55 protein-coding genes (1 of these 55 only partly in view) are annotated in these 55,109 nt (G+C 62.6%); 17 read left to right on the plus strand and 38 right to left on the minus strand.

Translation table 11 applies throughout. The features are described from left to right. The 3 genes from BLP99_RS22730 to BLP99_RS22740 form a co-directional block, all read right to left on the minus strand. A protein-coding gene (locus tag BLP99_RS22730; protein ID WP_072387790.1) for a proline--tRNA ligase crosses the window boundary here: on the minus strand, nucleotides 1-786 show its beginning. It extends 930 nt beyond the left edge of the window; 786 of the gene's 1,716 nt are visible here — the first part of the coding sequence; it begins with the start codon at nucleotides 784-786; its stop codon lies beyond the left edge, outside the window. Nucleotides 787-915: 129 nt separating this feature from the next. Continuing rightward, entirely contained in the window at nucleotides 916-2,475 is a 1,560-nt protein-coding gene (locus BLP99_RS22735; RefSeq protein ID WP_072387789.1) for an AmpG family muropeptide MFS transporter, read from the minus strand. A 44-nt stretch (nucleotides 2,476-2,519) separates the two neighbouring features. Then, complete coding sequence (locus tag BLP99_RS22740; protein ID WP_072387788.1) at nucleotides 2,520-2,873, minus strand: MGMT family protein; 354 nt, start codon at nucleotides 2,871-2,873, stop codon at nucleotides 2,520-2,522. A gap of 158 nt (nucleotides 2,874-3,031) precedes the next feature. On the opposite strand from BLP99_RS22740, the gene BLP99_RS22745 reads away from it, so the two are divergent. Further along, on the plus strand, nucleotides 3,032-4,039 hold the full coding sequence (locus tag BLP99_RS22745; RefSeq protein ID WP_072387787.1) for a DUF481 domain-containing protein: 1,008 nt from the start codon (nucleotides 3,032-3,034) through the stop codon (nucleotides 4,037-4,039). A 191-nt stretch (nucleotides 4,040-4,230) separates the two neighbouring features. Here BLP99_RS22745 and BLP99_RS22750 read toward each other — a convergent pair whose 3' ends face one another. After that, nucleotides 4,231-4,440: a cold-shock protein gene (locus BLP99_RS22750; protein WP_024780123.1), complete on the minus strand. Its 210-nt coding sequence runs from the start codon at nucleotides 4,438-4,440 to the stop codon at nucleotides 4,231-4,233. A 352-nt stretch (nucleotides 4,441-4,792) separates the two neighbouring features. Between BLP99_RS22750 and dcd the strand changes: the two genes are divergently transcribed. Together dcd and BLP99_RS22760 are read left to right on the plus strand one after the other, a co-directional pair. Then, complete coding sequence (dcd, locus tag BLP99_RS22755; RefSeq protein WP_017126297.1) at nucleotides 4,793-5,359, plus strand: dCTP deaminase; 567 nt, start codon at nucleotides 4,793-4,795, stop codon at nucleotides 5,357-5,359. A gap of 101 nt (nucleotides 5,360-5,460) precedes the next feature. Beyond that, nucleotides 5,461-5,667 (plus strand): hypothetical protein, encoded by a 207-nt coding sequence (locus BLP99_RS22760; protein ID WP_072387785.1) that lies wholly within the window; start codon nucleotides 5,461-5,463, stop codon nucleotides 5,665-5,667. 37 nt (nucleotides 5,668-5,704) lie between these two features. On the opposite strand, the gene pdeM is transcribed toward BLP99_RS22760, so the two are convergent. From pdeM to BLP99_RS22810, 10 genes are all read right to left on the minus strand, one after another. Next, nucleotides 5,705-6,361, minus strand: coding sequence for a ligase-associated DNA damage response endonuclease PdeM (gene pdeM, locus BLP99_RS22765; RefSeq protein ID WP_072387783.1), 657 nt, complete (start codon nucleotides 6,359-6,361; stop codon nucleotides 5,705-5,707). After that, nucleotides 6,361-8,847, minus strand: coding sequence for a ligase-associated DNA damage response DEXH box helicase (locus BLP99_RS22770; protein ID WP_092181807.1), 2,487 nt, complete (start codon nucleotides 8,845-8,847; stop codon nucleotides 6,361-6,363). The genes pdeM and BLP99_RS22770 overlap by 1 nt, the downstream gene beginning before the upstream one ends. 239 nt (nucleotides 8,848-9,086) lie before the next feature. Next, on the minus strand, nucleotides 9,087-9,851 hold the full coding sequence (locus tag BLP99_RS22775) for an ABC transporter ATP-binding protein (protein ID WP_072387779.1): 765 nt from the start codon (nucleotides 9,849-9,851) through the stop codon (nucleotides 9,087-9,089). A gap of 13 nt (nucleotides 9,852-9,864) precedes the next feature. Further along, nucleotides 9,865-10,983 (minus strand): succinylglutamate desuccinylase/aspartoacylase family protein, encoded by a 1,119-nt coding sequence (locus tag BLP99_RS22780; protein WP_072387777.1) that lies wholly within the window; start codon nucleotides 10,981-10,983, stop codon nucleotides 9,865-9,867. Between the two features lie 11 nt (nucleotides 10,984-10,994). Next, the gene (locus BLP99_RS22785) at nucleotides 10,995-11,705 is read right to left on the minus strand and encodes an ABC transporter permease (protein WP_072387775.1); all 711 of its coding nucleotides are present in this window, start codon (nucleotides 11,703-11,705) and stop codon (nucleotides 10,995-10,997) included. Further along, the gene (locus BLP99_RS22790; protein ID WP_072387773.1) at nucleotides 11,702-12,430 is read right to left on the minus strand and encodes an ABC transporter permease; all 729 of its coding nucleotides are present in this window, start codon (nucleotides 12,428-12,430) and stop codon (nucleotides 11,702-11,704) included. Before BLP99_RS22790 ends, BLP99_RS22785 begins: the two co-directional genes overlap by 4 nt. Before the next feature lie 57 nt (nucleotides 12,431-12,487). Then, nucleotides 12,488-13,270 carry a transporter substrate-binding domain-containing protein gene (locus BLP99_RS22795; protein ID WP_072387771.1) on the minus strand — a complete coding sequence of 261 codons (783 nt, stop codon included), beginning with the start codon at nucleotides 13,268-13,270 and terminating at the stop codon, nucleotides 12,488-12,490. Between the two features lie 342 nt (nucleotides 13,271-13,612). Then, nucleotides 13,613-15,301 (minus strand): ATP-dependent DNA ligase, encoded by a 1,689-nt coding sequence (locus tag BLP99_RS22800; RefSeq protein WP_092181810.1) that lies wholly within the window; start codon nucleotides 15,299-15,301, stop codon nucleotides 13,613-13,615. Continuing rightward, nucleotides 15,298-16,332 (minus strand): ligase-associated DNA damage response exonuclease, encoded by a 1,035-nt coding sequence (locus BLP99_RS22805; protein ID WP_076405314.1) that lies wholly within the window; start codon nucleotides 16,330-16,332, stop codon nucleotides 15,298-15,300. Before BLP99_RS22805 ends, BLP99_RS22800 begins: the two co-directional genes overlap by 4 nt. 131 nt (nucleotides 16,333-16,463) lie before the next feature. Next, the gene (locus BLP99_RS22810; RefSeq protein WP_072432216.1) at nucleotides 16,464-18,914 is read right to left on the minus strand and encodes a penicillin acylase family protein; all 2,451 of its coding nucleotides are present in this window, start codon (nucleotides 18,912-18,914) and stop codon (nucleotides 16,464-16,466) included. 198 nt (nucleotides 18,915-19,112) lie between these two features. On the opposite strand from BLP99_RS22810, the gene BLP99_RS22815 reads away from it, so the two are divergent. Further along, complete coding sequence (locus BLP99_RS22815) at nucleotides 19,113-19,670, plus strand: cysteine hydrolase family protein (RefSeq protein WP_072388720.1); 558 nt, start codon at nucleotides 19,113-19,115, stop codon at nucleotides 19,668-19,670. A gap of 153 nt (nucleotides 19,671-19,823) precedes the next feature. Here the strand turns inward: BLP99_RS22815 and BLP99_RS22820 are convergent, their stop codons facing one another. The 4 genes from BLP99_RS22820 to BLP99_RS22835 all read right to left on the minus strand — a co-directional run bounded on the left by BLP99_RS22820 (nucleotide 19,824) and on the right by BLP99_RS22835 (nucleotide 21,643). Continuing rightward, the gene (locus BLP99_RS22820; protein WP_003198420.1) at nucleotides 19,824-20,027 is read right to left on the minus strand and encodes an SEC-C metal-binding domain-containing protein; all 204 of its coding nucleotides are present in this window, start codon (nucleotides 20,025-20,027) and stop codon (nucleotides 19,824-19,826) included. 4 nt (nucleotides 20,028-20,031) lie between these two features. Then, nucleotides 20,032-20,517, minus strand: coding sequence for an LEA/WHy family protein (locus BLP99_RS22825; protein WP_072387762.1), 486 nt, complete (start codon nucleotides 20,515-20,517; stop codon nucleotides 20,032-20,034). A gap of 134 nt (nucleotides 20,518-20,651) precedes the next feature. Further along, nucleotides 20,652-21,128, minus strand: a complete 477-nt coding sequence (locus tag BLP99_RS22830; RefSeq protein WP_092181839.1) for a YchJ family protein — start codon at nucleotides 21,126-21,128, stop codon at nucleotides 20,652-20,654. Between the two features lie 17 nt (nucleotides 21,129-21,145). Continuing rightward, nucleotides 21,146-21,643, minus strand: coding sequence for a DUF6231 family protein (locus tag BLP99_RS22835; protein ID WP_072432217.1), 498 nt, complete (start codon nucleotides 21,641-21,643; stop codon nucleotides 21,146-21,148). 193 nt (nucleotides 21,644-21,836) lie between these two features. On the opposite strand from BLP99_RS22835, the gene BLP99_RS22840 reads away from it, so the two are divergent. The 3 genes from BLP99_RS22840 to BLP99_RS22850 all read left to right on the plus strand — a co-directional run bounded on the left by BLP99_RS22840 (nucleotide 21,837) and on the right by BLP99_RS22850 (nucleotide 23,694). Then, nucleotides 21,837-22,532 (plus strand): PA1041 family peptidoglycan-binding anchor lipoprotein, encoded by a 696-nt coding sequence (locus BLP99_RS22840; RefSeq protein WP_072387756.1) that lies wholly within the window; start codon nucleotides 21,837-21,839, stop codon nucleotides 22,530-22,532. Nucleotides 22,533-22,670: 138 nt separating this feature from the next. Then, on the plus strand, nucleotides 22,671-22,943 hold the full coding sequence (locus BLP99_RS22845; protein ID WP_092181813.1) for a DUF1145 domain-containing protein: 273 nt from the start codon (nucleotides 22,671-22,673) through the stop codon (nucleotides 22,941-22,943). Next, nucleotides 22,936-23,694, plus strand: coding sequence for a collagen-like triple helix repeat-containing protein (locus BLP99_RS22850; protein WP_072387752.1), 759 nt, complete (start codon nucleotides 22,936-22,938; stop codon nucleotides 23,692-23,694). Before BLP99_RS22845 ends, BLP99_RS22850 begins: the two co-directional genes overlap by 8 nt. Nucleotides 23,695-23,744: 50 nt before the next feature. Here the strand turns inward: BLP99_RS22850 and BLP99_RS22855 are convergent, their stop codons facing one another. Continuing rightward, the gene (locus tag BLP99_RS22855) at nucleotides 23,745-24,209 is read right to left on the minus strand and encodes a CopD family protein (protein WP_072387750.1); all 465 of its coding nucleotides are present in this window, start codon (nucleotides 24,207-24,209) and stop codon (nucleotides 23,745-23,747) included. Between the two features lie 100 nt (nucleotides 24,210-24,309). On the opposite strand from BLP99_RS22855, the gene dinG reads away from it, so the two are divergent. The 4 genes from dinG (at nucleotide 24,310) to pdxH (ending at nucleotide 29,672) form a co-directional block, all read left to right on the plus strand. Next, complete coding sequence (gene dinG, locus BLP99_RS22860; RefSeq protein ID WP_072432219.1) at nucleotides 24,310-26,454, plus strand: ATP-dependent DNA helicase DinG; 2,145 nt, start codon at nucleotides 24,310-24,312, stop codon at nucleotides 26,452-26,454. 158 nt (nucleotides 26,455-26,612) lie between these two features. Continuing rightward, on the plus strand, nucleotides 26,613-27,758 hold the full coding sequence (locus tag BLP99_RS22865) for a serine hydrolase domain-containing protein (protein ID WP_072387745.1): 1,146 nt from the start codon (nucleotides 26,613-26,615) through the stop codon (nucleotides 27,756-27,758). A 117-nt stretch (nucleotides 27,759-27,875) separates the two neighbouring features. Next, nucleotides 27,876-29,000 carry an OmpA family protein gene (locus tag BLP99_RS22870; RefSeq protein ID WP_092181816.1) on the plus strand — a complete coding sequence of 375 codons (1,125 nt, stop codon included), beginning with the start codon at nucleotides 27,876-27,878 and terminating at the stop codon, nucleotides 28,998-29,000. A gap of 24 nt (nucleotides 29,001-29,024) precedes the next feature. After that, a complete protein-coding gene (gene pdxH, locus BLP99_RS22875) occupies nucleotides 29,025-29,672 on the plus strand; it encodes a pyridoxamine 5'-phosphate oxidase (RefSeq protein WP_072432222.1) in 648 nt (215 codons plus the stop codon). Here pdxH and BLP99_RS22880 read toward each other — a convergent pair. Next, nucleotides 29,620-29,904 (minus strand): hypothetical protein, encoded by a 285-nt coding sequence (locus BLP99_RS22880; protein WP_072432223.1) that lies wholly within the window; start codon nucleotides 29,902-29,904, stop codon nucleotides 29,620-29,622. The two genes, pdxH and BLP99_RS22880, sit on opposite strands and share 53 nt — an antisense overlap. Before the next feature lie 171 nt (nucleotides 29,905-30,075). On the opposite strand from BLP99_RS22880, the gene BLP99_RS22885 reads away from it, so the two are divergent. After that, nucleotides 30,076-30,540: an outer membrane lipoprotein gene (locus tag BLP99_RS22885; protein WP_053153052.1), complete on the plus strand. Its 465-nt coding sequence runs from the start codon at nucleotides 30,076-30,078 to the stop codon at nucleotides 30,538-30,540. 252 nt (nucleotides 30,541-30,792) lie between these two features. Here the strand turns inward: BLP99_RS22885 and nhaA are convergent, their stop codons facing one another. Beyond that, nucleotides 30,793-31,977: a Na+/H+ antiporter NhaA gene (nhaA, locus tag BLP99_RS22890; protein WP_072387735.1), complete on the minus strand. Its 1,185-nt coding sequence runs from the start codon at nucleotides 31,975-31,977 to the stop codon at nucleotides 30,793-30,795. 262 nt (nucleotides 31,978-32,239) lie between these two features. On the opposite strand from nhaA, the gene BLP99_RS22895 reads away from it, so the two are divergent. Then, nucleotides 32,240-33,334 carry a PLP-dependent cysteine synthase family protein gene (locus BLP99_RS22895; protein ID WP_072459604.1) on the plus strand — a complete coding sequence of 365 codons (1,095 nt, stop codon included), beginning with the start codon at nucleotides 32,240-32,242 and terminating at the stop codon, nucleotides 33,332-33,334. Between the two features lie 163 nt (nucleotides 33,335-33,497). Here the strand turns inward: BLP99_RS22895 and BLP99_RS22900 are convergent, their stop codons facing one another. The 3 genes from BLP99_RS22900 to BLP99_RS22910 form a co-directional block, all read right to left on the minus strand. Beyond that, nucleotides 33,498-35,111, minus strand: a complete 1,614-nt coding sequence (locus tag BLP99_RS22900) for an NAD(P)/FAD-dependent oxidoreductase (RefSeq protein WP_072432225.1) — start codon at nucleotides 35,109-35,111, stop codon at nucleotides 33,498-33,500. 109 nt (nucleotides 35,112-35,220) lie between these two features. Continuing rightward, complete coding sequence (locus BLP99_RS22905) at nucleotides 35,221-35,895, minus strand: hypothetical protein (protein WP_072388718.1); 675 nt, start codon at nucleotides 35,893-35,895, stop codon at nucleotides 35,221-35,223. Between the two features lie 76 nt (nucleotides 35,896-35,971). After that, nucleotides 35,972-36,571: a short chain dehydrogenase gene (locus BLP99_RS22910; RefSeq protein ID WP_072387729.1), complete on the minus strand. Its 600-nt coding sequence runs from the start codon at nucleotides 36,569-36,571 to the stop codon at nucleotides 35,972-35,974. A 103-nt stretch (nucleotides 36,572-36,674) separates the two neighbouring features. On the opposite strand from BLP99_RS22910, the gene BLP99_RS22915 reads away from it, so the two are divergent. Beyond that, entirely contained in the window at nucleotides 36,675-37,589 is a 915-nt protein-coding gene (locus BLP99_RS22915) for a LysR family transcriptional regulator (RefSeq protein WP_072387727.1), read from the plus strand. Between the two features lie 72 nt (nucleotides 37,590-37,661). On the opposite strand, the gene BLP99_RS22920 is transcribed toward BLP99_RS22915, so the two are convergent. The 9 genes from BLP99_RS22920 to BLP99_RS22960 form a co-directional block, all read right to left on the minus strand. Further along, nucleotides 37,662-38,141, minus strand: coding sequence for a DoxX family protein (locus BLP99_RS22920; RefSeq protein ID WP_072387724.1), 480 nt, complete (start codon nucleotides 38,139-38,141; stop codon nucleotides 37,662-37,664). Beyond that, complete coding sequence (locus BLP99_RS22925) at nucleotides 38,138-38,896, minus strand: HvfC/BufC N-terminal domain-containing protein (RefSeq protein WP_092181819.1); 759 nt, start codon at nucleotides 38,894-38,896, stop codon at nucleotides 38,138-38,140. The genes BLP99_RS22920 and BLP99_RS22925 overlap by 4 nt, the downstream gene beginning before the upstream one ends. Beyond that, nucleotides 38,893-39,762 carry an MNIO family bufferin maturase gene (bufB, locus tag BLP99_RS22930; protein WP_092181824.1) on the minus strand — a complete coding sequence of 290 codons (870 nt, stop codon included), beginning with the start codon at nucleotides 39,760-39,762 and terminating at the stop codon, nucleotides 38,893-38,895. Before bufB ends, BLP99_RS22925 begins: the two co-directional genes overlap by 4 nt. 24 nt (nucleotides 39,763-39,786) lie before the next feature. Beyond that, nucleotides 39,787-40,092 (minus strand): BufA1 family periplasmic bufferin-type metallophore, encoded by a 306-nt coding sequence (locus BLP99_RS22935; protein ID WP_072387717.1) that lies wholly within the window; start codon nucleotides 40,090-40,092, stop codon nucleotides 39,787-39,789. Nucleotides 40,093-40,422: 330 nt separating this feature from the next. After that, nucleotides 40,423-41,124, minus strand: a complete 702-nt coding sequence (locus BLP99_RS22940) for an ABC transporter ATP-binding protein (RefSeq protein WP_072387714.1) — start codon at nucleotides 41,122-41,124, stop codon at nucleotides 40,423-40,425. After that, nucleotides 41,125-41,892, minus strand: coding sequence for a high-affinity branched-chain amino acid ABC transporter ATP-binding protein LivG (livG, locus tag BLP99_RS22945; RefSeq protein ID WP_072387712.1), 768 nt, complete (start codon nucleotides 41,890-41,892; stop codon nucleotides 41,125-41,127). After that, the gene (locus BLP99_RS22950; protein ID WP_072387709.1) at nucleotides 41,889-43,154 is read right to left on the minus strand and encodes a high-affinity branched-chain amino acid ABC transporter permease LivM; all 1,266 of its coding nucleotides are present in this window, start codon (nucleotides 43,152-43,154) and stop codon (nucleotides 41,889-41,891) included. The genes livG and BLP99_RS22950 overlap by 4 nt, the downstream gene beginning before the upstream one ends. Continuing rightward, a complete protein-coding gene (gene livH / locus BLP99_RS22955) occupies nucleotides 43,151-44,074 on the minus strand; it encodes a high-affinity branched-chain amino acid ABC transporter permease LivH (protein WP_053153077.1) in 924 nt (307 codons plus the stop codon). The genes BLP99_RS22950 and livH overlap by 4 nt, the downstream gene beginning before the upstream one ends. Before the next feature lie 342 nt (nucleotides 44,075-44,416). Beyond that, nucleotides 44,417-45,544, minus strand: coding sequence for a branched-chain amino acid ABC transporter substrate-binding protein (locus BLP99_RS22960; RefSeq protein ID WP_072387707.1), 1,128 nt, complete (start codon nucleotides 45,542-45,544; stop codon nucleotides 44,417-44,419). Nucleotides 45,545-45,883: 339 nt separating this feature from the next. Between BLP99_RS22960 and BLP99_RS22965 the strand changes: the two genes are divergently transcribed. Continuing rightward, a complete protein-coding gene (locus BLP99_RS22965) occupies nucleotides 45,884-46,189 on the plus strand; it encodes a DUF2288 domain-containing protein (protein WP_072387705.1) in 306 nt (101 codons plus the stop codon). Nucleotides 46,190-46,458: 269 nt separating this feature from the next. On the opposite strand, the gene BLP99_RS22970 is transcribed toward BLP99_RS22965, so the two are convergent. Then, entirely contained in the window at nucleotides 46,459-48,636 is a 2,178-nt protein-coding gene (locus BLP99_RS22970; RefSeq protein ID WP_072387703.1) for a hypothetical protein, read from the minus strand. Between the two features lie 357 nt (nucleotides 48,637-48,993). On the opposite strand from BLP99_RS22970, the gene BLP99_RS22975 reads away from it, so the two are divergent. Further along, the gene (locus BLP99_RS22975) at nucleotides 48,994-50,343 is read left to right on the plus strand and encodes a spinster family MFS transporter (RefSeq protein WP_076405295.1); all 1,350 of its coding nucleotides are present in this window, start codon (nucleotides 48,994-48,996) and stop codon (nucleotides 50,341-50,343) included. Nucleotides 50,344-50,436: 93 nt separating this feature from the next. Here BLP99_RS22975 and BLP99_RS22980 read toward each other — a convergent pair whose 3' ends face one another. Continuing rightward, nucleotides 50,437-51,954, minus strand: a complete 1,518-nt coding sequence (locus tag BLP99_RS22980) for an MDR family MFS transporter (RefSeq protein ID WP_092181827.1) — start codon at nucleotides 51,952-51,954, stop codon at nucleotides 50,437-50,439. A gap of 72 nt (nucleotides 51,955-52,026) precedes the next feature. Beyond that, nucleotides 52,027-53,217, minus strand: coding sequence for a 4-hydroxybenzoate 3-monooxygenase (pobA, locus tag BLP99_RS22985; RefSeq protein WP_092181831.1), 1,191 nt, complete (start codon nucleotides 53,215-53,217; stop codon nucleotides 52,027-52,029). 162 nt (nucleotides 53,218-53,379) lie between these two features. Between pobA and BLP99_RS22990 the strand changes: the two genes are divergently transcribed. Then, nucleotides 53,380-54,273, plus strand: a complete 894-nt coding sequence (locus tag BLP99_RS22990; RefSeq protein ID WP_092181834.1) for a helix-turn-helix domain-containing protein — start codon at nucleotides 53,380-53,382, stop codon at nucleotides 54,271-54,273. A gap of 7 nt (nucleotides 54,274-54,280) precedes the next feature. Here the strand turns inward: BLP99_RS22990 and BLP99_RS26460 are convergent, their stop codons facing one another. Together BLP99_RS26460 and BLP99_RS22995 are read right to left on the minus strand one after the other, a co-directional pair. Then, nucleotides 54,281-54,457: a hypothetical protein gene (locus BLP99_RS26460; protein WP_165887752.1), complete on the minus strand. Its 177-nt coding sequence runs from the start codon at nucleotides 54,455-54,457 to the stop codon at nucleotides 54,281-54,283. A gap of 234 nt (nucleotides 54,458-54,691) precedes the next feature. Continuing rightward, nucleotides 54,692-55,051 carry a DUF5064 family protein gene (locus tag BLP99_RS22995; protein ID WP_072387693.1) on the minus strand — a complete coding sequence of 120 codons (360 nt, stop codon included), beginning with the start codon at nucleotides 55,049-55,051 and terminating at the stop codon, nucleotides 54,692-54,694. Nucleotides 55,052-55,109: the final 58 nt, after the last annotated feature.

Consider the following 55,109-nt stretch of genomic DNA (forward strand, 5'->3'; position numbering starts at 1 on the left):
GGTCTTGGTGTTCGGGGTGTCCACCAGGCGCAGCTCTTCGCTCGGCGCGGGACGGAAGGTTTCCCGTGGCACGGCTTCGGCTTTCTCGATGTTGGCGGCGTAGTCCGAGCCGTTGCTGAAGACGATGTCGTCTTCGCCGGATTCGGCCAGTACGTGGAACTCGTGGGAGCCCGCGCCGCCGATGGAGCCGTTGTCGGCCTCGACCGGCCGGAACTTCAGGCCCAGGCGGGTGAATACGTTGCAGTACGCCTGGTGCATGCGGTCGTAGGTGACCTGCAGCGATGCCAGGTCGGTATGGAACGAGTAGGCGTCCTTCATGATGAATTCGCGCCCGCGCATCAGGCCGAAACGTGGACGGATCTCGTCACGGAACTTGGTCTGGATCTGATACAGGTTGATGGGCAGCTGCTTATAGCTGCTCAACTCGTTGCGCATCAGGTCGGTGATCACTTCCTCGTGAGTCGGGCCGGCGCAAAAGTCGCGACCGTGGCGGTCCTTGATGCGCAGCAACTCGGGGCCGTACTCTTCCCAGCGCCCGGACTCCTGCCACAACTCGGCCGGTTGGGTGCCCGGCATCAACACTTCCAGAGAGCCGGCGGCGTTCATTTCTTCACGCACGATGGCTTCCACCTTGCGCATGACTCGCAGGCCCATCGGCAGCCAGGTGTACAGGCCCGAAGCGAGTTTGCGGATCATGCCGGCACGCAGCATCAGTTGATGGCTGATCACGACGGCGTCGGAAGGCGTTTCTTTCTGTGTGGCGAGCAAAAATTGACTGGTGCGCATGGTTGGCCGTTGTCGGTTGCTGATGACTGGAAGTGACGGAGCATTGTACGGGCGAGATGCCCTGGCGTACAGGCGCGTGGCTGCTCCCCGGGTGCGAACGCCGGTTTCCCCGGCGGTTACTGAAGTTTCCTACGAATCTTCCGCGGGTCGGGTGGGTGCCGGCTCCACAGGCGTGGTTTCGCCCTGGCGACGGTTCTCCTGGAACCAGTGCAGGCCGATCAGCAGCAGGGTCGGCACACCCAGCAGGGCGGTGATCAGGAAGAAGTTATGGTAGCCGAACTTTTCCACCATCACCCCGGAATAGCCGCCGATCAAGCGTGGCAGCAACAGCATGATCGAGCTGAGCAAGGCGTACTGGGTGGCAGAGAATTTCAGGTTGGTCAGGCTCGACAGGTACGCCACGAATGCCGAGGTGGCGAGGCCCGAGCTGAAGTTGTCCAGCGAGATGGTCACCACCAGCATGTTCAGGTTGGGGCCCATGTCGGTGAGGATCAGGAACAGGATATTGGTGGCGGCCGAGGCGATGCCACCGATGAGCAGGATCGGCAGGATGCCGAAGCGCACGATCAGCAGGCCGCCCATGCCGGCGCCGACGAGGGTCATGATCAACCCGAAGATCTTGCTGACGCTGGCGATCTGGTCCTTGGTGAAGCCCTGGTCGATGTAGAACACGTTGGCCATGACGCCCATCACGGTGTCGGACATCCGGTACGTGGCGATCAGTCCGAGCAGCAGCAGCGCCTGCCAGCGATAGCGCAGGATGAAATCGTTGATGGGCGTCAGCACCGGCGCCAACCCGCGGCGCCCCATGGCCGACAGGCACATGGCGGTCAGGATGATGTAGAGGATGGCCCGCAGGAAGGCGCGATCTTCGAGCAGCAGGTCCAGCAGGCTCACCCCTTCGAACAGCACGCTGGCGAAATCGGTGTTGTAGAGCTGGGTGAACATGGCCGGGACCGATACCAGCAGCACGATGAGCACGAACACCGACGCCAGCTGGTGGACGAAGGTGTAGCGTCCGGCCTGCAGTTGCGTGCGCAACGGCACAGGCGGTTCGCGCATGAACAGCGAGGTGAGCAGGGCCGGCACCATCAGCACGCCGAACAACAGGTAGGTGCCGGCCCAGGCCGAGTGCTTGTAGCTGAAGCCGGTGGAGCCAAATCCTTCGGCGAAGAACAGGGCGCCCGCAGTGGCCAGCAACGCGGCGACCCGATAGCCGGACATGTAGCTGGCGGCCAGGGCAGCCTGGCGGGTGTCGTCGACGATCTCCAGGCGATAGGCGTCGACGGCGATGTCCTGGGTGGCCGAGGCGAAGGCCACGATCACCGCGATGGCGATCAACCAGGAGAGGTGTTTTTGCGGGTCGCAGAAACCCATGCCGATCAGGCCCAGGATCACCAGGCCCTGGGAGAGCACCAGCCAGGAACGGCGTCGCCCCAGTTTGCCCAGCAGTGGCAGGCGCCACTGGTCGAGCAGCGGCGACCAGACCCACTTGAAGGCGTATGCCAGGCCGATCAGGCTCGCGTAGCCGATGGTCTCGCGGGCCACGCCAGCCTCGCGCAACCAGACCGAAAGCGTGGAAAACACCAGCATGTAGGGCAAGCCGGCGGCGAAGCCAAGCAGCAACAGCACGAGCGTCGAGGGACTGGCATAGGCGGCGAGGGCGGCGCGCCAGGTTTTACGGGGCATGGGCTGAAGTCTGCCTCAAAAATTGCGAAAACAAAGCGCGCACTCTAACCGCTGTGCTCTACCGGGCGCCAGCCATGACGCCGAATATCAACACGATTGTTCAGGACACTGATGCCCTCCAGGCGCAGGCGTGCCCGCTGTTCGTCCCCTGAAGCGCTGCCCGCCGGCAGGCTGATCCGACCGCCGGCACCCAGCACCCGGTGCCAGGGCAGTCGGGTGTCCTCGGGCAACTGGCTGAGGGTTCGGCCGACCCAGCGGGCCGCACGGCCCAGGCCGGCCATTTCGGCGAGCTGACCATAGGTGACCACCTTGCCGGCCGGCACCTGCGCCAGGGTCAGGTAAAGAGTGGTGCGGCGGATTTGCGCGGCGTCTTCGGTGGCCGCTGGAAGATCAGTCACATTGGGTTTTCCTGAAAGAAGTGTCCGTCCGTAGATTAATTCCTACAGGACCGGTTGAGAAATGAACTCATTCCCCATACGCGGGTCAGTCGTTGCTGAGGTGTCATCCCGGGGGATAATGCCGCCTTTTCACCGAAAACTTGAGCCCATTATCGCTTATGTTGTCCAGAACCCTGTTATGCCTAGCTGTCACCAGCGCCTCCATGCCCTTGCTTGCCGATACCGTCTGGCTGAAGAACGGCGACAAGCTTAGCGGAAAGATCACCGTTTTCGATGGCGGCAAATTGCTGATCCAGACCGAGTATGCGGGTGCGGTCCCCATCGACTGGAACCAGGTCAAGACCCTTGAGAGCGACCAGCAGCTACTGGTCAAGCAGGACGCCTACTCCGGTGAAAAAGCCAAGGCCCTGCAAGCGGCCGACGACGGCAAGGTCACCCTGGCCAACGGTGACGAACCCAAGACGGTGGAATTGGCGAGTATCCAGCAGATTCTCAAGCCCAAGCCGGTGGTCGAAGACCTGGTGTGGAAGGGCAACATCGATGCCGCGCTGGATTATCAACGCGCGGAAAACGATACCGACGATTACGACATCGATTTCAAGACTTCGGCGCGCCATGGCCGATGGCGGCATACCGCCGAGGGCGAATACAACCGTGAATTCCAGGATGACGTGGTTTCGGCCGATAACTGGAGGCTGGAATATTCCCTGGACCGGTTCCTGACGGACAAGTGGTTCTGGCAGGGTCGCCTCAATTACAAGCGCGACAAGGTCGAAGACCTGGCCCGCCAGCGCGTGGTGGGTACCGGTCCGGGCTATCAGTTCTGGGATGACGAACTCGGGGCGTTCTCGCTGGGCTCGCTGTTGAACCGCACGGACTACGAGTACCGGGACGGCGGCAAGGACAATTTCTATTCCGTTGCCATGAAGTGGGACTACAACCGCTATCTCATAGGCAAGCGCGTCGAGTTCTTTACCAACGGCGAAGTGGGCAAGCCGCTGTCCGGGGTCGCGGAGTATGCCTATGACGCCGAGGTGGGGCTGCGCTACAAGGTCACCGACTGGGCATCGCTCAACCTCAAGGCCGAGAAGGATGTCATCGAGGGCACCGAGGACAGCGACCTGAGCAAGACCCGCTACACGGCCGGGTTTGGCGTGACCTGGTAATCCCGGGCCAGGGATAAACCCTGTGGGAGCGAGCCTGCTCGCGATAGCGGCAGATCAGCCATACCCAGGCTGACTGACAAATGGCTATCGCGAGCAGGCTCGCTCCCACAGTTTTTTTGTGCCTGGTTAAAGCAAACAGGCATAAAAAAGCCCCGCTTTTGAGGGCGGGGCTTTTGCTGGATCAGGAACAGTTAGATAACTGTTACTTCTTCAGCTTGCATGCCTTTCTGGCCGCGGGTAGCGACGAAAGAAACCTGCTGGCCTTCTTTCAGGCTTTTGAAGCCGTCAGATTGGATGGCTTTGAAGTGTACGAACAGATCGTCACCGGATTGTGGGGTGATGAAGCCGAAGCCTTTTTCATCGTTGAACCACTTGACGGTACCGGTTTGGCGATTAGACATGGTGTAACTCCTTGGACAAAGATAACTGCGACTCAGGAAGAACCCTGGCCGAGACTGAGTGCAAAGAGCAGGAAAAATTCTTGTAGATGGTTGGATCGAAATTCAACATATCGTGTAGAGATTCTCAGTGACACAAGCAGCACAGTGACGCCACCTTAACCCTTTTTCCGTAACGTGCCAATGGTCTTTGCGAAGGTTTCTCGGTTTTAGTGACTGACGGCGCGCGCGATTGCCGGCAGGCCCCGTAAATCAAGGCGGATCGGCGAGATTTGCTCGCTGCACTTTGAACCCGTCCCGCGCCCCGGTAAGATGCCGGACAGTTTTTCTCCACCTCGCTATCAGGACACCCGCCATGAGCATCAAATCGGACAAGTGGATTCGCCGCATGGCGCAAGAGCACGGCATGATCGAGCCTTTCGTGGAGCGCCAGATGCGTGGCGAAGGCGCCGACCGGCTGATTTCCTTCGGTGTCTCCAGCTACGGCTACGACGTACGCTGCGCCGATGAGTTCAAGGTGTTCACCAACATCAATTCGGCCACTGTCGACCCGAAGAACTTCGACGAGAAGAGTTTCGTCGACATCAAGAGCGACGTCTGCATCATCCCACCGAACTCCTTCGCCCTGGCACGCACGGTCGAGTACTTCCGCATCCCGCGCAACGTGTTGACCATCTGCCTGGGCAAGAGCACCTATGCCCGTTGCGGCATCATCGTCAACGTCACGCCGCTGGAACCGGAGTGGGAAGGGCACGTGACCCTGGAGTTTTCCAACACCACCACCCTGCCGGCGAAAATCTACGCCAACGAAGGCGTGGCGCAGATGCTGTTCCTCGAGTCCGATGAAGAGTGCGAAGTGTCCTACAAGGACCGTGGCGGCAAATACCAGGGTCAACGCGGTGTGACATTGCCGCGTACCTGATTCTGACGAGTTGTTGGAATTCCTGAGCGGGCAGACACTCTATCCAGATGTACTGCCCGTTTTTGCCTCAGCGCGACGGGCCTTCGCTCAGGAGTAGCTCTATGAAGATCGATCCGCGCATCAGTGCCGAACTGGCAAGGCTTGAGCCCAACCAGATCGGCGTCCTGGCTTGGTCCTTGCTGGCCCACCCTGTCGAAGCAGCGGGAGGCATACCCGGCCAACCCGATCCCGACACCCCCAACGAGCAACCCACCGAACCCGGCGAGCCGACCTTGCCGGACGAGCCGCCTCCCGCCCCTGTAGCCTGACGAAAGGCTGGCCCATCGATCGGACACCGGCAGTGTTTCAGTCGATGGGCCAGATTTCGTTGTCGCCGATCACGAATATCCGGCAGTCGTTGTCCTGCTCGATCCGATAACCCCCTGTGAACGCGCCAAAGGCGGGCAGCAGGCTGATCTCGCTGCCCAGGCGAAAACAGGCCAGGCGAAGGCGCTGGCGCCCCTTTCCACTGAGGTGGTAGACCGGGTGCACGTGCCCGGCCAGGACATGACGGCTCGGGTGTGGCTCGGGCTCGTGCTGCACAGCGAAAGGGCCCAGCAGCAAAGGCTCCGGTACGACGCGAATGTTCAGCGCGGGCGGTGGGTCGCCGGCGCGCTTGTCGTGGTTGCCGCGAATCAGCGTGATCGCCAGGTGCGGATGTCGTTCACGCCATTGGGAAAGCGCCTTCAGGGTGCCCGGCGCATGGGATCCCGGGCCGTGGAGAAAATCCCCAAGGAAGATCAGTTGCCGGCACGGCAGGCTTGCCAGCAGCGAGTCCAGGGCCTCGATGTTGCTGGCGGTGGTGCCGTGTGGCACTGGCTGGCCGAGGCTGCGGTAGGCGGCGGCCTTGCCGAAATGGGCATCCGCCACCATCAGGGTTTCCTGGGCGGGCCAGTACAGGGCTTTCTGGGGCAACAGCCAGAGTTCTTCGCCGGCCAGATGGACAGGATACGGGGCGGGCATCAGCGATCACCCCGATCGGCGGTTTCTTCCAGCTCGCTGACCATCCGGCGGATCCGATCGGCCAGTTTTTCCGAACTCATGCTCTCCCTGAACCGCTCCACCAGCAACGGGAACCCCAGGGGAGTGGGGCGCTGGATGGGATGCAGGTCCAGTGTCAGGGTATCGAGGCGTTCCAAGGTCTGCTCCAGTCGACGTATATCCAGTTCTTCACGCAGGACCTCTTCCCCGGCCTGGGCCAGCAAGAGGTTATCGGCGTCGTATTGCTTGAACACCTGAAAGAACAACCCGCTGGACGCCTGGACCTGCCGGGTACTTTTGGGCGCGCCGGGGTAACCGGCGAATACCAGTCCGGCGATCCGGGCGATTTCACGAAAGCGCCGCAGGGCCAGTTCCCCGGCATTGAGACTGGCAAGCACGTCGGCCAGCAGGTTGTCCGTGCTCAGGAGCGCGCCATCGAGCTGTCGCGACCAATCCACCGCCGTGGCGCTGAGCAGTTCCAGGCCGTAATCGTTGACCGCGATGGAAAACGTCAGGGGCTGCCGCTGGCTGATGCGCCACGCCAGCAGGCTGGCAAGCCCCAGGTGCACCTGGCGTCCGGCGAACGGATACAGGAACAGATGCCAGCCTTCACGGGATTTCAGGGTCTCGGCCAGCAGCGTCTGCTGCGTGGGCAAGCCGGACCAGCGCTGCTGGGTCGACAGCAGCGGTTGCACTGCCTGCATTTCCGGCCCCTGGAAACGCCCCGCGGCGGCTTCGCTCAGGCGTGCCACCACGGCGGCGGCCAGTTCGCTGGAAAGTGGCATCCGCCCGCCGTTCCAGCGTGGCACGGCGGCCTTTTTCGCCTGGCTGCGACGTACATAGGCGGTCATGTCTTCGACTCGCACCAACTCCAGCAAGCGCCCGGCGAAGAGGAAACCGTCACCGGGACGCAGGCGGGCGATGAAGCCTTCCTCCACGCTGCCCAGGGTCTTGCCGCCTCCACCCTTGCTCCAGAATTTCAGCTGCAGGCTGGCGTCGCTGACGATGGTGCCGATGCTCATGCGATGGCGCCGGGCCAGGCGTGCGTCGGGTACCCGCCAGACGCCCTGTTCGTCGGGCTCTACCCTTCGGTAGTCGGGGTAGGCTGTCAACGACAGGCCGCCATGGCGCACGAACGCCAGGGCCCAGGCCCATTCGGCTGCGTTCAGGTCGCGATAGGCCCAGGCACCCCGTACTTCCTCGAACAACGCCTCGGGAATGAAGCCGCCGCCCAGGGCCATGCTGACCAGATGTTGCACTAGGACGTCCAGAGGCTTGTGGGGCGATTCCCGAGGTTCGATGCGCCGTTGCGCCACGGCATCCTGGGCGGCGGCCGCCTCGATCAGTTCCAGGCTGTGGGTCGGCACCAGGGTGACCCGCGAGGTCCGGCCCGGCGCGTGGCCGGAGCGTCCGGCTCGCTGCATCAGCCGCGCCACGCCCTTGGCCGAGCCGATCTGCAGCACCCGCTCCACCGGCAGGAAATCCACCCCCAGATCCAGGCTCGAGGTGCATACCACGGCCCTGAGCTGGCCGTCCTTCAGGGCCCGTTCGACCCAATCCCGGGTCTCACGGGACAGCGAGCTGTGATGCAGTGCGATCAGGCCGGCCCAGTCGGGCCTGGCTTCCAGCAAGGCCTGGTACCAGATCTCCGATTGGGCCCGGGTGTTGGCGAAGACCAGGCAACTGCTGCTGGCCTCGATTTCGGCGACGACCTGGGGCAGCATCTTCAGGCCGATGTGTCCGGCCCAGGGGAACCGTTCGAGGGCGGGAGGGATCAGCGTGTCGACTTGCAATGCCTTGGCGTTGGCTCCTTGCACGCTGACCCCGTTGCCTTGGGGAATCAATACCTGCTCGGCGTGGGCCTGGTTGCCGAGGGTGGCGGACACCCCCCAGACGATGAGTCCGGGGTGCCAGTGCCGCAAGCGCGCCAAAGCCAGCTGCAGCTGCACGCCGCGCTTGTTGCCGAGCAGCTCGTGCCATTCGTCCACTACGACCATGCGCAAGGTCGAGACGGCGGCTTGCGCATCGGCCCGGGCAAGCAGCAGGGTCAGGCTTTCAGGCGTGGTGATCAGCGCGGTAGGCAGGCGCCTGCCCTGGCGGGCCCGTTCGCTGGCGCTGGTGTCCCCGGTGCGCAGTCCGACGCTCCAGTTGATCTGCAGCGGCGCCAGCGGTGCTTCGAGTGCCTTGCCGGTGTCGGCGGCCAGCGCCCGCATGGGCGTGATCCACAGGACGGTCAGCGGTTCGGCCGGTGGCTTGCGTTTGCGAGGTTTATCCGGCGGCGGTGCCGGATGGGCAAAACGATCGAGGGCGGCAAACCATACCGCGTAGGTCTTGCCCGCGCCGGTGCTGGCGTGCAGCAGCCCGCAGTCGCCTCGTTTTACTGCGGCCCATACCTGTTTCTGAAAGGCGAACGGCTTCCAGCCGCGGGCGCCGAACCACTGGTTTGCGAAATTGTTGGATGTCGCCATGCCTGCCGCGCGCGTCCTGAAAGTCCTTCTTCAGAGACCACGGCGGGCTATGAAAGGTTTTAAAGAACCCTGTGGCGAGGGATTCATCCCCGCTGGACTGCGAAGCAGCCCGAAAGCTCAGGAATGATTTGCCAGACGCACCGAGGCGATCGACTGAGGAGCAGCTGCGCAGCCCAACGGGGATGAATCCCCTCGCCACAAGAGCGGTAGCTGGCCCCTCGATTCAGCTACGCCGAGGGTTATTTCAGGTTGCCACTGAGGAACTGCTTGAGTCGTTCGCTCCTGGGATTGCCCAGCACGTCTTCCGGCGCGCCTTCTTCTTCCACCAGCCCCTGATGCAGGAACAGCACCTGGTTCGAGACCTTGCGGGCGAAGCTCATTTCATGGGTCACCATGATCATGGTCCGACCTTCTTCGGCCAGGCCCTGGATGACCTTCAGCACTTCACCCACCAACTCGGGGTCCAGGGCGGAAGTGGGTTCGTCGAACAGCATCACCTCCGGCTCCATCGCCAGGGCCCGGGCGATGGCCACCCGCTGTTGCTGGCCGCCGGAAAGAAACGCCGGGTATTGCTCGGCGACCCGCGCCGGCAGGCCAACCTTGTCGAGGTAGCGACGGGCACGGGCCTCGGCCTCCTGCTTGTCGACCCCCAGCACCCGGCGTGGCGCCATGGTGATGTTTTCCAGTACGGTCATGTGGCTCCACAGGTTGAAGTGCTGGAACACCATGGCCAGGCGCGTGCGGATGCGTTGCAGTTCGTTCGGGTCGGCCACGTGCATGCCGTGGTGATCCTTGACCATGCGGATCGATTGGCCGTCCAGGCTCATGGCGCCGTCGTTGGGTTGTTCCAGGAAGTTGATGCAGCGCAGGAAGGTGCTTTTCCCCGAACCGCTGGCGCCGATCAGGCTGATGACGTCGCCGGTCCTGGCCTTGAGGGAAACGCCTTTGAGCACCTGATGTTGGCCATAGCTTTTGTGCAGGCCTTCGATGGTCAGTTTGTACATGGAGCATGCATCCTCAAGGCGAAAGTAGGTAACCGCTGCGGTAGGCCTCGGTGCCGGCGACATGGGCGATCACCATGCCGGCGGTGGCCATGCGACGCAGGGAGCGGGCATACATCAGCCCGGCATTGCGGCAGTGGACGGGGGTGACGGTGTCGTTGACCGGGTCGATGATTTGCGCCACCAGTTGCCCGGCCTCCAGGTATTCGCCGGGCAGCGCGCTGTACACCAGCAGCCCGCCGACAGGCGTCGCCACCGGCTCGACGCCGGCCAGGGGCGTGGCCGGGTAAGGCAGGTCGGGCAAAGGCATCGGCTCGCCCTCGATGGCGCCGTAGCGGATCAGGTATTCGATCAGGGCCTGGCAGTCCAGGCTCGCGAGGCCGTGGTTGACGTCGCCCTGGCCGCGCAATTCGACGGTGACCGAAAAACTGCCCAGGGGAATCTCGAACCGGTCGCCGAAGCGCTCCTTGAGCTGCCACCAGAGCAGGGTGAAGCACTCGTCGAACGATTGGCCCCCCGAGTCGGTAGCCAGCAGGCAGGCCTCGGCGCCGATGTAGCGGGCCAGCGGCTCGACCTGGGGCCAGGCCTCGGGCGTGGTGTAGAGGTGGGCCACGGCTTCGAAGTCGCAATGCAGGTCCAGCACCATATCGGCGTCGCAGGCCAGCCGTTGCAGCACCAGGCGCAGGGATTGCAGTTGCGTACTGGCGGTCTGTCGGGCCAGGGCGTCGCGCAGGCTGGTGCGGATCAGCATCAGGTTGTGTTGTGGATCCTGGGTCAGCAGCTCTTCGATCTCGTTGCCGATTTCTTCGCTCAGGTCGACGAACCGGCGATTGAAGTTCTGCCCGCTCTCGAGCTCGTAGCGGCCCAGGGGTACGTCCATCAGCACTTGTTCCAGGCCGATGGGATTGGCCACCGGTACCAGGACGATTTCGTGGCGCAGGTGGCCGGAGGCTTCTAGTTCCGCCAGGCGTTGCTTGAGGTGCCAGGCCACCAGCATGCCGGGCAACTCGTCGGCGTGCAGGGATGACTGGATGTAGATTTTACCGGCGGCGTTTTCCGGGCCGAAGTGAAAGCTGTGGATCTTGCGTGCGGTCCCCGGCAGCGGGGCCAGCAGGTCATGAATCTGGTGGCGCATTTACGTGAACCTTAGTGAGTCGGGCCGAGGAAGGCCAGCCAACGACGTTCGGCGAGGCGGAAGAGCCCCACCAGTGCAAAGGTGACGCTCAGGTAGATCAACGCGGCGATCCCGAACGACTGGAAAGTCAGGAAGGTGGCCGAGTTGGCGTCCCGGGCGACTTTCAGTACGTCTGGAACGGTAGCGGTGAATGCCACCGTCGTCGAGTGCAGCATCAGGATCACTTCGTTGCTGTAGTAGGGCAGCGAGCGCCGCAGCGCCGACGGCATGATCACGTAGGCGTACAGTTTCCAGCCGGTCAGGCCATAGGCCTTGGCCGCTTCCACCTCGCCATGGTTCATGCTGCGAATCGCCCCGGCGAAGATTTCCGTGGTGTAGGCGCAGGTGTTCAGGGCGAAAGCCAGGATGGTGCAGTTCATCGCGTCCCGGAAGAAGCTGTCGAGCAACGGCTGGGCGCGCACCGCCGCGATGCTGTAGATGCCGGTGTAGCAGATCAGCAACTGGATATAGAGTGGTGTACCGCGGAACAGGTAGGTGTAGAACTGCACCGGCCAGCGCACGTAGAACCTGGGCGAGACCCGGGCGATGGACAGCGGGATGGACATCACGAAGCCGATCAGCAGCGAAGCGCTGAGCAACCACAAGGTCATCGCCAGGCCCGTGACGTTGACGCCGTCGCTGTAAAGGAACGGTCGCCAGTATTCCTGCAGGAGTTCGATCATCGCACGGCCTCCCGGGCTCCGGCGGCATAGCGACGTTCCAGCCAGCGCAGGATGACATTGGAGGCACTGGTGATTAGCAGATAGATCAGTGCCGCCAGTACCAGGAAGTAGAACAGCTGATAGGTGCTCTTGCCCGCGTCCTGGGCCGCCTTGACCAGATCGGCCAGGCCGATGATCGACACCAGCGCGGTGGCCTTGAGCATCACCATCCAGTTATTGCCGATGCCCGGCAGGGCGAAGCGCATCATTTGCGGGAACACGACGAAACGGAAACGCTGGCCACGCTTGAGGCCATAGGCCGTGGCCGCTTCGACCTGGCCCCGGGGAACCGCGAGGATCGCGCCGCGAAAGGTTTCGGTGAAGTACGCGCCATAGATGAAGCCCAGGGTGATGACCCCGGCGCCGAACGGGTTGATCTCGATGTATTCCCATTCCATGAAATCGGTGAAAGAGGTCAGCCAGGTTTGCAGGCTGTAGAAGATCAGCAGCATCAGCACCAGGTCCGGTACGCCGCGAATCAGCGTGGTGTAGAGCTGGGCTGGAATTCGCAGCAGTTTTAGGCGCGACAGCTTGGCGCTGGCGCCCAGCAGGCCGAGCAGGACACTCAGCAACAGGGACAAGGCCGCTAACTTGATGGTCATCCAGGTGCCTTGCATCAGCAGCGGGCCGAAACCCTGCAGGCTGAAGGCCGAGAGCCCCAGATTTTGTAGGAGTTGTTCGAACATGGAGAATGCCTTTGGCAGAAAAAAAGCGCCCGTCCGAGGCCGGACGGGCGCCGCGCATTATTTGCCGCTGTACAGATTCAGATCGCCAAAGTGTTTTTTCTGGATTTCGGCGTACTTGCCGTCATCGTGTAACGCTTTGATACCTTTGTCCAAAAGCGCCTTCAGCTCTTTGTTACCTTTCTTGATACCGATGGCGGTCTTGGACGGCAGCAGTTCGCTGTCCACCGGCTTGCTGACTTCATAGTCGACGCCCTTGGGCGATTTCAGGAAGCCCAGCTCGGCCTGGAGCATGTCCTGGATCGCGCCGTCGAGGCGGCCGGAGGTCAGGTCGGCGTAGACCTGGTCCTGGTTCTGGTAGGCCTGGGTCTTGACGCCGGCCTTGTCCAGCACGGCCTTGGCGTAGGCTTCCTGGATGGTGCCTTGCTCGTAGCCGATGGTCTTGCCCTTGAGCGAAGCGACGTCTTCACTCAGGCCCGAGCCTTTCTTGAACACGTAGGCCGTCGGGCCGGAGAACAGTTCGCTGGAGAAATCGATGACTTTTTCCCGGGCCGGGGTAACGGTCATGGAAGAAATCACGCCGTCGAACTTATTGGCCTTCAGGCCCGGGATCATGCCGTCGAAATCGCTTTCGACCCATTTGCATTTGACTTTCAGTTCCTCGCAGATCGCGTTGCCCAGGTCGATGTCGAAACCGACCAGGCTGCCATCGGCGGCCTTGGATTCAAACGGGGCGTAGGACGGGTCGACACCAAAACGCAGTTCCTTGTATTCCTTGGCCGTGGCGACGCCAGCAGCCATGCACAATGCCAGTGCAGAAAGGGTCAGCAGTGCTTTTTTCATTATCGAGTCCCTAGAACCAAAGGTGAGCGCTTGTGGCGCGTTAAGTGTTGTTACCGGCAATGGTGAGAACGGTAGACGGCAAAAAGATAGCAATTTCCGAACCAGAGTGGCGAACAGGCGTTTAAAAGCTTCGACGCGCCAGCATGCAAGGTGATGGTGCGCGAGGTGGCAGCGTACCGCAAAAAATGCACCAGGATGGATCGGACGTTGCCGGGGAATGCGCGGCAGGGGAGGAAAGTTATCCATGGTGATCCTGTCTCTGTGGCGGCGGGATAAATCCACTCGCCACACAGACGGGGCGGTCTTTCGTTTACTGACTGAGTTCGGACCTGAAGGCGGATTTCATTTCAGCAGATCCTGCAGCGTTGCCAACGTGTCGGCGTCCTCGACGGTCTTGTCCTGGCGCCAGCGCAACATTCGCGGAAACCGTACTGCGATGCCGCTCTTGTGTCGCTTGGACAGGGCAATCCCCTCGAAGCCCAGTTCGAACACCAGGGTGGGCTTCACGCTGCTCACCGGGCCGAACTTCTCCACGGTGGTCTTGCGCACGATACTGTCGACCTGGCGCATTTCTTCATCGGTCAGCCCCGAATAGGCCTTGGCAAACGGCACCAGGCTGCGTTCGCGGCTGCCCGGCGGGTTGTCCCACACGGCGAAGGTGTAGTCGCTGTACAAGCTGGCGCGCCGGCCGTGGCCACGCTGGGCATAGATCAATACGGCATCGACGCTGAACGGGTCGATTTTCCACTTCCACCACACGCCCATGTCCTTGGTCCGACCGACGCCGTACAGCGCATCGCGTGCCTTGAGCATCATGCCTTCGACTCCCAGGCTGCGGGACGCTTCGCGCTGGCGGGCCAGGTCGGGCCAGTCCCGCCCGGTGACGATCGGCGACGGCAGCAGGACCGGGCTGTGGCAGCGGGTGACAAGCGCCTCCAGGCACTCGCGACGCTCGGCCTGGGGGCGGCTGCGCCAGTCTTCGCCCTGCCATTCCAGCAGGTCGTAGGCCATGACCACCACGGGGGCATCTTCAAGGACTTTCTTGCTCAGGGTCTTGCGGCCGATGCGCTGTTGCAGCAAGGCGAAGGGCTGCACGGCCGGTTGCAGCGGCGCATCGGCATCGAAGGCCTCGTCGGTGAGGGGAAGTGGGGTTTTCCAGACCACGATCTCACCGTCGATCACCGTGCCATCCGGTAACGCCCCGGCCAGGGCGTGCAGTTCGGGGAAGCGCTCGGTGACCAGCTCTTCGCCCCGGGACCACACCCATAGCTGGCCGTCGCGCTTGACCAGCTGGGCGCGGATACCGTCCCATTTCCATTCCACTTGCCAATCGCTGGCCGGCCCCAGGAGTGTGCCGAACTGCTCCACCGACGCGCTAAGGGCGTGAGCCAGGAAGAACGGATAGGGTTGGCCGCCGCGTTGGGCATGCTCATCGTCGGATTCGGCGGCGATCAGCTTGAGAAAGCTGTCGGCCGTGGGGCGATGGGACAGGTCGGTGTAGCCCACCAGCCGCTGGGCCACTCGTTTGCTGTCCAGCCCTGCCAGGCCGGCCAGGGCCCGGGTCACCAGCAACTTGGACACGCCGACCCGGAAGCTGCCGGTGATGAGCTTGATGCACAGCATCAGGCTCGGCCGGTCGAGCTGCGCCCACAGGGCTGGCAGCCGTGCCGCCAGTACTTCAGGCGGCTCGCCCCGCAGAGGCAGCAGCTTCTCTTCGATCCATGCCGCCAGGCCTTCGTCGGAGCGGTGGGGCGACTCCGGCAGCACCAGCGAGATGGTCTCCGCCAGGTCGCCCACGGCCTGGTAGCTTTCCTCGAACAGCCAGGACGACAGGCCGGACACTTGCACCGCCAGTTCCCGCAGGATTTTCACCGGTACCAGTTGCCGTGGCCGGCCCCCGGAGAGGAAGTACACGGCCCACGCGGCATCCTGTGGCGAGGCCTGGGTAAAGTAGCCCCGCATGGCGGCCAGCTTGGCATTGCTGGAGGTGGTGGCGTCCAGGTCGGCATACAGCTCGGCGAAGGCCTTCATGATGCCTCCTCGTCGGAGGGGGGCGTCACGCTGGCGGGCTCTTCCTCGTCGTCGCCGTATTCGGTGGAGAACCCCTGGGCGTCGAGGCCCTGTTCGCAAAGGTGACGCACCAGCACGCCCACCGAGCCGTGGGTGACCATGACCCGCTCCGCGCCGGTCTGTTCGATGGCCCACAGCAGGCCGGGCCAGTCTGCATGGTCGGAGAGCACGAAGCCTCGGTCCACGCCGCGCCTGCGCCGGGTGCCTCGCAAGCGCATCCAGCCGCTGGCGAAGGCGTCGCTGTAGTCGCCGAATCGGCGCATCCAGGTGCTGCCGCCGGCGGAGGGCGGGGCGATGACCAGGGCCTGGCTCATGAGCGGATCGTTCTTCTGGACGTCTGCGGCATAGATCGTCGGCGGCAGATACACCCCGGCCTCACGGTAGACACGATTCAATGGTTCCACCGCGCCATGGGCCAGGATCGGTCCGAGGCCGGAGTCGATACCATGGAGGATCCGCTGGGCCTTGCCGAAGGAGTAGCAGAGCAACACGCTGGTGCGGCCGGCGGCAATGTTCCCGCGCCACCACTGGTTGATCTCGTCGAATATCCGCGCCTGGGGCTGCCAGCGATAGATCGGCAGGCCGAAGGTGGATTCGGTGATGAACGTATGGCATCTCACCGGCTCGAACGCGGCACAGGTGCCGTCGGGTTCGACTTTGTAGTCCCCGGATGCCACCCAGACTTCGCCTTCGTACTCCAGCCGTACCTGGGCCGAGCCCAGGACGTGGCCGGCGGGGTGCAAGCTCAGGGTCACGCCGTGATGGCGCAAGCGTTCGCCGTAGGGCAGGGTCTGCAGATTGATGTCCTGGCCCAGTCGCGAACGCAGGATGCCTTCGCCGGGGGCCGCCGCCAGGTAGTGCTGGTTGCCGCTGCGGGCATGGTCGCCGTGGGCGTGGGTGATGACCGAGCGTTCCACGGGACGCCAGGGGTCGATGTAGAAATCTCCGGGCGGGCAATACAGGCCTTCGGGGCGGGCAATGACAAGATCCATGCAGTCACCGATGCGATGGGCTTGTCAGGTAGAGGTGGCGGGAGACGCAGAAGTTCTATCGGGTTTGACGGCAGTCGGCGACCCGATGCGCAGGTGTGGCGAAGGGAGGGATCCCTTCGCCACAGGGCAGGCTATCTGCCGGGCGCCAGGGTCAGGCGCGTCTTGCCGTAGGCGCGGTCGAAGTTCTGCGGCTGCAAGGGCACGTTCTGGTACTGCGCCTTGATCCACGGGTCGATGCCGCTGAGGTAGCTCGGGCTGGCCGGGTTGCCCGACTGGCCGACGCCGCCCTGGACCAGCAATGGTTCGGGCTGGCTGAAGTCGACGATAAGGCGCAGCGTGGGTGCCAGGACGGTGTTGAAATCCTGGCCCCAGGCGAACGCGGAGGTGTTCAGCGTGGTGGCATCGCCACCCGCCGACAACGGGCCGCGCACGGTCTGGCCACTGCCGTTCTTCCACTCGTAGCGGTGCAGCTTGCCCCACTGCCAGGCCTTGTGATCGGTGCCCAACTGGCTGTCGCCGACGCTGATGGCCGCGGCCAGTGCGCGGGCCAGGATGACCGCCTTGTCTTCCTTTTGCGGGGTGCGGACATCGTCCCAGAAGGGGCTGTCTTCGCGGCCGAGCAGATGATCGGCCTGGGCCGAATAGGAGAGCTGGCCGTTGGCAACCAGGGCTTTCCACGCCTGGCTGTTCTCCGGGCCCAGTTCATCGAGGAAAATCTGCTTCATGCTTTCCTGCAGGAACAGCTCGTAGATCGCCGCGTCGGCGGAAACCGGGCTTAGCCGGCCGTCGAATGCCATCAGGCGGGTGTAGGCCTCGCGGGCCTTGGCCCGGTCGGCCGGCGGCAGCGCTTCGATTGCCTGCTTGAGCGGCTGGGCCAGGCCCGGGGCTTCGAAGACCTTCTTGAGCTTGGCCGCGAACGGGGTGGTCTGGTCGTATTGCATTGCGGTCAGGCTGCGGACGTCGTGCTTGCCTGCACCGGCCAGTTCGGCCAGGCGCTCGCCACGCTCCGGCGCGGCCCAGGAATTGGACAACTGCATGCCGTAGCCGTGGGGAATGACCCGCTGGTTGGCATTGCCGAGCCAGCCCTGGGCTGGATCCTGGTCGTAGGGGTGTGCCATGGGGTCGGCGTAACCTTCCCAGTCATAGCGACCATCCCAGCCCGGGGACGGCAGCAGGCCTTCGCCTTCGCGACGGTTCGGATAGCGACCTGTGACCTGCCAGCCAATGTTACTGGCGTCAGCGAAGATCACGTTCATGGCCATGGCTCGGATTTCGCGGGTGGCGTCGGAAGCCTTCTCGGCGTTCTGTGCACGGGACAAGTCGAAGAATGCGTCCAGTGTCCTGTCGTCGGTAAAAGCCGGTGTCTGCAAGGCCAGGCCAAGGCCGTTGGCCATGGCCAGTCCTTGGGCGCTGTTGAGCAGTGGCCCGTGACGAGTTTCGAACACGGCTTCACGGATCGGTCGTTGACCTTTGACGAAGTAGGTTTCGTTGCGCACCGTCACCGGCTGCCATTTGCCATTGACCTCGTAGGACAGGGAGTTGCCCTGGCGTCGGATCTTTTCCAGGAACAGGTCCTGGTTGTCGCCCTGGACGCTGGTCATGCTCCAGGCCACCTTGCCGTTGAAGCCCGCCAGGATCATCGGGATGCCCGGTACGGAAACGCCTGCCGCCTGGTACTTGGGCGCCCGGATCTGCACCGGACTCCATGAGGAAGGCGCGCTCAACGGCCCTTGGCTGGCGCTGGCCAGCAGGCTCTTGCCGCCACGGCTGCGTTGCGGGGCGATCACCCAGTCATTCGAAGAGCCTGCACCCGGCAGGTTCAGCCCGGCCAACTGATTGCTGGCCTTGTCGAGTTCGGCCAGGCCAGGGATCTGACCATTGAGCCGGATGCCCTGGAGCTTGTCGGCTTCGCTCAGGGGCAATGGTTCGTCCGGATAGGAGGGACTCAGCCAGGCCAGTTTGTCGTTGTTGACCGTCTGGGCCAGCACCAGGCTGGCGATCTCCTCCGGCAGGTTGGCCGACTGGCTGAAATTCAACAGGCAGAACATCAGCGCCGAATCTTCTGGCTTCCAGTATTCGGGTTTGTAGCCAGTGGCGGCCAGGTCCGCTGGCAGCTTGTCGCGATAGCGGAACAGGTAGGCGTTGACGCCGCGGGCGTAGACCTCGAAGAAGCGCTTGAGCCGTGGCGAAGAGGCCTTGTACAACTCGTCGGCGCTTTTTTTCAGGTTGACGGCGCGCATGTAGCGGTCGACGTCCAGGCGCTCGGCCCCGGACATTTCCGCCAGCCGACCCTGGGCCAGCAGGCGCAGGGTCACCATTTGCGTGATGCGGTCGCCGGCATGGACGTAGCCGAGGGCGAACAACGCATCATGGAAACTGCTGCTCTCGATCAAGGGCATGCCCATGGCGTTGCGTCGAACCGTGACGTTCTGCGCCAACCCCTTGAGCGGTTGTACGCCGGAAGTGGGCGGGACGGTGTCCTGGGTATTCCAGGCCTGGCAACCGCTCAAGCCGAGCACACCAGCGACCGTGGCGGCAACGCCGAGTCGGGGAAAGAAAGAAGTAGAGGCTGGCGAGGCCATGGCAAAGCTCCTGCGGGAGGGGGCACCCAATGAAAGGCGCTACGTTAGTGAGCAGGAGAAGGCCGCGCAAGCGGCGACGAGGGATATTTGTGGAGCTGGCGACGAAAACCCGGTTGCCGGACGAGTGCCAGGGCTTGCCTGTAGGACGAGGTGATGCTCAAGTGTCGGGAATCTCAATGGCCTGACGAGAAAACCGGCATGCAGCTACGCCAAGACGCAGCGCTGATCCTGATCGATCAACAGAAAGGCATTCTTCATCCCAGGCTCGGCCCTCGCAACAATCCCGAGGCGGAGCTGCGCATGCTCGAGTTGCTGCGGTTCTGGCGACAGTCGGCGCGGCCGGTGATCCATGTCCATCACCTGTCCCGTTCGCCGGACTCGGTGTTCTGGCCGGGGCAGTCGGGGGTGGAGGTCCAGCCGCGATTCGAGCGGCTGGCGGGGGAATGGTTGGTTCAAAAACAGGTGCCGGATGCGTTCAGTGGCACGCGCCTGGAAGAAGACCTGCGTCGGGCAGGCATCGGGCAACTGGTGATCGTGGGGGTGGCGACGCACAACTCGGTGGAGTCCACGGCGCGTACGGCCGGTAACCTGGGATTCGACACGTGGGTGGTCGAGGATGCCTGCTTTACTTTCGACAAGGCCGACTACTTCGGCAAGGTCCGTTCGGCTGCCGAGGTGCATGCCATGTCCCTGGGCAACTTGCAGGGCGAGTATGCGACGGTGGTCGATGTGAAGCGGATTCTGGAGGCGGGCTGACAAGTGGTTGTGCCGGTCTCATCGTGGGCAGACCCGCTCCCGCACTGGATCACGCGGCAATAGGCAAACGTACCTTGTACCCTGGATCCCCTGTGGGAGCGAGCTTGCTCGCGATGATGCTTCAACAGGCGAAGATGGCCTTCGCCCGGCCCCTCAAGCCCCGTGGCACTTCTTGAATTTCTTGCCGTTGCCGCATGGGCAAGGGTCGTTGCGGCCGACATCCTTCAGGGCATTGCGCACCGGTTCCTGGTGAGCGTGGCCGCAGTTCGGACCATGGACATGGCCGTGGTCATGATCGTGGTGATGGTCATGGTCGTGGTTGCAATCAGGGCCATGGACGTGGGGTTGTTGGGTCATGGGGTCACTCCGCAATTAAATCGGCGGCGATTATCACGCCATTGCGCTCCAGGTGCACGTAGTGAGCGATGAATAATCCGGTTTCCAGCTCACCTTCCAGACGATAGGGAATCTGTTCCCGGGGTTTCTCGAGCAATTTCACCACTTCGCGCACCTGCGGCCACAGGTTGGTACGGATCGGCACCTTGAAGTAGGCGCTGTTGTTCGGGCCCACCGTGAACCAGTGTTCGTGCTCGCCTTCGGTGAGCAGCAGGGTGCCCAAATGAACCCGGTAGGTCAGGCCGCGCACGGTCAGGTCGCTGTCCCCTGGGTTGTCGACCCGAAAATGCAGCACGAACCGTTGCTCCACCAGGCGCGCCCGTACGACTTCGACCTTGACCAGGTGCACTTGCGGTTCCGGCGCCTGTTCACCACGCCAGGACGCACAACCGCCAAGCCCGATGAACAGCAGCAGGCTGGCGGTGCGTAGCAGGAGTGATGGACGTGTCATGTCTGCGCCTCTGTCACCAGGTCTTGAAGCCTGCGCGACGATCATGCTTCGTTGAAAGCGGGTCCGGCTTCTCTTGCAAAGCCTAGGCTCTGTACGAAAAGCCTAGGGCAGAAGCGGACGAGTGCTCGACGATTTCAACGATTGAAATAACCCGCGCAGCACTTCTTGAACTTATGCCCGCTGCCGCACGGGCAGCTGTCGTTGCGGCCCGTCTTGACCGGCACGGTCGGGTCGATGAAATACCAGCGGCCACCGTTCTGCACGAAGGAAGACTGCTCGCGGTGGCTGTGCTCGCCATGGCCGTCATGCCAGCGTGCGGTAAAGGTCACGAAGGCATGTTCCGGTTGGCCACCGAAGACTTCACTGCTCTGCACTTCCAGTCCCAGCCAGGTGCTGTTGGCGCTCCACTCGCTGATGGCCTGGCGGTCGAGCCCGTCCTGTTGAGCGGGCAGGGTGGTCGCCACCAGGTAATCCACCAGCCCGAGCACATAGGCACTGTAGCGCGAACGCATCAAGGCTTCGGCGCAGGGCGCCGGGTGGCCGTCGTGGTAATGGCCGCAGCATGCGTCCAGTGGGTTGCCGCTGCCACAGGGGCAGATGGGGGCGTGCAGGCTCATGTTCACAGCTTCTACCACCAGTATTTTCCGAAGTTTTCCGGGTTGGCCCAAAAGCGTGAGTTGAGCCAGTCGGGGACTTGCTTGTATTCAAGCAGATCATAGGTGAACAGGGTCAGCACCTGCTCCTCGCGCTGGAACCGCTCGCTGGCCTGCAGCGCCAGCGAGAAGAAGTCGGTTTCCTGCCAGCCGCAGGCGTTGAGGTCCGCCAGCACGGCAATACGGCTGGCATTGAGGTTGCGGATGCCACCCAACAGGTTCAGACCGTCGCGCTTGGGCAAATGCTCCAGGCAATCGAGCGCCAGCGCCAGGTCGAAGCGTTGCGTGGCGATATCCGGCGGCAACGGGCCCGGGCTGGCCTGGACCACTTCGGTGTCGGGATGGGCCTGCCGGAATGCTTCCAGCGCGGGAAAGCCGCTGGCACCGACCAACAGCAGTTTTCGCGGCGCATAACGGTCAAGCACGGCGGCCAGGGCTTGCTGGGGGGTACGCGAAGAAATGGCAACGGTCATCGAAGTTCCTCAGTCAGAGCCACCACGATAGCCTGCGCAAGGGTCCTGGCCTAGAGCGGTTTGCGCGCAAAACAGGCAAACGGCTGTAAACACGGGGCGAAACCCGCGATGGCCCCGGGCTGGCGCGGATCCGGACTCGGGTCTTTACTCCCCTGAATCGGTGCAAAGCCGATTCCTCAAGGAGAAAAAACCAATGAGCATAGTTCGGACAGCGTTACCCCTGGTTCTGCTTACCAGTGTGTTGACTGGTTGCGCAGGTTTGCAAAAAACCGACTGGCCGATCTGTGCGGCCACGGGCGGTGTCGTCGGCGCCGGGTTGGGCGCCATCGAAAGCAGTTCCTGGATCGGTCCTGGTGCGCTGGTGGCCGGTACGGTGGCTGGGGCCTGGTGCTGGGCCCATGGCGACGGCGACGAGGACGGCGATGGTGTGCCGGATAGTCGCGACAAGTGCCCTGGCACCCCCAAGGGCGTGCAGGTCGATGCCGACGGTTGCCCGCCGCCAGCGCCAGCGCCGATGGCGCAAGAGCCCGTGGTGGTCAAGGAAGAAACCATCGTGATCCGCGATGTGCACTTCGAATTCGACAAGGCCACGCTCACCGCCACCGACAAGCAAGTGCTGAGCGATGTGGCGAGCCGTCTGAAGCAGGAATCATCCACTGCGCAACTGCGGGTGACCGGTCATACCGACAGTGTCGGCAACACGGCCTATAACCAGAGGTTGTCGGAAAAACGGGCCAATTCGGTGGTGCAATACCTGGTGGAAAGCGGCGTACCTCGTGCCAGCTTCGTCTCGGTGTCCGGTGCCGGCGAGAGCCAGCCGGTGGCCGACAACCAGACGGCCGAAGGACGGGCCATGAACCGTCGCACGGAAATCAAGATAAACCGTTGAAAGCCTGAGGCGAGGGGGCCCGCTCCCTCGCCACGGCTACTTCCTGTGTCACGACGATTAAATTTTCCCCGGCCTCTGGCTTAACCTGCGCGCAAGCCGTTACTGTGGCTGCAAAGAACAATGCTCACCGGGGGGTATATGAAGGTGTTTTGGGGACTGGGGCGCTTGCTGACCCTGCTGTTCTGGCTGGTGGTGCTGACCAACCTGGTCCTGCCGTTCGTCTATCCGCTGCATCTGCTGGTCAACCTTGCCGGGGCGCTGCTGCTGGCGCTGCATCTGCTGGAGTTGCTGCTGTTCAGGGCCTGTTTCCGTGGCCTGCCCGCTCCTGGCCGTGAACGGCTCAGGGTGCTGCTGTTCGGCATCTTCCATCTGCAAACCCTTCCGACCGCCGCAGAGGCTTCCCATGCGTAAATTGTGTCTGCTCGCCGCACTCGTCTGCCCGTGGGCTTCTGCCCAGGATCTCCAGGTAGAAAGCCATTCGTTGATGCGCCTGCCCAACACGACCAGTGTCCTGAGCCTGGAACGCTTGGACGTGGCTGATTACGGCACTTTGCTGGTGCCCTCGAACGTGACTCAACTGACCATCGGCCAATTGCACCTGGGCCGCGAGGCACGGATCGCCATCGTGCCGGCGCAGCAGCCCCTGGAAATGAAGGTGAGCCAGGCTGAACTGGCCGATGGCAGCCAGATCACCTCCCGTGGTGCACCGGGAACGTACACCAAGGCAGCACGGCCGGGACGCAACCTCAACCTGCGTTTCAACGCCCTGCAGGCGCCGCTGCTCTCGGTGGATGCGCGCGGTGGCACCGGTGCGCCGGGTTATGTGGGCCTCGATGGCGCCAACGGGCAGGCGCCGGGATGCACGTGGGGTTCGGCCGGACGCGGTGCCGATGGCAGCAACGGCGGCGACGGCCAGCCAGGCGCGGCCGGAGCCCAGGTGCGTCTAGAATTGCCCCGCGAGTACCCCGACGGGCAGATCAAGGTAATGGTGGACGGCGGAGCGGGTGGTGCGCCAGGGCCTGGCGGCAAGCCCGGTGCCGGTGGCAAGGCCAAGGGATGCCTGGTCTATACCGCCGATGGCGGCAAGAGTGGCCGCCCTGGCCTCGACGGCCAGCCGGGGCCTGCCGGCGCGGCTGGAACGCTGACCGTGCAGCGGTTCTGAACATAAGATCGCCAGTGGGCCCGCCCCCTCGCAGGGCTGGCCCTACATCCTCAGAACATTGGCCGCGCCGCGCCGATCGCCACCACCAACAGCCCGGTCAGCAGGTTGATGCCGACCAATCGTCGGATCTTGCCCAACGCTGCGGCGCCCGCCGGCCAGTCCTGGGCGGCCACGGCCTTGCGCAACGGGGGCAACTGCAAGGCCTGGATACGAATGAACAGTGCCGTCATCACCACGTACAGGCCCATCATGACCTGCACATAGCGCGGCGCGGTTTCGAACCCGGCGAAGCGCATATGGATCAGGCCCGTACCGCTGATCGGCAAAAGCACCACCGCGATCCAGACCCAGACAAAAAAACGTTGAAACACTTCGACCCACAACCCGAGCCTGGCGGGACCTTCCAGGGCCGTCATCGCGGCGGGGCGCAGGATCATCCAGGCAAAGAACATCCCGCCGACCCAGACCAGGGCCGCCAGTAGATGCAGGGTGTAGATGAAGGCAAAGGGTGTCATTGAGTTACTCCGTTCTGCGCGGGATTCATTAGCGGGGTATGATAGCCGCCGATCCGAACCACTGAAAATTTATCCAGCATTTTTTAGCGCCCGACCATCCATGATCAGCAACGAACTCAAAACCACGATCCAGGGCGCCTATTCGCGTTTTCTCGAAGCCAAGAGCCTAAAGCCGCGTTATGGCCAGCGCCTGATGATCGCCGAAGTGGCGAAAGTCCTGGGTGACATCGACACCGACGATGAAGGCCGGCGCAGTGGCGAGCCCGCCGTCGTGGCGGTGGAGGCCGGTACCGGTACCGGCAAGACCGTCGCCTACAGCCTGGCTGCGATCCCCACGGCCAAGGCCGCCGGCAAGCGCCTGGTGATCGCCACGGCCACGGTGGCCCTGCAGGAGCAGATCGTCTACAAGGACCTGCCCGACCTGATGCGCAACAGCGGCCTGAACTTCAGTTTCGCGCTGGCCAAGGGGCGTGGGCGCTACATGTGCCTGTCCAAGCTGGACATGCTGCTGCAGGAAGGCCAGGCGCAGACCGCCACGGCCCAGTTGTTCGAGGAGGAAGGCTTCAAGATCGAGGTCGATGAAGCCAGCCAGAAGCTGTTCACCAGCATGATCGAGAAACTGGCCGGCAATAAGTGGGACGGTGACCGCGACAGCTGGCCCACGACCCTGGAAGATGCCGACTGGGCCCGGCTGACCACCGACCACAGCCAATGCACCAATCGCCACTGCCCGAACTTCGGCCAGTGCGCCTTCTACAAGGCCCGTGAAGGCATGGGCAAGGTCGATGTGATCGTCACCAACCACGACATGGTCCTGGCCGACCTGGCCCTGGGGGGCGGCGCCGTGTTGCCGGATCCGCGCGACACCGTTTACGTGTTCGACGAAGGGCATCACCTGCCGGACAAGGCCATCGGCCACTTCGCCCATTACACCCGGCTGCGTTCCACCGCCGACTGGCTGGAAAGCACCGCCAAGAACCTCACCAAGCTGCTGGCCCAGCACCCCTTGCCGGGGGACCTGGGCAAGTTCATCGAGCAGGTGCCGGAACTGGCGCGGGAGATCAAGACGAACCAGCAGTTCATGTTCACCGCCTGCGAGCAGGTGGCCGACTTCAAGCCCGGCGAGGATGTCGAGGGCCGGGAGCGGCCTCGGCATCGTTTCGTCGGTGGGGTCATTCCCGAGCACATGCGTGAAATGGGCATCGAGCTCAAGAAAGGCTTCGCCCGCCTGACCGACCTGTTCACGCGCCTGACCGACCTGCTCAAGGAAGGCATGGATGGCGAGGTGAACATCGGTATCGCCAGCAATCAGGCCGAGGAGTGGTACCCACTGTTCGGCAGCCTGTTGTCCCGGTCCCAGGGCAACTGGGAACTGTGGACCGCGTTCACCACCGAGGACCCGGAGGACAATCCGCCCATGGCGCGCTGGCTGACCCTGGCCGAAAGCGGTTCGCTGTTCGATATCGAAGTCAACGCCAGCCCGATCCTGGCGGCGGACATGCTGCGTCGCAACCTGTGGAATGTGGCCTATGGCGCGCTGGTGACCTCCGCCACGCTGACCGCCCTGGGCACCTTCGACCGCTTCCGCATGCGTGCCGGCTTGCCCAGGACCGCCGTCACCGCCGTGGTCCCGAGCCCGTTCCATCACGCCGATGCCGGGGTATTGCGGGTGCCGGACCTGCGCGCCGACCCCCGGGACGCCGCAGCCCATACCGCAGCGATCATCCGTGACCTGCCGGAGCTGGTGGAGGGCTCCCGGGGCACGCTGGTGCTGTTTTCCTCACGCAAGCAGATGCAGGACGTATTCGATGGCCTGGATCGCGACTGGCGCAAGCAGGTGTTCATCCAGGGCAACCTGTCGAAGCAGGAGACCCTGAACAAGCACAAGGCGCGGGTCGATGGCGGGGACTCCAGCGTACTGTTCGGCCTGGCCAGCTTCGCCGAAGGCGTCGACCTGCCCGGTGCCTACTGCGAACACGTGGTGATCGCCAAGATCCCGTTCTCGGTCCCGGACGATCCGGTGGAGGCGGCCCTGGCCGAATGGATCGAAGCCCGCGGCGGCAACCCGTTCATGGAAATCTCCGTGCCCGACGCCTCGCTGAAGCTGGTCCAGGCCTGCGGCCGGTTGCTGCGCACCGAAGAGGACCGCGGCACCATCACGTTGCTCGACCGGCGGCTGGTGACCCAGCGCTATGGCAAGGCGATCCTCAACGCGCTGCCGCCGTTCCGGCGGGAGATTTCCTGACGCCCCTCATTGTGTGGCTGGGAAGCTTGTCTGTGGCGAGGGGATAAGTCCCCTCGCCACAAGGAGAGTGTCCAGCCGTCCTGTGGCGGTTCCCAAAAACCTCAATGGCTGAAACAATGCCCGCCACTCTAAAAGTGTTTGTTTCAAAGGAGTTGCGCGTGCAGATTCAAGGCCATTATGAGCTTCAGTTCGAGGCTGTACGTGAAGCGTTCGCGGCACTGTTCGACGATCCCCAGGAGCGCGGCGCGGCCTTGTGCATCCAGGTCGGTGGCCGGACGGTGATCGATCTCTGGGCTGGCACCGCCGACAAGGACGGCGACGAAGCCTGGCACAGCGATACCATCGCCAATCTGTTCTCCTGCACCAAGACCTTTACCGCCGTCGCCGCCTTGCAACTGGTGGCCGAGGGCAAGCTGCAACTGGATGCGCCGGTTGCCCGGTACTGGCCCGAATTCGCTGCCGCCGGCAAGCAGTCCATCACCCTGCGTCAATTGCTCTGTCACCAGGCCGGGCTGCCAGCGTTGCGTGAATTGCTGGCGCCCGAGGCACTGTACGACTGGCAGACGATGGTCGATGCCCTGGCGGCCGAAACGCCCTGGTGGACCCCGGGCGACGGTCACGGTTACGCGGCGATCACCTATGGCTGGCTGGTGGGCGAACTGCTGCGCCGGGCGGACGGCCGCGGACCCGGCGAGTCCATCGTGGCGCGGGTGGCAAGGCCCTTGGGCCTGGATTTCCATGTGGGCCTGGCCGATACGGAGTTCCACCGCGTGGCCCATATTGCCCGTGGCAAGGGCAACGTCGGCGATGCGGCGGCACAGCGCCTGTTGCAGGTCACGATGCGTGAACCTGCAGCCATGACCACACGTGCCTTCACCAATCCACCATCGATCATGACCAGCACCAACAAGCCGCAGTGGCGACGCATGCAGCAGCCGGCCGCCAACGGCCATGGCAATGCCCGCAGCCTCGCCGGGTTCTATGCCGGTTTGCTGGATGGCAGTCTGCTGGAAGGCGAAATGCTCGATGAGCTGACCCGCCAGCACAGCCTTGGCGACGACAGGACATTGCTGACCCGGACCCGTTTCGGCCTGGGGTGCATGCTCGACCAGCCTGATGTGCCGAATGCGACCTATGGCCTGGGGCCGCGGGCATTCGGTCATCCGGGTGCCGGAGGCTCCATCGGCTTTGCCGATCCGGAACATGACGTGGCATTCGGCTTCGTGACGAACACCCTCGGGCCCTACGTGTTGATGGACCCGCGCGCGCAGAATCTTGCGAGGGTACTTGCCACTTGTCTATAAAGCGTCACTGGACGGGGGGGACCTGGAACCCAGGGTCTCTTTCGGTTTCAAAGCGACTGTTTATGTGCCCCGGCCTGGGGTCTGTATTTTTCATTTACATCATTTTGTGGATATCCAATGTCATCGAATAAAACCCTCGCTCTGGCGCTGTGCTTCGCTATCACCGGTTGCGCGCAAAACCCACAAAATGATGCCGAGGGCGGTGGTGGCTGGTGGCCGTTTGGCTCTACCGACAAGGTAGCGAGCAAAGACCCGGCGCCAGCTCCAGCTCCGGCGGCTGCGCTGAAGCCGGCAGCCGTGGCGCCCCAGGCCAAGGCCGAGAGTGCCACGCATTGGTGGTGGCCGTTCTCCTCTGACGAGGCAGGTGACGAGCCTGCCAGCAAAGACGCGGTCAAGCCTGAAGCCAAGCCTGAGGCCAAGGCCCCGGCCAGTATTGCCAAGACCGAATCCGAAAGCGCTGGCAAATGGTGGTGGCCGTTCGGCGGCAAGGAACCGCAAGCCCCCAAGGCGGCGCCAATGCCTGACCCGAAAATCACCCAGGCCTGGCTCGACGACTATGAGCCCAAGCTGCGCACCGCGATCAAGGACAGCAAGCTGGAACTTGAACGCCGTGACAACGTGCTGGTGGTCACCGCGCCTGTGGACAGTTCGTTCAACCCGGATCGTCCGGCCATGCTGCTGCCGGTGACTCTCGGCCCGTTCACCCGTGTGGCGAAGATCCTGGAAGCCGATCCGAAATCCGCCGTGCTGGTCCTGGGCCATGCCGACACGTCGGGCGCGGCGCCCGCCAACCTCAAGCTCAGCCAGGAGCGGGCCCAGTCCGTGGCGGCGATCTTCCGTCTCAGCGGGTTGCAGCGCGATCGCCTGCTGTTGCGTGGCATGGGCTCAGAGGCCCCTCGTGCGGCCAACGACAGCGTCGAAGGGCGCGCCTTGAACCGTCGCGTAGAGCTGCTGATCACGCCACAGAACACGCTGGTGGCGCTGCTGGGCAAATACAACATGCCGGCTCCCGCACCGGTCACCCTGGTGGCCGCCCAGGACGTCAAGCCTGCGGCCCCGGCGCCAGCACCGAAGAAGGCTGCGGTGCCGGCCGCCAAGAAGGCCCCGGCCAAGAAAGCCGCGGCCAAGGCTCCAGCGAAAAAAGCCCCGGCGAAGAAGGCCACCCCGGCGAAGAAACCCGAACCGGCCAAAGCCGCCACCGACAGCAAGAAAGTCGCGGCCGCCGATACTTCCAAGCAGTGACGGGCCAACCACAAGGAGTGCGCCATGACCCAAACGCTGGCTGATATGCGCCGTGACTACACCCGCGATGGCCTGACCGAGGCGCAAGCCCCGGCCGAGCCGTTTGCGCTGTTCCACCAATGGTTCGCCGAGGCGGTGAAAACCGAGCAGCCCCCGGTGGAAGCCAATGCCATGACCCTGGCGACGGTGGACACGGATGGACGCCCCCATTGCCGGATCCTGCTGCTCAAGGGACTGGATGCCCAGGGCTTCACCTTCTTTACCAACTACGACAGCGCCAAGGGCCAGCAACTGGCCGCCAATCCGTTCGCGGCCATGACATTCTTCTGGCCGACCCTCGAGCGCCAGGTGCGCATCGAGGGCAGGGTGGTGAAAGTCACGGCCCAGGAGTCGGATGCCTATTACCAGGTGCGGCCGCTGGGCAGTCGTCTCGGCGCCTGGGCCTCACCTCAGAGCCGGGTGATCGCCGGCCGCGGCGAACTCGAGGACTTGCTCAAGGCCACTGAGCAACGCTTCAGCGACAGCCAGCCACACTGCCCCGAGCATTGGGGCGGTTATCGCCTGCTGCCGGAGCGCATCGAGTTCTGGCAAGGTCGCCCGAGTCGCCTGCACGATCGACTCAATTACCGCCTGGAAGGGACGCAGTGGACTCGCGAGCGTCTGGCCCCGTAGGGGCCGGATAATCTGCCGCAGCGGCCTGGAGCCATTGCGGCAGGTCCCGGCGCTTGATCCGTAGCGCCCGGGCGCGATCCAATTGTTGCAGCATGTAATCCTTCTTCCCCTCGTCCCGCCCTGCCAATGACAGCGCCAGGTCGCGATCTACCCAGCGTTTGATCCGTACGTACAGCCACCAGTGGAAGTACAGACCGGCGAGCGTGGTGACCGCGATGATGAAATAGTCCATGGAAATCCTTGGGCCAACGACGCAGGTTTCGTAAATTGGCGCTACTGTTTTGTGGAATTTCTCGGGTATGCCTGTATCCCACCTGAATGAAAACAATTTTATCCCGGCGAAGCCGTGACAGGCGTCAAGCTGCGGAGTTTAATGATTACCTGTCTTTTGGAGTCTGATGCTATGCGTAAGTCTGTTTTGCTGGTTGCTTCCTTTTCCACGATGGCGATGTTGCTCACTGGTTGTCAGTCGAGCCTGACCGGTGACTCCTATTCCCGTGACGAAGCGCGTCGCGTGCAGACGATTCGCATGGGGACCATCGAAGCCTTGCGTCCGGTCAAGATCGAAGGCACCAAGACCCCGATCGGCGGTGCCGCCGGTGCGGTGGTCGGTGGTGTGGGCGGCAGCGCCATCGGTGGCGGCCGCGGCAGTATCGTCGCCGCCGTGATTGGCGCCGTGGCCGGTGGCCTGATCGGCTCCGCCACTGAAGAAGGCCTGACCCGCACCCAGGGTGTGGAAATCACTGTTCGCGAAGACGACGGTAGCATGCGCGCCTACGTGCAAGAGGTTCAGGAAAACGAAGTATTCCGTGTGGGCGAGCGGGTTCGTATCGCCACCGTGAACGGTGTGAGCCGCGTTACGCACTAAGCGCAACGGGAAGGAAAAAACCCCGATCAGGTGACTGATCGGGGTTTTTTTATGCCCTTCGTTGAATTGGCCGAAGGTCACGGTCTTTCCGTGCGGGACGGACGCTGACCCGGTGGCCAGGGGCGTTCGGTGGTCGCTTGCCGAGTATTGTCGGACTGCTTTGCTTGAACGTCTGATCTTGAGGGGGCGAATCGACCGGGTGACGGATCGCTACGCCGCGAAAAGGCGTAGCGATCGGTCTTCAAGGATGCGTCAGGACAGGGTTGTGTGCTTGCGGCTGGCCGCTGCGGTCACCCCATAACCCAGTACTGCCGCGAGGATCGAGCCGGTGAGGATGCCCATTCGATCCATGCCGGCGTACTGGCTGGCGCCGGGCTCGAAGGCCAGGGAGCCAACGAACAGGCTCATGGTGAATCCGATGCCGCACAGGATCGCCACTCCCAGGACCTGGCCCCAGTTGGCGCCGGCGGGCAGGCCGGCGATACCGGCTTTCACCGCCAGCCAGGTGAGGCCGAACACACCGACGGTCTTGCCCAGCAACAGGCCGATGGCGATGCCCATCGGCACGGGATGGGTGAAACTCTCGACGGTGACACCGCTCAGGGACAGGCCGGCATTGGCAAAGGCGAACAGCGGCAGGATGCCGTACGCGACCCAGGGATGCAGGGCATGCTCCAGGGACAACAGCGGCGAGGTTTCGGCGTTTTTCGTGCGCAGCGGGATACAGAAGGCCAGGGTGACGCCAGCCAGGGTGGCGTGCACCCCGCTCTTGAGCACGCAGACCCAAAGCACCAGGCCCACGACCATGTAGGGCGCGAGCTTGATCACGCCCATGCGGTTCATGGCCACCAGCACCGCGATGCAAACCGCCGCCAGCACCAGCGACAAGGTCGACAGGGCGCCCGAGTAGAAGATCGCGATGATGATAATGGCGCCGAGGTCGTCGATGATTGCCAGGGTCATCAGGAACAGTTTGAGCGACACCGGTACGCGTTTGCCCAGAAGGGCCAGGACCCCCAGGGCGAAGGCGATGTCGGTGGCCGTTGGAATCGCCCAGCCGGAAAGGGCCGCCGGGTTGTCGCGGTTGAGGAACCAGTAGATCAGTGCCGGCACCACCATGCCACCAATCGCCGCTGCGCCTGGCAGGACGATCTGCGAGGGTTTCGACAGTTGCCCGTCGAGGACCTCGCGCTTGACCTCCAGGCCGATGAGCAGGAAGAACAATGCCATCAGCCCGTCGTTGATCCACAGCAGCAGCGGCTTGGCGATCTTCAATGCACCGACCTGAGCCACCACCGGCGTGTCCAGCAAGCCGCCATACAGCCAGGACAGGGGTGAGTTATTGATGACCAGGGCCAGTACGGCGGCCGCGATCAACAGCAGGCCGCTGGCGGCTTCCAGCTGGAAAAAGCGCATCAGGGAGTTACGTAGAGGCAAGATCGCTCTCCATTCATCGAATCAAAGTGGCCACACCCTAACCCGTAGTGTTAGTTGTTAAAACAAAAGTTATATTCTTTTTTGTTATATGGCGTTACAACGCCTGGTTGCGCTCGGGCAGTGACAAGGCATATTGGACCTTAGCTGTACCTGTGCGCGATGTAGCTTTTTTCCTAAGCTTGCGACTGGTTTTTCCGATACCCGCCGTGCCTGCATGAGCGTCAGGCTTCCTCCGCGTCGAACCGATCCAGTGAGAACACACATGAACGACCACCGTCAGTGGGCACGCGAAGCGATTCGCATCATCGAGGCCGACTTCCAGCGCAGCGCCGACACTCATCTGATCCCGTTGCCGCTGCCGGGCCTTCCGGGTATCGAGTTGTATTTCAAGGACGAGTCCAGCCATCCCACCGGCAGCCTCAAGCATCGGCTGGCCCGGTCGCTGTTCCTCTATGCGTTGTGTAACGGCTGGCTGAAACCCGACGCGCCGGTGATCGAGGCGTCCAGTGGGTCGACGGCCATTTCCGAAGCCTATTTCGCTCGATTGCTGGGTCTGCCCTTCATCGCGGTGATGCCGGCGACCACCTCACGGGAAAAAATCGCGCAGATTGCCTTCTACGGGGGCCAAAGCCACCTGGTGGAGGATCCTACGCAGATCTATGCCGAGTCCGAGCGCCTGGCTCGTGAGCATGACGGGCACTTCATCGACCAGTTCACCTACGCCGAACGGGCCACGGACTGGCGGGCCAATAACAACATTGCCGAGTCGATCTTCCAGCAGATGCGCTTCGAGCGGCATCCGGAGCCGAGCTGGCTGATTTCCAGCCCCGGCACTGGCGGCACCACCGCGACATTGGGGCGCTACGTACGTTATCGCCAGCATCGCACCCGGGTGCTGTGTGCCGATGCCGAGCGTTCGGTGTTCTTCGATTTCTACCGCAACGGCGACGCCAGCCTGCGCCTGGACTGCGGCTCGCGGATCGAAGGCATCGGCCGGCCACGGGTGGAGGCCTCGTTCCTGCCCAAGGTCATCGACGCGATGGTCAAGGTGCCGGATGCCTTGTCCCTGGCTGCCATGCATTACCTGGCGCAACGCCTGGGCCGGCGGGTAGGTGGCTCCAGCGGCACCAACCTGATCGGCGCTCTGATTGCTGCGAAACAGATGGTGGACGCGGGTGAATCGGGGTCGATCGTGGCGATTTTGTGTGACGCAGGGGAGCGCTACGCCACCACTTATTACGATCCGGCATGGCTCGAGGCACAGGGGTATGAGTTGAGTGGGCTGATGGACGCCGTGGCAGCGAGTGTGGAGCGGGGCGCGGCACTGCCGGAGAGTGTGTTGCGGGCCAATATCTGAATCTTGAAACCCTCAGGCCCCTTGTGGGAGCGAGCTTGCCCGCGACCGCGGTGGATCAGTCAACATCTGTGTTGAATGCCAGGCCGTCATCGCGAGCTCGCTTCTACAGGGTAATGCTGTTTACCGGGGCCTGTGGCTGCCTCGAGTGAACAGCAGTGTCCCCTCAGGCTTCGAGGCCGAGGATATCCCGTGCCACCGCCTCGGCAATCCTGATCCCGTCGACGCCTGCCGACAGGATCCCGCCTGCATAACCGGCACCTTCGCCGGCCGGGAACAGACCCTTCACGTTCAGGCTCTGCAACGATTCGTTGCGGGTGATGCGCAGCGGTGACGACGTACGGGTTTCGATGCCGGTCAGTACGGCGTCATGCAGCGAATAACCGCGGATCTGTTTTTCGAAGGCCGGCAGCGCTTCGCGAATGGCTTCGATGGCGAAGTCCGGCAACGCCAGGGCCAGGTCACCCAGGGCGACCCCTGGTTTGTAGGAAGGCTCGACGCTGCCCAACGCCGTGGACGGCTTGCCGGCAATGAAGTCGCCCACCAGCTGCGCCGGGGCCTCGTAGTTGCTGCCGCCGAGCACAAAGGCATGGGACTCCAGGCGCTCCTGCAATTCGATCCCGGCCAGGGGGCCGCCGGGGTAGTCCACCTCCGGCGTGATGCCCACCACGATGCCGGAGTTGGCATTGCGTTCATTGCGCGAGTACTGGCTCATGCCGTTGGTCACGACCCGATTCGGCTCGGAAGTGGCGGCCACCACGGTACCGCCAGGGCACATGCAGAAGCTGTATACCGAACGACCGTTCCTGGCGTGGTGCACCAGCTTGTAGTCGGCGGCGCCCAGTTTCGGGTGGCCGGCATACTTGCCCAGGCGTGCGCTGTCGATCAGCGATTGCGGGTGTTCGATACGGAAACCCACCGAGAACGGCTTGGCTTCCATGTATACGCCACGGCTGTGGAGCATGCGGAAGGTGTCCCGGGCGCTATGTCCCAGGGCCAGGATCACGTGGCGGGAGTGAATACGTTCTCCGCTGGCCAGCTCGACGCCGACCAGTTGACCATCCTCGATCAGCACGTCCGTCACCCTTTGCTGGAATCGCACTTCACCGCCCAGGGCACGGATCTGCTCGCGCATGTTTTCCACGACGCCTGTCAGGCGGAAGGTGCCGATGTGGGGCTTGCTGACATAAAGGATTTCCTCCGGCGCACCGGCCTTGACGAACTCGTGCAGCACCTTGCGGCCCAGGAATTTCGGGTCCTTGATCTGGCTGTAGAGCTTGCCGTCTGAAAACGTCCCGGCGCCGCCTTCGCCGAACTGCACGTTGGATTCGGGATTGAGTACGCTTTTGCGCCACAGGCCCCAGGTGTCCTTGGTGCGCTGGCGAACTTCCGGACCGCGCTCGAGAATGATCGGCTTGAAGCCCATCTGCGCCAGTAACAGGGCGGCGAAGATCCCGCACGGACCGAAGCCCACCACGATCGGCCGTTCACCCACGTCCGCCGGGGCCTGGCCGACCATCTTGTAGCTGACATCCGGTGCTTCGTTGACGTTACGATCATCGGCGAACTTGCGCAGCAGGCCGGCTTCATCGCGCACCGTCAGGTCGAGGGTGTAGATGAAGCACAGTTCGGAGGATTTCTTGCGTGCGTCGTAGCTGCGCTTGAACAGGGTGAAGTCGAGCAGGTCATCGCTGGCGATGCCCAGGCGCTGCAGGATGGCGGCGCGCAAGTCTTCTTCGCAATGGTCGAGCGGCAGTTTCAGTTCGGTGATTCGTAACATGGTGGGGTCCGGTTCGCGGGGCGCACAACTGCGCCAGGGCGTTCTTCAAACCGGCGATTATAAGCCGCAAAGCCGATTCCGGTGAGCTTAAAACAAGCTGCCCGTCCATTCAGTCGTCGCGTGCCCCACCGAAATAGGCACAGCCGCGCTGGACCTGGCCGTTGACCCGCAATTCGGCGCTCATGTGCTGCACGCTGCCGGTGCTGCTGTCGACACAGCGGGAGGGGGTGACCCAGAGTTCGACTTTCTGGCCATTAGCCTCGGTGCCAAGGTTGAAGCGGCCGTCGCCCACTTGTTCTTCGACGTAAGGCACTGCCAGTGTCGGCTGGCCTTCGCGCTCCAGCACCAGGCCCTTGCCTCCGGCCTGGAGCGACCATTCAGGGCCGTGTCCTGTGGCGCGCAGGGTCATTCGCTTGAAGTCGGCGTCGTCGCAGGATGTGCCCGAGCGTTCCAGGCGATACAGCTGCTGGAGGTCCAGCTGGCTGTCGGTGCCGGCCGCGGCACTGGAGACGATACGCCCACGCACATCGGCGAACAGCTTGCCCTGGTCTCCGGCCAGGACGGCGGCCTGCTGCAGCACACTGGTGCTGCCGCTGTCGTTGACGATGAAGCGGCGCTGGTCCTGGCAGGGCTGGAACAGCAGCTTGCCATCGGCCGCCGTGAGCTCGCCCTGCATGCGAGTCTGGCCCGCATGGGACGCGCTCTGGCGTGGCGCTTCGAGCAATTGACAGGCGGCGAAGAGGGGGAGGAGGGCGACAAGCAACAGGGAACGGGCGGCACGCATCATTGGGTCTCCAGACAAGTGTCGCCACGTTACTCAGACTGGTCCTTCACCACAACCCGTAGGTGCTTTCCCTGGCTCAACCTACGTGAAAGGTCTGGCCGGTCTGCAGGCCTTCGACGCTCTTGGCGTAGGCCAGGGCGACGTCGGCGGCCGGCACCGGCTTGTAGCCCCGGAAGTAGGGTGCGTACTTGTCCATGGCTTCCACCAGCACGTTCGGGCTGACCGAGTTGACCCGCAGCCCCCGAGGCAACTCGATCGCCGCGGCACGCACGAAGCTGTCCAGGGCGCCGTTGACCAGGGCCGCCGATGCGCCGCTCTTGATCGGGTCATGGCTGAGCACGCCGGTGGTGAAGGTGAACGAGGCTCCGTCGTTGGCATATTCACGGCCGATCAGCAGCAGGTTGACCTGGCCCATCAGCTTGTCTTTCAGGCCGAGGGCAAAGCTTTCCTCCGTCATGTCGCCCAAGGGGGCGAAGGTGACATTGCCCGCCGCGCAGACCAGTGCATCGAAGCGTCCGGTCTTTTCGAACAGGGCACGGATGGAGGCGCTGTCGCTGATGTCCACTTGCAGGTCACCGCTGTGGCGGCCGATGCGGACGATTTCGTGGCGCGGCGACAGTTCGTTATCGATGGCCGAGCCAATGGTGCCGTTGGCGCCGATCAACAGGATTTTCATGGAGATTCCTCATTGGATTGAACGAGTTTTGAGTCTAGAGGGGTTCTTTACGCTGATAATCATGCTAATAGGCAACCTTTGGTTTTCATTTGGAAACAATCCAATGAGCGAAATGGATGACCTGGCGGCGTTCGCCGTGTTGATCGAGGCGGGCAGCTTTACCCTGGCCGCCCAGCAGTTGGGGTGCAGCAAGGGCCAGTTGTCCAAGCGCATCAGTCTGTTGGAAAGCCGTTTTTCAGTGGTGCTGTTGCAGCGCACCACGCGACGCCTGAGCCTTACGGCGGCGGGGACGGCGTTGCTGCCCCAGGCCCAGGCATTGCTGGTGCAAGTGGAGCGTGCGCGTCAGGCATTGGCCCGGTTGAAGGATGACATTTGCGGTCCGGTGCGCATGACGGTTCCGGTTTCCCTGGGTGAAACCTTCTTTGATGGGCTGTTGACGGAATTTGCCCGCACCTATCCGGACGTGCAGATCGAACTGGAGCTCAACAACGGCTACCGCGACCTGTCCCGGGATGGTTTCGACCTGGCGATCCGTTCCGATGCCGCCATCGATGAGCGCCTGGTGGCGCGGCCGCTGTTGGCCTGGCACGAAATGACCTGTGCCAGCCCGGCCTACCTGGAGCGTCATGGGGAGCCCGACACGCCTCAGGCCCTGGCCGAACACCGTTGCCTGCTCAACAGCCATTACAGCGGCCGCGAGGAATGGCTGTACCACCAACGGCATGAGCTGCTGCGGGTGCGAGTCTCCGGGCCGTTCGCCAGCAATCACTACAGCCTGTTGAAAAAAGCGGCCTTGGCCGGTGCCGGAATTGCCCGGCTGCCGTCCTACCTGCTGCATGAAGAATTGGCCGACGGACGCCTGCGCAATTTGCTGCACGATTACCAGACCCGGCGCATGCCGATGTACCTGGTCCATCCGTACCAGGGCGGCCTGCCCAGGCGCACCCAGGTGCTGGCCGACTATCTGATCGATTGGTTCAAGCGCAGTGGCGAGGCGTTGGATCGGCTCCAACGATAGTCCATCCACTGGACAATCCCTGGGGTGGCTTGGATGTTTCGACTGTCCAGATCCCTGTGAGGGAATCTGTGTTCAGCCGTGGGCGTAGCGCTTGGCGATCAGGTGATCGATCGACAACATTCCCGGTCCACGGGCCATCAGGTACAGCAACACCGCTGCCCAGGTGCCATGGGTCGGGTAGGCGTCCGGGTAGACGAACACCTGGATGGTCACGGTCATGCCGAGCAGGGCCAGTGCCGAGAAGCGCGTCGCCAGGCCAAGCAGGATCAGCACTGGAAATACATGCTCGGCAAAGGCCGCCAGGTGCGCGGCCAGTTCCGGCGACAGCAGCGGCAGGGCGTATTCACTTTTGAACAGGGGGATGGTCGAGTCCGCCAGGCGCGGCAGGCCGATCTGGAAGGTGCCGTCGACCAGGTCGATGGCCAGTCCTTCGATTTTGGTCTGGCCGGACTTCCAGAACACTGCGGCAATGCAAAAGCGCCCGATGAAGGCGATCAGGCTGTGGGGAATTTTCTCCAGCCATTGAATGAAACCGCAAATCAGGGTGTTCATGGGAGTACCTGTTCGGCTAGGAGATGGGTGATGGCCTGGTGGCGGATGAGCCCCGCCAGGGTGTGTTCCAGGTCAAGGTCGATCGAGGCCTCAATGGCCGCAGTCAGGGAGAACCTTTGTTGCAGGGCTGCGATGAACCCATGGGCCGCGCGACTGATCGCAAACACCTCCACGTCCAGGCCATTGCGCAGCACCAAGGCGTTTTGCGCGGGAAGCGTTTCGAACGGTACGGGCGCCTGGTGTTGGTGGGCGGCCCAGATCGTCACCACGGCATAGGGGGATTGCAATAGCCGAAGTGACGGGTGAAGCCCGATCTTCAAATCCCCTGCCAGCATGGGGGACGACAGCGCCGCCACGATTCGTTCTTGCGCCATGGGCTCGGCGTCGGCGGCATGCCAGGCTTGCACATGCAGTCGCTCCAGCCGAGCGACGTCCGCCAGGTAAGGCACGCTGGCGGCGGGTTCGAAGTGTTCGATGAACTCGGCAAAGTCGCCGCCGTAGTCGTTCATCACCGGGCTGCGCGGCGGCGTGGATTGGACATAGACCCCGGCCATGGCTCGGAAGAATTCCTCGCCCACCAGTTGCACCACCACCGGGTAGTTGTCGGCCAGGGCATTGATCAATGAGCTGAGCACGTTGTTGCGGTACACCGCGAAACGGCTTTCCGGGGCTGCCCCATTGGCGCTGATCAGGCCGGGCGGACATGCCTTGCGCGGGTCGAGCAGGGCGGCGGCAAATGCGTGCTGATTGCTCATGGCCGGGCTCTAGCGGCGCTCAACAGATGATCGGCCTGGCGTGCTTCGGCCAGCAGCACCTCCCATGCCGGGACGTGGTTGTCGCGCTCGATCAAGGTGGCGACCGGCCCGGTCCGCTCCAGCGCCTTGAGGTACAGCTGCCAGACTGCATGATCGATCGGCGCGCCGTGATCATCTATCAGCAGGCGCTCGCCGAGGCTGTCGGTATCCTCGGCGAAGCCGGCCAGGTGGATTTCGCCAGTCATCTGCAGGGGCAGGGCGTCGAGGTAGGCCAGTGGATCGCGGCCATGGTTGATGCACGAAACGTAGACGTTGTTCACGTCCAGCAGCAGGCCGCAGCCGGTGCGGCGGATCACTTCGCTCATGAACTGTGGCTCGTCGAAGGTCGAGGTTTCAAAGCCCAGGTAGGTGGCCGGGTTTTCCAGTAACAGCGTGCGCTTGAGGCTGGTCTGCACCTGGTCGATGTGTTCGCAGACCCGTTCGAGGGTTGCTTCGTCATAGGCCAGGGGGAGCAAGTCATTGAGGAACACCGGGCCGTGGCTGGACCAGGCCAGGTGTTCGGAAAAGGACTGGGGTTGATAGCGTTCGATCAAGGCGGCCAGGCGCTGCACATGCGTGACATCCAGCGGACCCTCCCCACCGATCGACAGGCCGACGCCATGCAACGACAGCGGATACCGTTCGCGTATCAGCCCCAGGAAGTGATGAAGCGGCCCGCCGGCCACCATGTAGTTTTCCGCGTGCACTTCGAAAAAACCCAGATCCGGTCGGGTCTGCAGCACTTCATGAAAATGCTCGCTCTTGAGCCCCAGCCCCGCCCTTGGCGGCAGTCGACGATCAGTGGCGAGGGATGGGGTGTTCAACATGGTGGCGGGCCTCAGGCGATGCGATCAGGACTTGGCTTTGAACGCTTCGAGCTGGCCGAAACCGGTGGGTGAGGTTTTGCTTTCCATGGTGGTGCACGTGCCTTTAGGCACCGATTTCCAGGCGTTGGCCTGATAGTCCATTTTTGCGGTACCGGCGCAGGTGGTGCCGGCGCCGGCGGCGCAGTCATTCTTGCCCTTGAGGGCAACGCCGAAGCATTTTTCCATGGTGTCGTCGGCTGCGTGAACGGTCGAGACGGCTGTCATGCTCAGGGCGGAACCCAGGGCCAGGACCAGGGCAGTGGCGGACAGGGTGCGGGTCGAAGCAGTCATGATGATTCTCCAGTCTTCAGGGAAATGAACCGGCGTTAGCGCCGGTCTGCTGAACTAGAGAAGGACGGTGGCAAAGCGTTACAGCGGGCCCCCATTATTTTTTGCCCACCTGGGAAATCCGATGTGGAGGATCCCCGTTGGGCTGCCAAGCAGCCCCGAAAAACAGCTCTGCGGTGTGTCAGGCTGATTGATGCGGCATCGCGAGGGCTGCTCGCAGCCCAACGGGGATAAACCCCCTCGCCACAGATGTATTGCTGCCTGCCATTGCATTCACTGGAAACGCCGGGCAAAAAAAACGGCCCGAAGGCCGTTTCTTTTTCTGCGACAGACTCAACCCCCCAGATACGCCTCGCGCACTTTCGGGTCGGTCAGCAGTGCTTCACCGGTGCCTTGCATCACCACCCGGCCGTTTTCCAGCACATAGGCACGGTCGGCGATCTTCAGCGCCTGGTTGGCGTTCTGCTCCACCAGGAACACCGTCACGCCATCCTTGCGCAGCTGCTCGATGATGTCGAAGATCTGCTGGATGATGATCGGTGCCAGGCCCAGGGAGGGCTCGTCGAGCAGCAGCAGCTTGGGCTTGCTCATCAGCGCACGGCCAATGGCGAGCATCTGCTGTTCACCACCGGACATGGTGCCGCCACGCTGGGTAAAGCGCTCTTTCAGGCGTGGGAAAAGGTGCAGCACCTTGTCCATCTGTTCCTGATAGTCGCCCTTGTCGGTGAAGAATCCACCCATGGCGAGGTTTTCTTCCACGGTCAGCCGGGCAAACACCCGACGGCCTTCCGGCACCACGGCAATGCTCTTGCGCATGATGTGCGACGAGTCCATGCCCACCAGCTCCTCACCCATGTAGCGGATGCTGCCGCTGTGGGCCCGGGGCGAACCGCAGAGCGTCATCAGCAGGGTGGATTTGCCGGCACCGTTGGCGCCGATCAGCGTCACGATCTCGCCCTGGCGGACTTCCACGTTGACGCTGTGCAGGGCCTGGATCTTGCCGTAGAAGGTGGAAACGTTTTCGAACTGCAGCATTTACGCTTCCCCCAGGTAGGCTTTGATCACTTCAGGATTGTCGCGGATCTGTTCCGGGGTGCCATCGGCCAGGGGCGTACCCTGGTTGATCACCACGATGTGGTCGGAGATGCTCATGACCAGTTTCATGTCGTGCTCGATCAGCAGCACGGTGACGTTGTGCTCTTCGCGCAGCACTCCGATGAGGGCCTTGAGATCTTCGGTTTCCTTGGGGTTCAGGCCGGCGGCCGGCTCGTCGAGCATGAGGATCCGCGGACGGGTCATCATGCACCGGGCGATCTCCAGGCGCCGCTGCTGACCATAGGCCAGGGTCCCGGCGGTCCGGTTGGCGAACTCCTTGAGGTTGACTTTCTCCAGCCAGTATTCGGCGTACTCCATCGCCTCGCGTTCGCTCCTGCGGAAGGACGGGGTCTTGAACAGGCCGGCAAAGAAGTTGGTGTTCAGGTGACGGTGCTGGGCGATCAGCAGGTTCTCGATCGCAGTCATGTCCTTGAACAGCCGTACGTTCTGGAAGGTGCGTACCACGCCCTTGAGGGCGATCTTGTGCCCCGGCAGGCCCTGGATCGGCTGGCCGTCCAGCAGGATGGTGCCGCCGGTGGGCTGGTAGAAACCGGTCAGGCAGTTGAACACGGTGGTCTTGCCCGCGCCGTTCGGCCCGATCAGCGCCACGACCTGTTTTTCCTTGACGGTCAGGGCCACGCCATTGACCGCCAGCAAGCCGCCGAAGCGCATGCTCAGATTTTCGACCTTGAGGATCTCGCGGCTCATTTGTGCGGCTCCGCTCTTAGTTTGAGTTCGGGGCGTTGCATAGGCAGCAGACCTTGAGGACGCCAGATCATCATCAGCACCATCAAGGCGCCGAACATCAACATGCGGTATTCACTGAATTCACGCATCATTTCAGGCAGCAGGATCATCACGATCGCGGCCAGGATCACACCCAGTTGCGAGCCCATCCCGCCCAGCACGACGATGGCGAGGATGATCGCCGACTCGATGAAGGTGAAGGATTCCGGCGTCACCAGGCCCTGGCGGGCAGCGAAGAAGCTGCCGGCGAAACCGGCGAACGCGGCACCGAGGGTAAAGGCCGAGAGCTTGATCACGGTTGGATTGAGGCCCAGGGCCCGGCAGGCGATTTCATCTTCGCGCAATGCTTCCCACGCACGGCCGATGGGCATGCGCAGCAGGCGGTTGATGACGAACAGCGCGGCCAGGGCCAGCAGCAGTGCGACCAGGTAGAGGAACACCACCTTGCTCACCGGGTTGTAGGTCAGCCCGAAGAACTGGTGGAAGGTCTGCATGCCCTCGGCCGCGGTGCGGTCGAAGCTCAGGCCGAAGAACGTCGGCTTGGGAATGTTGCTGATGCCGTTGGGGCCGCCGGTGAGGTCGGTGAGGTTACGCAGGAACAAGCGGATGATCTCGCCGAAGCCCAGGGTCACGATGGCCAGGTAGTCGCCCCGCAGCCGCAGCACCGGGAAGCCCAGCAGGAAGCCGAAGGTGGCCGCCATCAAGCCGGCGATCGGCAGGCAGATCCAGAAGCTCAGGCCCAAATAATGGGACAGCAGCGCGTAGCTGTAGGCACCGACCGCGTAGAAACCCACGTAGCCCAGGTCCAGCAGCCCGGCCAGGCCGACCACGATGTTCAGGCCCAGTCCCAGCAGGACATAGATCAGGATCAGCGTGGCGATATCCACCGCGCCCCGGGAGCCGAAGAACGGCCAGACCAGGGCAACCACGATCAGGCCGATGATGATCTGGCGCTGGGTGCGTGGCAGTGTCAGGAACTGGCTGACCTTGGGTGAAACCAGCGGTCCGCGGTTGGAACGCAGCAGCGTGCCGACCTGTTGGCTGAACAGCACCCGCAGGAACATCAGTACCGAGCACAGGGCAATCACGCTCAGTGTCAGGGGACCGGTGCCGTGCACTTCGAGGTTGACCCCGACGATGCTCAGCTTGAGGCCCAGCACGGGGAAGGCCACGGCCCAGACCAGCGCGGCGCTGAACAGCGCCTGTTTAAGATATTTGTTCATACTTTCTCAACCTCCGGACGGCCCAGGATGCCGGTCGGCCGGAACAACAGGACCAGGACCAGGAGACCGAACGCCACGACGTCCTTGTACTGGTCACCAAAGATATCGGCGCCGAACGCTTCGGCCACCCCGAGCACCAGCCCGCCGAGCATCGCGCCCGGGATGCTGCCGATGCCACCCAGTACCGCCGCGGTGAAGGCCTTGAGGCCCACCAGGAAACCGGCGTTCGGGTTGATCACCCCGTACTGCATGCTCAGCAGTACAGCGGCGACAGCCGCCAGTGCGGCCCCGATGACGAAGGTGAGGGCGATGATGTTGTTGGTGTTGATGCCCAGCAGGTTGGCCATCTTGATGTCCTCGGCGCAGGCGCGACAGGCGCGGCCAAGGCGGGAACGGGAGATGAACAGGGTCAGCCCGAGCATGGCGACCAGGGTCACGACGAACACCAGGATCTGCATGTAGGACACCAGCACTTCTTCGGCGCCGCCCGGGCCGAAGGAGAAGCTCCCCGGGATCAGGTTGGGAATCGACTTGTCCTTGGAGTCCTGGGACAGCAATACGGTGTTCTGCAGGAATATCGACATGCCGATGGCGGAAATCAGCGGGATCAACCGGTTGCTGCTTCGCAAGGGACGATAGGCAACGCGTTCGATACTGTAGCCATAGGCACTGGTTACGATGATCGACGCCACGAACGCGGCGGTCATCAACAGCGGCAGTGAGTCGATGCCCATCATGGCCAGCCCGGCAAGGGCGATGAAGGCCACGTAGGAACCGATCATGTAGACCTCGCCATGGGCGAAGTTAATCATTCCAATGATGCCGTAAACCATTGTGTAGCCAATGGCTATCAAGGCATAGGTGCTGCCAATGGTCAGGCCATTAACCAGCTGTTGGAAAAAATGATAGATCTCAGGCATTACAGCGCTCCTAAAAACCCGATACGCATTTCACTGGTGGAGTCATGTTCCGGCCCGGTGCTGTGTTCTCTGATCACATTTGCTCCGAGCGTTTGCCAGCGAACCGCTGGTGACGGTTTTAAGATTTTCAGGTGAACCAGCGCCCGGATCGCGGGTGCCTGGCCCATAAACCTCGTAAAACAAAGCCCACTGCTTGCACAGTGGGCTTGTTGACCATGAGTGTCCTGTATCACGAGTACTGTTCCTTATGGCGGCGTCTGTAGTCGTCATGCTGCGTTGCCTGACGACTACAGCCACTCGTCAAAAAAGAACGTATCTGTGAGCCAGGACACCAGGCCTGGCTTACTGAGGGGAGACTTCAGTCTTCGGCTTGTTGAAGTGCCATTCGTAGACCACGAACTTGAAGTCCTTCAGGTCGCCCTTCTCGTCGAACGACAGGTCGCCGGTCGGCGTCTTGAAGGTGCCCTTGTGGATGGTTTCGGCAACCTTGGCAGTGTCGTCGCTCTTGGCGGCCTTGATGCCTTCGGCGATCAGTTGGACCGCGGAGTAGGCCGGGAACACGAACGGACCGCTTGGATCCTTGCCGTCGGCCTTGATGGCATCGACGACGGCCTTGTTCGCCGGGTCGGCATCGAAGGACTTCGGCAGGGTCACCAGCAGGCCTTCGGAAGCGTCCTGGGCGATCTGGGAGATGGAGTCGTTGCCGACGCCTTCAGGCCCCATGAACTTGGCTTTCAGGCCCTTTTCCTTGGACTGACGCAGGATCAGGCCCAGTTCAGGGTGGTAGCCACCGTAGTAGACGAAGTCGACATTGTTCTGCTTGAGGCGCTGGATGATCGAGGAGAAGTCCTTGTCACCGGCGTTCAGGCCTTCGAACACAGCCACTTTCACGCCTTTGGCTTCGAGGGTTTTCTTCACGGCGCTGGCGATACCTTCACCGTACTGCTGCTTGTCGTGCAGGACAGCCACGACTTTCGGCTTGACGTGGTCGGCGATGTAGTTGCCGGCGGCAGGGCCCTGGGCGCTGTCCAGGCCGATGGTGCGGAAGATCATCTTGTAGCCACGGGCGGTGATGTCCGGGCTGGTGGCGGCCGGGGTGATCATGATCACGCCTTCGTCTTCGTAGATGTCCGAAGCTGGCTGGGTGGAGCTGGAGCACAGGTGGCCGACGACGAACTTGACGCCATCGTTGACCACTTTGTTCGCCACGGCGACGGCCTGTTTAGGGTCGCAGGCGTCGTCGTATTCCTTGACTTCGAGCATCTTGCCATCGACGCCGCCCTTGGCGTTGATGTCCTTGACGGCTTGTTTCGCGCCAACGAATTGCATGTCGCCGTACTGGGTGACCGGACCGGTCTTCGGACCGGCGATGCCGATCGTGATGGTGTCGGCGGCGAACGAATGGCTGGCAACCCCGGCCAGAACCATAGCGGCAAACAGTTTGGAAATCTGCTTAGTAGCCTTAGTCATAGTGCTCCACTCATGCTGTTGTAGTTTTTATAGTCCTGGCGCCGCAGCGGCAGAACCGGGTCAGATATGCTGGATATCCCCACGGAAAATGCCCCCGGCAACTGTACCGGTACAGTGTAGAGCGCCCCTTGTTGGCAAGGGAAGCTGGCACTCGGGGACAAAATCAGGGGTTGTCGCTTTATTGAAAGAAAAAGACAGAATAGCGGCGGGTGTTGTCCGGTCTGATCGGCAATCCCTGGCCATGCTGCGTTTTTCAATCGTCACTCCAACTGCAACCGGGTTTTTCTGCCAGACCACCGACGTTATCATTCGCGCCGATTTCTTTTCCGGACAGTGCCCATGAATCAAGAACCTAGCACCCTCTATGCCAAGCTGCTCGGGGAAACTGCATCCATCACCTGGAAGGAGCTGGAACCGTTCTTCGCCAAGGGTGCCCTATTGTGGGTCGACCCGGCACTGGATTTGATCGCCGCCGCCGAGGCCGTGGCCCAGGACGAAGGGGACAAAGTCGCCGCCTGGCTGGCCGCCGGGCACGTCGCCAAGCTCTCTGAAACGCGGGCGCTGGATTTCGTGGAGCGCGATCCGCTGCTCTGGGCGGTGGTGGTTTCTCCCTGGATCATGATCCAGGAAAGGGCGTCGAATTGATCGGTGCACCAAACCAGGTCAATGCCATGACCTGGAAAAAGTGTGTAGCTGAGTAGCGTGACAGCAGCCTGCCGTGGCGAAACGCCACAGGACAGGCTGACGTATACGTAACGGGAACAGTTCATCGAGCAGCCTTTGGGCTGCTCAATTGTTTCTGGATGTTGTGCCGGTGATGGAGTCAAAGCTGGCTCCCACAGTGGGCCTTGTTCACAGGGCCTTGTGAAGCGAGCCAGCTCGCGGTCGAGGCGACGCGGTCTGCGTACCTGGCCTCAGTAAGTCCTGCCGGTGTGGTTGTTCAAGGAAATGACCTTGGTCTTGCCGATGCGGTGACGGTAGATCTCGCGCAGGTACTTGATGGCCTTCTTCACGCAATCACGGGACAGGCGGATATCGTTGATCGACACGAACTTCTCCTTGTCGCTGATCAGCTCGCGGTATTTCTTTTCGTACATCGGCTTGATCGCATACCAGTTGGTGTCGAGGATCTTCGCCGGGTTCTCGAATTCGTTGAGCAGGTCGTCGATCCGTTCCTCGTCGAAGTCTTCGTTGATGATGAAGTCCAGGATCGAGTTGTCCAGGGTGTCGTCGAAGCGATACGGGTTGCGGGCGAAGCAGCGCTTGATGAAGGCCACGATCAGCGTCAGGAAATCGTCCGACAGGCATGGGCTCTTGGCGATCAGTGTGGTCAGCGACAGGTTGGCCGACGCGCCGATCACCAGGGCGTAGCGCTTGAGGGTGGTGTTGGGGAACAGGCTGTTGAGATGGGTCTTGAGCCGGTTCAGGTCCATATAGGACAGCTTGTAGTCCTTGGGCAGCGAGACGATGGACACCACCGACGAGCAGTTCTTGAAGAAATGCAGGTCGTGCAGGGCCGCGGCATCGTAGCCGGAGTTCTTGTACTGCTCCAGCGAGGCCCGGTAGCGCTTGGATTCGATCGGCAACAGGCTGATGCCCTCGATGGCCTGGGTCACCTTGTTGAAGTGCGGCAGGTCGATGGAGCGGAAGAACAGGTCATCGATGTTCAGGCGTGGCGGTTCCTTGTCGAACACCTTGAACTTGTCGTTGCTGGGCGCCGGGGTTTCCGGGACGACGGACTCGGCGTAGGCGATCGCCACCGGGCCGGCCAGGCTCATGAACAGGTCGTTGGCATCCAGGCGGATGGTTTCGCCGATGTCGATGCCGGCGCGCCGGAAATAGTTCTGGTCGTAGTCGGTGGTCACGGCCTGGGCCGTCAGAATGTTGAAGATCTGCTGGGAGATGTACTGGTTGGCGTGCTTCTCCATGGCATTGACATCGATGTTCTGGATGTTGCCGTCATCGCTCTCTTCGGCGTAGCGCATGATGTCGTTGGAGATCAGCATCATGGCGTTCCAGGGGCGGATGCGGCCCATGACACTGGCTTCGCTGCTGTCTTCATTGGCGAAGTTGTACGAGAAATCCCATTCTTCCGAGAGGTATTTGCACAGCAGGCGTCCGGCGTTGATGTGCAACGCTTCGGACATTTCGCTGCGGTGATCGGAAATATTCGGCAGTACGCAAATGCCGCTGGTGAAGATCGGCTCGAAGACGAAGGAATGACCGCTCTTGCTGTCGTGCTCGTCCATGGGCTTGGTGTCGAACGTCTTGTTCATGTACGAATACTGCTGGGCCAGGCCGAACTCCGAGGCCATGCCCGAACCTGTACCGCCGCCGGCACTGAAGATCGAGAAATACAGGCGCGACTGGTTGGCCTTGATGCCGCAGCTGTCGATCAGGTACGAGTGGATCATTTTCCAGTCGGGGCTGGAGAAACGCTGGGTGTCCTTGTTCAGGATGATCTTGGCCAGGTACTGGCCCAGGATCGGCGCGTTACCGGCGCCACCGGCATGGACTTCCGACAGGTCCATGATCTTCATCTTGCTGTAGTCGCGCAGGAAGCCGCTTTTTTCACCCTTGCGCGAAAAGCGGATGCGCCCGGCGATGTCCTTGTCCAGGTCGCCGAGCATCACCAGGGGCTCCACCAGGAATACCGGTTTGGTCGCCTTGCCGGTGCCCAGGCGCAGGTTGTTGCGGATCCACTGCGCGGGACGATAGCCCTTGTCGCTGTAGGCCTTGTCTTCGGCGTTGAATTCGTTGAGGTAGAACTTGCGGGCGTTGTACACCAGCTCCGCCACGTCCAGGGCAATGTTGGAACCGCAGCGCCCGAGACCGATCAGGCACACCGACGGGAATTCCTGCTGGCCGCGTTCGCTTTCCTCGTCCACCAGGTGCGGGGGGCGCGGGAAGACCGTGTCACGCAGGCCGTCGAGGTTGTCGAGGATACGGTCGGTGTTGGTTTCGGTGAAATACAGATACTGCTGGGTCGACAGGGAACGCAGGCCCCCCGGCGACTTTGAGGTTTCAGGGCCGTTGGCGGCCGGGCTCAGGGTCAGATCGGATAACGCAGTGGAGGTTTTTTTTGAGGTCATGGTGCGCGTATGCCTGAGCTGTTCGGCTCGACAATCGTTGTCATCGAACCATCGCTGATGGGAGCTCGCGCCCTGGTTGGCGCGAAGGTCGGCCCAAGCGTTCAGGACAGCAGCCTGACAGCGCTCGGGTAAATCTATTCATGTTGGATCGGCCAGCGAGTGATGATCTTTAATCAGGATTGGGCAAAATGATGGCAATTGTCACAGTCACTAGATTGCCGTCAATAAACCCGCCGCACCCATGGCCCGGTATCAGCGGGGCGAATGATTGGAGACAGCCCGCGCTGCGCTATCTAGATTGCAGATTCAGGGCCCGGATGCCTCGCCGTCGCCCCATAACAATAAAGAGACGGACCCATGCAGAACTCGACCCAAGCGGCGAATGCCTGGCGCATTCTGTTCCTGTTGTTCCTGGCCAACCTGTTCAATTTCTTCGACCGCACCATTCCCGCCATCATCATCGAGCCGATCCGCATGGAATGGAGCCTCAGCGACTTCCAGATCGGCATCATCGGCACGGCGTTCACCATCGTCTATGCCCTGGCCGGCCTGCCTTTGGGACGCATGGCCGATACCGGCTCGCGCAGCCGGCTGATGGGCTGGGGACTGGCGGCCTGGAGCGGGTTGACGGCGGTCAATGGCCTGGTGGGCAGTTTCTGGGCGTTCCTGGTGGTGCGCATGGGGGTGGGCATTGGCGAAGCCAGTTATGCACCGGCGGCCAATTCGCTGATTGGCGACCTGTTCCCGGCTCATCGCCGGGCGCGGGCCATGGGGATCTTCATGCTGGGCCTGCCGATCGGGCTGCTGCTGGCGTTCTTCACCATCGGTGCGATGGTCAAGGCCTTCGACAGCTGGCGCGCCCCGTTCTTTATCGCCGCGGTACCGGGATTGGTGCTGGCGGTGTTCATGTTCTTCATCAAGGAGCCCAAGCGCGGTGCGGCGGAGACCGTGCAGGTGTCCCAGGAAAAAGTCGACCGGCCGGTGCGTCGGGTATTGGCCATTCCGACTTTCCTGTGGCTGGTGCTGGCGGGGTTGTGCTTCAACTTCGCGACCTATGCCTGCAATTCCTTCCTGGTGCCCATGTTGCAACGGTATTTCCTGATGCCGCTGCACGAAGCGGCGGTCGCCACGGGGATCATGGTGGGCGTGACCGGCTTGTTCGGGCTGACCCTGGGCGGCTGGGTCGCCGACAAGATTCACCAGCGCGTGCCCAACGGTCGCCTGCTGTTCGGGGCATTCAGCCTGGCTATTTCCACGATCACCACGGCGTGGGCGTTGCACGCCGGACGTATCGAAATCGGCGTGTTCGTGGCGGTGTTCAGCGTGGGCTGGTTGTTTGCCTATAACTTTTATACCTGTGTCTACACCGCGATCCAGGACGTGGTGGAGCCACGCTTGAGGGCCACGGCGATGGCACTGTATTTCGCCGGCTTGTATCTGTTGGGCGGTGGCCTGGGCCCGGTGGTGGTCGGCGGCCTTTCCGATTATTTCGCGCGCACGGCCATGGCGGCCGCGGGCGTCGATCAGATGACCGAAGCGTTCAAGGCCATCGGCCTGCATGACGCGATGTACCTGATACCGGTGGCCCTGTTGCTGACCATGCTGTTCCTGTTCCTGGCGTCACGTTGCTTCGTGCGCGATGCCAAGCGGATGAAGGACGGCATGAGCGCCGAGGCGGCGCCGGAAGTCGTGCCGGCGACGGCTTGATGGCACCGGACTCAGCTCCGATGATGAGCCGGATTCTGTGGCGAGGTGATAAATCTCCTCGCCACAGGTTTGTGCTTGGCGACGAGATGGTGCCTAGCGAACCTTCTCGTCCCGGCCGCGCAGCAATCGGTTGGGCATCGCCACTGCCGCTGCCAGCCCGAGCAACGACACCGCCGCGCTGATCAACAGCAGATTCCTGAACGTCCCCTGCAAACCCTGGCGCAGGGCCTGCTGCGCCTGGCCCGGGGCGGCGTTCAGACCGTCCAGCAAGACATTGCCGGAATGTCCTTCGCCCATCGGTGATGCGCTGGCGAGCTGGGCCAGGCTGGAATCCTTCAGCAAGGCCAGCAACAGCGCCGACATCAACGCCACGCCCACCGCTGCGCCGAGGGAGCGGAACAGGTTGGTGGTGCTGGTGGCCACGCCGATGTCCGCCTGTTGCACGGAGTTCTGCGAACCCACCAATGAGGTCGGGAACTGCATGCCGGAGGCGATGCCGCTGAGCAGCATGAACAGGCTGCTGAGCCAGAACGCATCGGGCGGGGTGAGCGCCATGCCGAGGATGGCGAACGGAAAGAGCAGGGCACCGCTGAGGATCATCGGTTTGTAGCGCCCCGTGACCGAAGTCCGGCGCCCGGCGAAATAGGCGCCTATGGGCAGTCCCATCGCCAAGGGCAACAGGTGCAACGCCGCACTGTCGGCACCCGCGCCGGTGACGCTCTGAAAGCGCAACGGTACCAGCACGGTCAGGGAAATCGCCTGGAAGCTGGTGAAAAACACCGTGCACCAGCACAGCACCGCGCTGCGGTTGAGGAACAGGTGCATGGGCAGCAAGGGTTCCCGCGCCCGGTTTTCGTGCCAGACGAACATCGCCAGGGCCACCACCGCGCATCCCAGCAGCCCCAGCACATCGCGGCTGTGCCAGGCGTGGCCCTGGCCGATCTGAGTAATGCCCAGCAGCAATGCGGTCAGGCCGATGACCAGCAGCACGGTGCCCAGGTAATCGATGATGGGAATGCGTTTCGGCACCGGCAGCCCGACCAGCGTCCGCCGGGCCACCCACCAGGCCGCCAGGCCCAGGGGCAGGTTGATCCAGAACACCCAGCGCCATGACAGGTATTCGGTCATGTAGCCGCCCAGCACCGGCCCGGCCACGCTGGCCACCGCATACATGCTGCTGAAATAGCCCTGGTAGCGACCCCGCTCCCGGGGCGGCACGATGTCGCCGATGATCGCCTGGCTCACGGAAATCATCCCACCGGCACCGATGCCCTGGACAATCCGCGCCAGCACCAGCTGTTCCATGCTTTGGGCCAGGCCGCAGAACAGCGAGGCCAGGGTGAACAGGCCCATGCCGAACAGCATCAGTGGCCGCCGCCCATAAATGTCGCCGAGCTTGCCGTAGATCGGCACCGCCACGGTCATGGCCACCATGTAGCCGGAGATCACCCAGGCCAGCAGGCTGAGGTCCTTGAACTGTGCGGAAATAGCCGGCATCGAGACGGCGACGATGGTCTGGTCCAGGGCGCCCAGGAAAATCGCCAGCATCAGCGCCACCAGTACGCTGCGAATGGCGGGCTTGGGAGCTTGAGGCATGTTGAGCTGAGTCACGGTAGAACCTGCGGGCTTCACACGAATGCCCTGGCGAATGGAACGAAGCCCGCAGTTTAAGTCGGTAGCCGGCTATTCGATAGCCTCATAAGGAAGTCCGACATAATTTTCCGCGATGGTTTTGCGCCCGGCCTCGGAGTCGACGAAGTATTCCAGCTCCGCTTGGCTGATGCGCTGGTCGAAGGCATCGTCGTCAAAGCGGTGCAGCATCGACGTCATCCACCAGGAGAAGCGCTCGGCTTTCCAGACCCGCCGCAGGCAGATGGCCGAATACTGCTGCAGCAGATCCACGCGTCCTTCGCGATAGACCTTGAGCAGGATGTTGAACAGCGTGCTGACGTCGCTGGCCGCCAGGTTCAGCCCCTTGGCGCCGGTGGGCGGGACAATGTGGGCAGCGTCCCCCACCAGGAACATGCGCCCGTATTGCATGGGCTCGACCACGAAGCTGCGCAGTGGCGCGATGCTTTTTTCGATGGAGGGGCCGGTCACCAGCGCCTCGGCCAGGTCGGCGGGCAGGCGACGCTTGAGTTCGGCCCAGAAACGTTCATCCGGCCAATCGGCCACCTGCTCCTGCGCGGGCACCTGCAGGTAATAGCGGGTGCGGGTTCGCGAGCGCATGCTGCACAGGGCAAAACCGCGTTCGTGGCGGGCGTAGACCAGCTCTTCATGGACCGGTGGCGTGTCGGCCAGGATGCCGAGCCAGCCGAACGGGTAGACCCGCTCGAAGACCTTGAGGTTTTCCGCCGGGATCGACTGGCGCGCCACGCCGTGGAAGCCGTCGCAGCCGGCGATGTAGTCGCAGTCCAGGCGCCAGGCCTGCCCCTGATGCTCGAAGGTGACGAAGGGGTGCTCGGTCTGCATGCCATGGGGCTGGGCCTTTTCGACCTTGTACAGCGTGCGGCCGCCGCTGGATTGCCGCGCAGCCATGAGGTCGCGGGTCACCTCGGTCTGGCCATAGACCATCACGTTCTTGCCGCCGGTCAGGCCCTTGAGGTCGATGTGCACTCGACGGCCATTGAGGGCCAGTTCAAAGCCGTCGTGGGGCAGGCCTTCGGCATCCATGCGCTGGCCGACGCCGGCCTGGCGCAGGAGCTCGGCCATGCCTTGTTCCAGCACCCCTGCGCGAATGCGGCCCAGGACATAGTCCGGGGTCTGGCGTTCGAGGATCAACGTGTCGATTCCGGCATTGTGCAACAATTGGCCAAGCAGCAGTCCAGAGGGGCCGGCGCCGATGATGGCGACTTGAGTCTTGAGGGTTTTCATTGTTGTTATGGCTCTCACGAAGCACGCGACCGGGGTCGGTGATGATGGGTACGTGCATTTTTCGCTTGCGAACCTGTCGATTGAAGGGGAAAACTGAGCCGATTCCTGTACTTTCTGCCAATCGGTGCGATTATCGCCCGCAACCCGAGGCCGATCCTCGTTATGAAAACAACCGACCTGCCTTCGATCCCGGTGTTCAAGCTCTACGGCGAAAGCCAGGATTGGCCGACGCCGGATCTTCTGCACTGCGAAACCATTTCCAAGCGCAGCCGCGAGCATCAATGGGAGATCAAGCCCCACCGGCATGCCGATCTCTGTCAGTTGCTGTTCGTCTACAAGGGCCAGGCGGAGCTGGAAATCGAGGGTCAGCGCACGCAGCTCGAACCGCCGGCGGTGCAGATCCTGCCGCCGCTGTCGGTCCACGGCTTTCGTTTTTCCGAGGATGTGCAGGGTTATGTGGTGACCCTGGCGGCACCGCTGGTGACGCACCTCCAGGCGCAACTGGGCCATTCGGTGAATATCCTGGCCCAGGCCGACAGCTACCCGGCCGGGGACAACGCCGAATACCTCAACAGCCTGTTCAGTGCCTTGCAGGACGAGTACATGGGCCATCAGCCGGCCCGGGAAATGCTCATGCATGCGCTGGTCAGCGTGATCATGGTCTGGGTCAGTCGCCAGGTGATGCAGCGGCGCACCAAGGCCCAGCGTCCGCAGCGGGCCCGGGAATACCTCAACGGGTTCATCCAGCTGGTGGAAGAAACCTATCGCCAGCACGTCAAGGTCGAGGACCTGGCCCATCGCCTGGGCATCTCGGTCTCGCACCTCAACGGCACCTGCCGCGAGCTGGCCGGGCAACCGGCCCTGCAGATCATGCACGAGCGTCAGCTGCTGGAGGCCAAGCGGCTTTTGACCTACACCGGCATGACCATCTACGAGATCTCCGAGTTGCTCGGGTTTTCCGACCCGACCAACTTCACTCGCCTGTTCCGCCGGCGGGTAGGCATTTCACCCAAGGCCTTCCGAGACCGCCTCAAGACCGATCAGCAGGACGACTGAGTCCGCTTTAGCGCAGGGCGTTCAGAGTCGCGTTGTGGGGAATGCAGCGCTCCAGGTTGCAGCTGGCGTATTCGCGGGGCTGCTGCCTGGCCTGTTCGACCCGATAAGCCGCCGTTCCATACAGCGCAAGCGTGGCGGCGCAGGTCACGAAAACGGCGAGGCGCCTTTTGGTTCTGATGTTCATGGCGGTGACCTCTGAACGAATACCCCGGGGGTACTGTTTTCAGCATAGGTCAGCCGTGGCGGGTTGCCAGTCAGGCAGCGGGTGTGTTTAACCCGATATTCAGGGCACTGATAGCTCCTGTGGAAGCGAGCTTGCTCGCGATCAAGGTGGGTCAGTCACTCTGTGTCTCGACCGATCAACCGCTATCGCGAGCAAGCTCGCTCCCACAGGGGATTGGGGGGGCTTTTGACCGGGTTATGCCAGGTGTTCTGGCTTCATGGGCTCGCCCGGCTTGATGTCCAACTGCTTGCGCACATCGTCGAACATTTCGTCGTAGTACTTGTGCATCGAGCCAATGCTCGCCTGCTTGGGCAGGCCATATTTCTGCGCGATGCGCGTGGCATGGCGGGCGAAGTCGAAGGCCTGGTCCCTGGCCAGGAAAAACGTCTCGTCCACGCTCTTGTCTTCCACCGTGCCGTGCAATCGAAACGACATGCCCCGGCCCTCCTTGGGGTCCTGGGCAATTTCGTAATCGATGCAGAGGTTGTAGCTGAAGTCGTCCTTGTTCAGCGCATGGCGCTCCATATGCAGGTGACCGGGCTGGAACATGGCCATAAGCGTCTCTCCTTCGAAGGCGTGGGAGTAGGGCAGACCTCGGATCTGCCCCGCAAGT

The organism is Pseudomonas sp. NFACC32-1 (assembly GCF_900101215.1).
Taxonomy (GTDB): domain Bacteria; phylum Pseudomonadota; class Gammaproteobacteria; order Pseudomonadales; family Pseudomonadaceae; genus Aquipseudomonas.

Coding starts and splice junctions, on each gene's coding strand:
- BLP99_RS22735 (WP_072387789.1), bottom strand. CDS start 2,475: ATGCCCCGTAAAACCTGGCGCGCCGCCCTCGCCGCCTATGCCAGTCCC.
- BLP99_RS22745 (WP_072387787.1), top strand. CDS start 3,032: ATGTTGTCCAGAACCCTGTTATGCCTAGCTGTCACCAGCGCCTCCATG.
- BLP99_RS22750 (WP_024780123.1), bottom strand. CDS start 4,440: ATGTCTAATCGCCAAACCGGTACCGTCAAGTGGTTCAACGATGAAAAA.
- dcd (WP_017126297.1), top strand. CDS start 4,793: ATGAGCATCAAATCGGACAAGTGGATTCGCCGCATGGCGCAAGAGCAC.
- BLP99_RS22760 (WP_072387785.1), top strand. CDS start 5,461: ATGAAGATCGATCCGCGCATCAGTGCCGAACTGGCAAGGCTTGAGCCC.
- pdeM (WP_072387783.1), bottom strand. CDS start 6,361: ATGCCCGCCCCGTATCCTGTCCATCTGGCCGGCGAAGAACTCTGGCTG.
- BLP99_RS22770 (WP_092181807.1), bottom strand. CDS start 8,847: ATGGCGACATCCAACAATTTCGCAAACCAGTGGTTCGGCGCCCGCGGC.
- BLP99_RS22775 (WP_072387779.1), bottom strand. CDS start 9,851: ATGTACAAACTGACCATCGAAGGCCTGCACAAAAGCTATGGCCAACAT.
- BLP99_RS22780 (WP_072387777.1), bottom strand. CDS start 10,983: ATGCGCCACCAGATTCATGACCTGCTGGCCCCGCTGCCGGGGACCGCA.
- BLP99_RS22785 (WP_072387775.1), bottom strand. CDS start 11,705: ATGATCGAACTCCTGCAGGAATACTGGCGACCGTTCCTTTACAGCGAC.
- BLP99_RS22790 (WP_072387773.1), bottom strand. CDS start 12,430: ATGTTCGAACAACTCCTACAAAATCTGGGGCTCTCGGCCTTCAGCCTG.
- BLP99_RS22795 (WP_072387771.1), bottom strand. CDS start 13,270: ATGAAAAAAGCACTGCTGACCCTTTCTGCACTGGCATTGTGCATGGCT.
- BLP99_RS22800 (WP_092181810.1), bottom strand. CDS start 15,301: ATGAAGGCCTTCGCCGAGCTGTATGCCGACCTGGACGCCACCACCTCC.
- BLP99_RS22805 (WP_076405314.1), bottom strand. CDS start 16,332: ATGGATCTTGTCATTGCCCGCCCCGAAGGCCTGTATTGCCCGCCCGGA.
- BLP99_RS22810 (WP_072432216.1), bottom strand. CDS start 18,914: ATGGCCTCGCCAGCCTCTACTTCTTTCTTTCCCCGACTCGGCGTTGCC.
- BLP99_RS22815 (WP_072388720.1), top strand. CDS start 19,113: ATGCAGCTACGCCAAGACGCAGCGCTGATCCTGATCGATCAACAGAAA.
- BLP99_RS22820 (WP_003198420.1), bottom strand. CDS start 20,027: ATGACCCAACAACCCCACGTCCATGGCCCTGATTGCAACCACGACCAT.
- BLP99_RS22825 (WP_072387762.1), bottom strand. CDS start 20,517: ATGACACGTCCATCACTCCTGCTACGCACCGCCAGCCTGCTGCTGTTC.
- BLP99_RS22835 (WP_072432217.1), bottom strand. CDS start 21,643: ATGACCGTTGCCATTTCTTCGCGTACCCCCCAGCAAGCCCTGGCCGCC.
- BLP99_RS22840 (WP_072387756.1), top strand. CDS start 21,837: ATGAGCATAGTTCGGACAGCGTTACCCCTGGTTCTGCTTACCAGTGTG.
- BLP99_RS22845 (WP_092181813.1), top strand. CDS start 22,671: ATGAAGGTGTTTTGGGGACTGGGGCGCTTGCTGACCCTGCTGTTCTGG.
- BLP99_RS22850 (WP_072387752.1), top strand. CDS start 22,936: ATGCGTAAATTGTGTCTGCTCGCCGCACTCGTCTGCCCGTGGGCTTCT.
- BLP99_RS22855 (WP_072387750.1), bottom strand. CDS start 24,209: ATGACACCCTTTGCCTTCATCTACACCCTGCATCTACTGGCGGCCCTG.
- dinG (WP_072432219.1), top strand. CDS start 24,310: ATGATCAGCAACGAACTCAAAACCACGATCCAGGGCGCCTATTCGCGT.
- BLP99_RS22870 (WP_092181816.1), top strand. CDS start 27,876: ATGTCATCGAATAAAACCCTCGCTCTGGCGCTGTGCTTCGCTATCACC.
- pdxH (WP_072432222.1), top strand. CDS start 29,025: ATGACCCAAACGCTGGCTGATATGCGCCGTGACTACACCCGCGATGGC.
- BLP99_RS22880 (WP_072432223.1), bottom strand. CDS start 29,904: ATGGACTATTTCATCATCGCGGTCACCACGCTCGCCGGTCTGTACTTC.
- BLP99_RS22885 (WP_053153052.1), top strand. CDS start 30,076: ATGCGTAAGTCTGTTTTGCTGGTTGCTTCCTTTTCCACGATGGCGATG.
- BLP99_RS22895 (WP_072459604.1), top strand. CDS start 32,240: ATGAACGACCACCGTCAGTGGGCACGCGAAGCGATTCGCATCATCGAG.
- BLP99_RS22900 (WP_072432225.1), bottom strand. CDS start 35,111: ATGTTACGAATCACCGAACTGAAACTGCCGCTCGACCATTGCGAAGAA.
- BLP99_RS22905 (WP_072388718.1), bottom strand. CDS start 35,895: ATGCGTGCCGCCCGTTCCCTGTTGCTTGTCGCCCTCCTCCCCCTCTTC.
- BLP99_RS22910 (WP_072387729.1), bottom strand. CDS start 36,571: ATGAAAATCCTGTTGATCGGCGCCAACGGCACCATTGGCTCGGCCATC.
- BLP99_RS22915 (WP_072387727.1), top strand. CDS start 36,675: ATGAGCGAAATGGATGACCTGGCGGCGTTCGCCGTGTTGATCGAGGCG.
- BLP99_RS22920 (WP_072387724.1), bottom strand. CDS start 38,141: ATGAACACCCTGATTTGCGGTTTCATTCAATGGCTGGAGAAAATTCCC.
- BLP99_RS22925 (WP_092181819.1), bottom strand. CDS start 38,896: ATGAGCAATCAGCACGCATTTGCCGCCGCCCTGCTCGACCCGCGCAAG.
- bufB (WP_092181824.1), bottom strand. CDS start 39,762: ATGTTGAACACCCCATCCCTCGCCACTGATCGTCGACTGCCGCCAAGG.
- BLP99_RS22935 (WP_072387717.1), bottom strand. CDS start 40,092: ATGACTGCTTCGACCCGCACCCTGTCCGCCACTGCCCTGGTCCTGGCC.
- BLP99_RS22940 (WP_072387714.1), bottom strand. CDS start 41,124: ATGCTGCAGTTCGAAAACGTTTCCACCTTCTACGGCAAGATCCAGGCC.
- livG (WP_072387712.1), bottom strand. CDS start 41,892: ATGAGCCGCGAGATCCTCAAGGTCGAAAATCTGAGCATGCGCTTCGGC.
- BLP99_RS22950 (WP_072387709.1), bottom strand. CDS start 43,154: ATGAACAAATATCTTAAACAGGCGCTGTTCAGCGCCGCGCTGGTCTGG.
- livH (WP_053153077.1), bottom strand. CDS start 44,074: ATGCCTGAGATCTATCATTTTTTCCAACAGCTGGTTAATGGCCTGACC.
- BLP99_RS22960 (WP_072387707.1), bottom strand. CDS start 45,544: ATGACTAAGGCTACTAAGCAGATTTCCAAACTGTTTGCCGCTATGGTT.
- BLP99_RS22965 (WP_072387705.1), top strand. CDS start 45,884: ATGAATCAAGAACCTAGCACCCTCTATGCCAAGCTGCTCGGGGAAACT.
- BLP99_RS22970 (WP_072387703.1), bottom strand. CDS start 48,636: ATGACCTCAAAAAAAACCTCCACTGCGTTATCCGATCTGACCCTGAGC.
- BLP99_RS22975 (WP_076405295.1), top strand. CDS start 48,994: ATGCAGAACTCGACCCAAGCGGCGAATGCCTGGCGCATTCTGTTCCTG.
- pobA (WP_092181831.1), bottom strand. CDS start 53,217: ATGAAAACCCTCAAGACTCAAGTCGCCATCATCGGCGCCGGCCCCTCT.
- BLP99_RS22990 (WP_092181834.1), top strand. CDS start 53,380: ATGAAAACAACCGACCTGCCTTCGATCCCGGTGTTCAAGCTCTACGGC.
- BLP99_RS26460 (WP_165887752.1), bottom strand. CDS start 54,457: ATGAACATCAGAACCAAAAGGCGCCTCGCCGTTTTCGTGACCTGCGCC.
- BLP99_RS22995 (WP_072387693.1), bottom strand. CDS start 55,051: ATGGCCATGTTCCAGCCCGGTCACCTGCATATGGAGCGCCATGCGCTG.